Annotated in this window: 54 protein-coding genes, 2 tRNA genes, 2 pseudogenes and 1 riboswitch (2 of these 59 only partly in view); of the genes and pseudogenes, 28 read left to right on the top strand and 30 right to left on the bottom strand. The window is 57.4% G+C overall.

The window, feature by feature from the left end:
• The 5 genes from H9X81_RS03400 to H9X81_RS03380 all read left to right on the top strand — a co-directional run.
• On the top strand, window positions 1-482 hold the 3' end of the coding sequence (locus tag H9X81_RS03400; protein WP_204719823.1) for a hypothetical protein. It extends 748 nt beyond the left edge of the window; the window shows 482 of its 1,230 coding nt (coding positions 749-1,230); its start codon lies off the left edge, out of view; it ends in the stop codon at window positions 480-482.
• A gap of 477 nt (window positions 483-959) precedes the next feature.
• Window positions 960-1,868 carry a hypothetical protein gene (locus H9X81_RS03395; RefSeq protein WP_204719821.1) on the top strand — a complete coding sequence of 303 codons (909 nt, stop codon included), beginning with the start codon at window positions 960-962 and terminating at the stop codon, window positions 1,866-1,868.
• Window positions 1,869-2,058: 190 nt separating this feature from the next.
• Entirely contained in the window at window positions 2,059-2,556 is a 498-nt protein-coding gene (locus tag H9X81_RS03390; protein ID WP_204719819.1) for a hypothetical protein, read from the top strand.
• Window positions 2,556-2,987: a hypothetical protein gene (locus tag H9X81_RS03385; RefSeq protein WP_204719817.1), complete on the top strand. Its 432-nt coding sequence runs from the start codon at window positions 2,556-2,558 to the stop codon at window positions 2,985-2,987. Before H9X81_RS03390 ends, H9X81_RS03385 begins: the two co-directional genes overlap by 1 nt.
• A gap of 20 nt (window positions 2,988-3,007) precedes the next feature.
• Window positions 3,008-4,036 (top strand): hypothetical protein, encoded by a 1,029-nt coding sequence (locus H9X81_RS03380; protein WP_204719815.1) that lies wholly within the window; start codon window positions 3,008-3,010, stop codon window positions 4,034-4,036.
• 77 nt (window positions 4,037-4,113) lie between these two features.
• Here the strand turns inward: H9X81_RS03380 and ppk1 are convergent, their stop codons facing one another.
• The 4 genes and pseudogenes from ppk1 to pyrB form a co-directional block, all read right to left on the bottom strand.
• The gene (gene ppk1, locus H9X81_RS03375; protein ID WP_204719813.1) at window positions 4,114-6,222 is read right to left on the bottom strand and encodes a polyphosphate kinase 1; all 2,109 of its coding nucleotides are present in this window, start codon (window positions 6,220-6,222) and stop codon (window positions 4,114-4,116) included.
• A complete protein-coding gene (locus H9X81_RS03370) occupies window positions 6,192-7,127 on the bottom strand; it encodes a phosphatase (protein ID WP_204719811.1) in 936 nt (311 codons plus the stop codon). Before H9X81_RS03370 ends, ppk1 begins: the two co-directional genes overlap by 31 nt.
• 185 nt (window positions 7,128-7,312) lie before the next feature.
• Window positions 7,313-7,468, bottom strand: a complete 156-nt coding sequence (locus tag H9X81_RS11760; RefSeq protein WP_345941521.1) for a hypothetical protein — start codon at window positions 7,466-7,468, stop codon at window positions 7,313-7,315.
• Between the two features lie 15 nt (window positions 7,469-7,483).
• Window positions 7,484-8,395, bottom strand: a pseudogene (gene pyrB / locus H9X81_RS03365) (aspartate carbamoyltransferase); the annotation flags it as partial.
• Between the two features lie 456 nt (window positions 8,396-8,851).
• Here pyrB and H9X81_RS03360 point away from each other — a divergent pair.
• The 4 genes and pseudogenes from H9X81_RS03360 to sfsA all read left to right on the top strand — a co-directional run.
• Window positions 8,852-9,214, top strand: a pseudogene (locus tag H9X81_RS03360) (hypothetical protein); the annotation flags it as partial.
• Window positions 9,215-9,268: 54 nt separating this feature from the next.
• Window positions 9,269-9,892 carry a hypothetical protein gene (locus tag H9X81_RS03355; protein WP_204719805.1) on the top strand — a complete coding sequence of 208 codons (624 nt, stop codon included), beginning with the start codon at window positions 9,269-9,271 and terminating at the stop codon, window positions 9,890-9,892.
• A 23-nt stretch (window positions 9,893-9,915) separates the two neighbouring features.
• Window positions 9,916-10,359, top strand: a complete 444-nt coding sequence (locus tag H9X81_RS03350) for a cytidine deaminase (RefSeq protein ID WP_204719803.1) — start codon at window positions 9,916-9,918, stop codon at window positions 10,357-10,359.
• Window positions 10,360-10,455: 96 nt separating this feature from the next.
• Entirely contained in the window at window positions 10,456-11,151 is a 696-nt protein-coding gene (gene sfsA / locus H9X81_RS03345) for a DNA/RNA nuclease SfsA (RefSeq protein ID WP_204719801.1), read from the top strand.
• 55 nt (window positions 11,152-11,206) lie between these two features.
• On the opposite strand, the gene H9X81_RS03340 is transcribed toward sfsA, so the two are convergent.
• The 5 genes from H9X81_RS03340 to nadE form a co-directional block, all read right to left on the bottom strand.
• Complete coding sequence (locus H9X81_RS03340) at window positions 11,207-11,725, bottom strand: hypothetical protein (RefSeq protein ID WP_204719799.1); 519 nt, start codon at window positions 11,723-11,725, stop codon at window positions 11,207-11,209.
• A gap of 97 nt (window positions 11,726-11,822) precedes the next feature.
• On the bottom strand, window positions 11,823-12,311 hold the full coding sequence (ybaK, locus tag H9X81_RS03335) for a Cys-tRNA(Pro) deacylase (protein WP_204719796.1): 489 nt from the start codon (window positions 12,309-12,311) through the stop codon (window positions 11,823-11,825).
• A gap of 25 nt (window positions 12,312-12,336) precedes the next feature.
• Window positions 12,337-13,695: a PFL family protein gene (locus H9X81_RS03330; protein WP_191392205.1), complete on the bottom strand. Its 1,359-nt coding sequence runs from the start codon at window positions 13,693-13,695 to the stop codon at window positions 12,337-12,339.
• 18 nt (window positions 13,696-13,713) lie between these two features.
• The gene (locus H9X81_RS03325; protein ID WP_191392206.1) at window positions 13,714-13,986 is read right to left on the bottom strand and encodes an ACT domain-containing protein; all 273 of its coding nucleotides are present in this window, start codon (window positions 13,984-13,986) and stop codon (window positions 13,714-13,716) included.
• A gap of 93 nt (window positions 13,987-14,079) precedes the next feature.
• Window positions 14,080-15,891: an NAD(+) synthase gene (gene nadE / locus H9X81_RS03320; RefSeq protein ID WP_204719794.1), complete on the bottom strand. Its 1,812-nt coding sequence runs from the start codon at window positions 15,889-15,891 to the stop codon at window positions 14,080-14,082.
• Window positions 15,892-16,207: 316 nt separating this feature from the next.
• Between nadE and H9X81_RS03315 the strand changes: the two genes are divergently transcribed.
• Both H9X81_RS03315 and mnmA read left to right on the top strand, forming a co-directional pair.
• Entirely contained in the window at window positions 16,208-17,020 is an 813-nt protein-coding gene (locus H9X81_RS03315) for a histidinol-phosphatase HisJ family protein (protein WP_204719792.1), read from the top strand.
• A gap of 15 nt (window positions 17,021-17,035) precedes the next feature.
• Window positions 17,036-18,109: a tRNA 2-thiouridine(34) synthase MnmA gene (gene mnmA, locus H9X81_RS03310; RefSeq protein ID WP_204719790.1), complete on the top strand. Its 1,074-nt coding sequence runs from the start codon at window positions 17,036-17,038 to the stop codon at window positions 18,107-18,109.
• Between the two features lie 104 nt (window positions 18,110-18,213).
• Here mnmA and H9X81_RS03305 read toward each other — a convergent pair whose 3' ends face one another.
• Both H9X81_RS03305 and H9X81_RS03300 read right to left on the bottom strand, forming a co-directional pair.
• Window positions 18,214-18,678, bottom strand: coding sequence for a COG2426 family protein (locus H9X81_RS03305; protein ID WP_204719788.1), 465 nt, complete (start codon window positions 18,676-18,678; stop codon window positions 18,214-18,216).
• Window positions 18,678-20,108, bottom strand: a complete 1,431-nt coding sequence (locus H9X81_RS03300) for a flippase (protein ID WP_204719786.1) — start codon at window positions 20,106-20,108, stop codon at window positions 18,678-18,680. Before H9X81_RS03300 ends, H9X81_RS03305 begins: the two co-directional genes overlap by 1 nt.
• 194 nt (window positions 20,109-20,302) lie before the next feature.
• Here H9X81_RS03300 and H9X81_RS03295 point away from each other — a divergent pair, with 194 nt between their 5' ends.
• The 6 genes from H9X81_RS03295 to H9X81_RS03275 all read left to right on the top strand — a co-directional run bounded on the left by H9X81_RS03295 (window position 20,303) and on the right by H9X81_RS03275 (window position 25,776).
• Entirely contained in the window at window positions 20,303-20,890 is a 588-nt protein-coding gene (locus tag H9X81_RS03295) for a hypothetical protein (protein WP_204719784.1), read from the top strand.
• 27 nt (window positions 20,891-20,917) lie between these two features.
• A complete protein-coding gene (locus tag H9X81_RS11945; RefSeq protein ID WP_275951249.1) occupies window positions 20,918-21,046 on the top strand; it encodes a hypothetical protein in 129 nt (42 codons plus the stop codon).
• Window positions 21,047-21,185: 139 nt separating this feature from the next.
• Window positions 21,186-21,566 (top strand): Rid family detoxifying hydrolase, encoded by a 381-nt coding sequence (locus H9X81_RS03290; protein ID WP_191392214.1) that lies wholly within the window; start codon window positions 21,186-21,188, stop codon window positions 21,564-21,566.
• 128 nt (window positions 21,567-21,694) lie between these two features.
• Entirely contained in the window at window positions 21,695-22,720 is a 1,026-nt protein-coding gene (gene ltaE, locus H9X81_RS03285; protein WP_204719782.1) for a low-specificity L-threonine aldolase, read from the top strand.
• Window positions 22,721-23,097: 377 nt separating this feature from the next.
• Window positions 23,098-24,174, top strand: a complete 1,077-nt coding sequence (locus H9X81_RS03280) for a hypothetical protein (RefSeq protein ID WP_204719780.1) — start codon at window positions 23,098-23,100, stop codon at window positions 24,172-24,174.
• A gap of 510 nt (window positions 24,175-24,684) precedes the next feature.
• Entirely contained in the window at window positions 24,685-25,776 is a 1,092-nt protein-coding gene (locus tag H9X81_RS03275) for a hypothetical protein (RefSeq protein ID WP_204719778.1), read from the top strand.
• Between the two features lie 43 nt (window positions 25,777-25,819).
• Here H9X81_RS03275 and H9X81_RS03270 read toward each other — a convergent pair whose 3' ends face one another.
• Entirely contained in the window at window positions 25,820-26,335 is a 516-nt protein-coding gene (locus tag H9X81_RS03270; RefSeq protein ID WP_204719776.1) for a hypothetical protein, read from the bottom strand.
• 421 nt (window positions 26,336-26,756) lie between these two features.
• On the opposite strand from H9X81_RS03270, the gene H9X81_RS03265 reads away from it, so the two are divergent.
• Window positions 26,757-27,818, top strand: a complete 1,062-nt coding sequence (locus H9X81_RS03265; RefSeq protein ID WP_204719774.1) for a hypothetical protein — start codon at window positions 26,757-26,759, stop codon at window positions 27,816-27,818.
• Between the two features lie 714 nt (window positions 27,819-28,532).
• Here H9X81_RS03265 and H9X81_RS03260 read toward each other — a convergent pair.
• Window positions 28,533-29,996 (bottom strand): C69 family dipeptidase, encoded by a 1,464-nt coding sequence (locus H9X81_RS03260; protein ID WP_204719772.1) that lies wholly within the window; start codon window positions 29,994-29,996, stop codon window positions 28,533-28,535.
• A gap of 195 nt (window positions 29,997-30,191) precedes the next feature.
• On the opposite strand from H9X81_RS03260, the gene glgB reads away from it, so the two are divergent.
• Window positions 30,192-32,090 (top strand): 1,4-alpha-glucan branching protein GlgB, encoded by a 1,899-nt coding sequence (gene glgB, locus H9X81_RS03255; protein WP_204719770.1) that lies wholly within the window; start codon window positions 30,192-30,194, stop codon window positions 32,088-32,090.
• Window positions 32,091-32,149: 59 nt separating this feature from the next.
• Here glgB and H9X81_RS03250 read toward each other — a convergent pair whose 3' ends face one another.
• On the bottom strand, window positions 32,150-33,442 hold the full coding sequence (locus tag H9X81_RS03250) for a cation:proton antiporter (protein WP_204719768.1): 1,293 nt from the start codon (window positions 33,440-33,442) through the stop codon (window positions 32,150-32,152).
• Window positions 33,443-33,596: 154 nt separating this feature from the next.
• Between H9X81_RS03250 and H9X81_RS03245 the strand changes: the two genes are divergently transcribed.
• On the top strand, window positions 33,597-34,502 hold the full coding sequence (locus H9X81_RS03245) for a LysR family transcriptional regulator (RefSeq protein ID WP_204719766.1): 906 nt from the start codon (window positions 33,597-33,599) through the stop codon (window positions 34,500-34,502).
• A 27-nt stretch (window positions 34,503-34,529) separates the two neighbouring features.
• Window positions 34,530-34,604: riboswitch (Fluoride riboswitch) on the top strand.
• 234 nt (window positions 34,605-34,838) lie between these two features.
• Window positions 34,839-35,864, top strand: coding sequence for a cation:proton antiporter (locus H9X81_RS03240; protein WP_430673027.1), 1,026 nt, complete (start codon window positions 34,839-34,841; stop codon window positions 35,862-35,864).
• A 75-nt stretch (window positions 35,865-35,939) separates the two neighbouring features.
• Here H9X81_RS03240 and H9X81_RS03235 read toward each other — a convergent pair whose 3' ends face one another.
• From H9X81_RS03235 to H9X81_RS03195, 9 genes are all read right to left on the bottom strand, one after another.
• Window positions 35,940-36,455 carry a cysteine hydrolase family protein gene (locus H9X81_RS03235; protein ID WP_204719764.1) on the bottom strand — a complete coding sequence of 172 codons (516 nt, stop codon included), beginning with the start codon at window positions 36,453-36,455 and terminating at the stop codon, window positions 35,940-35,942.
• 35 nt (window positions 36,456-36,490) lie between these two features.
• Window positions 36,491-37,333 carry a peptide chain release factor N(5)-glutamine methyltransferase gene (prmC, locus tag H9X81_RS03230; RefSeq protein ID WP_204719762.1) on the bottom strand — a complete coding sequence of 281 codons (843 nt, stop codon included), beginning with the start codon at window positions 37,331-37,333 and terminating at the stop codon, window positions 36,491-36,493.
• A gap of 1 nt (window position 37,334) precedes the next feature.
• Window positions 37,335-38,204 (bottom strand): DUF1385 domain-containing protein, encoded by an 870-nt coding sequence (locus tag H9X81_RS03225; protein ID WP_204719760.1) that lies wholly within the window; start codon window positions 38,202-38,204, stop codon window positions 37,335-37,337.
• A 119-nt stretch (window positions 38,205-38,323) separates the two neighbouring features.
• Window positions 38,324-39,829 carry a sensor histidine kinase gene (locus tag H9X81_RS03220; protein ID WP_207751017.1) on the bottom strand — a complete coding sequence of 502 codons (1,506 nt, stop codon included), beginning with the start codon at window positions 39,827-39,829 and terminating at the stop codon, window positions 38,324-38,326.
• 45 nt (window positions 39,830-39,874) lie between these two features.
• On the bottom strand, window positions 39,875-40,567 hold the full coding sequence (locus H9X81_RS03215; RefSeq protein ID WP_191392228.1) for a response regulator transcription factor: 693 nt from the start codon (window positions 40,565-40,567) through the stop codon (window positions 39,875-39,877).
• Window positions 40,568-40,645: 78 nt separating this feature from the next.
• On the bottom strand, window positions 40,646-41,980 hold the full coding sequence (locus H9X81_RS03210) for a hypothetical protein (protein WP_204719758.1): 1,335 nt from the start codon (window positions 41,978-41,980) through the stop codon (window positions 40,646-40,648).
• 36 nt (window positions 41,981-42,016) lie between these two features.
• Window positions 42,017-42,529, bottom strand: coding sequence for a nitroreductase family protein (locus H9X81_RS03205; RefSeq protein ID WP_204719756.1), 513 nt, complete (start codon window positions 42,527-42,529; stop codon window positions 42,017-42,019).
• Between the two features lie 229 nt (window positions 42,530-42,758).
• Window positions 42,759-43,742, bottom strand: a complete 984-nt coding sequence (locus tag H9X81_RS03200; RefSeq protein ID WP_191392231.1) for a hypothetical protein — start codon at window positions 43,740-43,742, stop codon at window positions 42,759-42,761.
• Window positions 43,743-43,846: 104 nt separating this feature from the next.
• Window positions 43,847-44,536 carry a helix-turn-helix domain-containing protein gene (locus H9X81_RS03195; RefSeq protein WP_191392232.1) on the bottom strand — a complete coding sequence of 230 codons (690 nt, stop codon included), beginning with the start codon at window positions 44,534-44,536 and terminating at the stop codon, window positions 43,847-43,849.
• Between the two features lie 284 nt (window positions 44,537-44,820).
• Between H9X81_RS03195 and H9X81_RS03190 the strand changes: the two genes are divergently transcribed.
• Entirely contained in the window at window positions 44,821-45,516 is a 696-nt protein-coding gene (locus H9X81_RS03190) for a histidine phosphatase family protein (protein ID WP_191392233.1), read from the top strand.
• Between the two features lie 111 nt (window positions 45,517-45,627).
• A complete protein-coding gene (locus H9X81_RS03185) occupies window positions 45,628-46,491 on the top strand; it encodes a DUF975 family protein (protein WP_204719754.1) in 864 nt (287 codons plus the stop codon).
• 76 nt (window positions 46,492-46,567) lie between these two features.
• Here H9X81_RS03185 and H9X81_RS03180 read toward each other — a convergent pair whose 3' ends face one another.
• A complete protein-coding gene (locus H9X81_RS03180; protein WP_191392235.1) occupies window positions 46,568-47,206 on the bottom strand; it encodes a lactate utilization protein in 639 nt (212 codons plus the stop codon).
• Window positions 47,207-47,340: 134 nt separating this feature from the next.
• Complete coding sequence (locus H9X81_RS03175) at window positions 47,341-48,009, bottom strand: DUF4358 domain-containing protein (RefSeq protein WP_204719752.1); 669 nt, start codon at window positions 48,007-48,009, stop codon at window positions 47,341-47,343.
• Window positions 48,010-48,209: 200 nt separating this feature from the next.
• On the opposite strand from H9X81_RS03175, the gene H9X81_RS03170 reads away from it, so the two are divergent.
• On the top strand, window positions 48,210-49,571 hold the full coding sequence (locus H9X81_RS03170) for a DNA recombination protein RmuC (protein WP_204719750.1): 1,362 nt from the start codon (window positions 48,210-48,212) through the stop codon (window positions 49,569-49,571).
• 66 nt (window positions 49,572-49,637) lie between these two features.
• Here H9X81_RS03170 and H9X81_RS03165 read toward each other — a convergent pair whose 3' ends face one another.
• Window positions 49,638-50,345: a GNAT family N-acetyltransferase gene (locus H9X81_RS03165; RefSeq protein WP_204719748.1), complete on the bottom strand. Its 708-nt coding sequence runs from the start codon at window positions 50,343-50,345 to the stop codon at window positions 49,638-49,640.
• 78 nt (window positions 50,346-50,423) lie between these two features.
• Complete coding sequence (locus H9X81_RS03160; RefSeq protein WP_204719746.1) at window positions 50,424-51,683, bottom strand: competence/damage-inducible protein A; 1,260 nt, start codon at window positions 51,681-51,683, stop codon at window positions 50,424-50,426.
• A gap of 522 nt (window positions 51,684-52,205) precedes the next feature.
• Here H9X81_RS03160 and H9X81_RS03155 point away from each other — a divergent pair.
• The 4 genes from H9X81_RS03155 to H9X81_RS03140 all read left to right on the top strand — a co-directional run bounded on the left by H9X81_RS03155 (window position 52,206) and on the right by H9X81_RS03140 (window position 55,236).
• Complete coding sequence (locus tag H9X81_RS03155) at window positions 52,206-54,305, top strand: hypothetical protein (protein WP_204719744.1); 2,100 nt, start codon at window positions 52,206-52,208, stop codon at window positions 54,303-54,305.
• A 135-nt stretch (window positions 54,306-54,440) separates the two neighbouring features.
• Window positions 54,441-54,527, top strand: a tRNA-Ser gene (locus H9X81_RS03150).
• 46 nt (window positions 54,528-54,573) lie between these two features.
• A tRNA-Ser gene (locus H9X81_RS03145) sits at window positions 54,574-54,664 on the top strand.
• A gap of 284 nt (window positions 54,665-54,948) precedes the next feature.
• Window positions 54,949-55,236, top strand: a complete 288-nt coding sequence (locus H9X81_RS03140) for a DUF6809 family protein (RefSeq protein ID WP_204719742.1) — start codon at window positions 54,949-54,951, stop codon at window positions 55,234-55,236.
• 73 nt (window positions 55,237-55,309) lie between these two features.
• On the opposite strand, the gene H9X81_RS11755 is transcribed toward H9X81_RS03140, so the two are convergent.
• The 3 genes in view from H9X81_RS11755 to H9X81_RS03130 are tightly spaced (each overlapping or abutting the next) and all read right to left on the bottom strand, a layout consistent with a single transcriptional unit that may run on beyond the window.
• Window positions 55,310-55,573, bottom strand: coding sequence for a GNAT family N-acetyltransferase (locus tag H9X81_RS11755; protein WP_243423969.1), 264 nt, complete (start codon window positions 55,571-55,573; stop codon window positions 55,310-55,312).
• Window positions 55,574-55,771 carry a hypothetical protein gene (locus H9X81_RS11750; protein ID WP_243423967.1) on the bottom strand — a complete coding sequence of 66 codons (198 nt, stop codon included), beginning with the start codon at window positions 55,769-55,771 and terminating at the stop codon, window positions 55,574-55,576.
• A protein-coding gene (locus tag H9X81_RS03130; protein WP_243423965.1) for a hemolysin family protein crosses the window boundary here: on the bottom strand, window positions 55,758-56,201 show its 3' end. It continues 888 nt past the right edge of the window; the window shows 444 of its 1,332 coding nt (coding positions 889-1,332); the start codon falls outside the window, past its right edge — the gene reads right to left on this strand; it ends in the stop codon at window positions 55,758-55,760. The genes H9X81_RS11750 and H9X81_RS03130 overlap by 14 nt, the downstream gene beginning before the upstream one ends.

Here is a 56,201-nt window from a genome sequence, read left to right as displayed (position 1 = left end):
TGCCTCTGGTAATGGCAGGCGGCGATGTATCCAAGTCGAACCTTTCCTTCGGCAATACCGCAGAGTATCTGGCAAAGTTCTCCTCTTCCAAGGAGAAGCCCTACAACCTGTCCTACTCCACTGTTACCAACTCGGATGTAGCAGGCGCCAACCCCAATGCGGATCTGGTCTGCATCTCCTTCCCGGGCACCCCGATGTTCGCTGCCAACTCCTATCTGGTCATCAAGGATAAGGATATGAAGTACCTCTATGAGGTGGATGGCGATGAACTGATCGAGCTGAAAACCACTACACAGGATGGCTATCTGGCATACCGGACTGACCGTCTGACCAGCTATATCGCTTCGGACCGCCCGCTGAAGAATGCGGTTTCCTCTTCGGATAAGGAGACCAGCTCTTCTTCGTCCAGCAGCTCCTCCTCGAGCAGCACTACTTCCGGCGGCAGCACATCCAGCAAGCCGAACCCGGATACTGGTCGATAAATTGCGGAGCAATTTATCGACGCAGCGAATTTGGCACTGATGTGCCAAATATCGTGGAATGACGCGAATCAGCCCTGGCTTTGCTGAAGCGGGGCGACGCAGCGAATTTGGCACTGATGTGCCAAATGTCGTGGAATGACGCGAATCAGCCCTGGCTTTGCGGAAGCGGGGCGACACGGCGAATTTGGCATTAACATGGCAAATGTCGCGAAAGTGTCATTGAAAGGCCTTTGCTTTGCCAAGACCTCCGGCATAAGTTCAGAATGATCCAGGCAGGACTTCCTTTTGGAAGTCCTGCTTTTTTATTTTCCCATGGAATGGCGAATTTTTATGGCATGAAAATGATTACAAAATGGTAACAACATTCTATTGAGCCGGCCCGGCTGCTCCGGTATAATGGACTCATCGGGCAGATCGCCCGGAATATGCAAGGAACGCCGGGTCAGCCCGGCAGCAACATAAGGGAGGAAATCGAAGATGAGAGAGAAGAAGATGCTGCGCCGGACTGCTGCCGGTATGATTGCCGCCGTGCTGATGGCTGGCGGGATCAGCACAGTGTATGCCGCAGAGACCCCGGGACTGTCCCTGGGGAACGATGGAGCGGTGGCGGCGGAAATCAGTCTGCTGCAGCCGGACAGCACCTATTACTTCCCGGTGCAGTACACCCGGGAAGATGGCCGTCTGGTGCAGGTGCGTGCTTCAGAAGCAGATGCGCTGGAGCTGGAAGTGCGTTCGGGCGAGGCACTGGACGGGGCGGAGATCCGCACCTGGAACGGACGGTGCTATGTGCGTCTGGAAACCGCCGGGGATATCCGGGACGGCGAACGCTACACCACCGAGCTCACCCTGCGGTATGACCGGGGCGGGGACGAGGAGACACTGGACTTCGCTGTCACAGCGGGTCTGCGTGCGGCGAGCCTTTCGTCGGTACAGGCCGGGGAACCCATTCCGGTCAGAACCTATATGCCCCTTTACACCGTAGCTCAGCAGATGGAACTGGCCCGGCTGAACCTCTGGCGTCCGGTGACCTTTGTGGGAGAGGGCTGGAGCTTTACCGGCACCCTCACTGCCAAGGGGACAGTGGATTTCTCGGTGACCCGGGAGAGCATTCCGGCAGTGGAACGGTACCTGGACGGCGCACCGGCAGCCTATCTGGGCTTCCCGGGCGGCGGCAACTTTGAAAACGGAAAGCTGACCATCGACCTCAGTCAGCTCCGGGAGGAATTTGACGGCACTGTCTATGCTTACCGGTACCTCTATGGGCGGCTCTACCGGATTCCGTCCAGCTATGATGCCGAAGCGAATACCATCACCCTGTCGGTGACCAACCTGGGACGGTATGTCCTCACCGATGAGAAGATCCCCGAAGCCACCATCGTGGACTGATTTTCACTGCAAATAAAAAACACCCCTGTGGGAACCCGGTTCCTTACAGGGGTGTTTTTGCGTGAAGATGATTTATCGCTTTATCACAAAAATAGATTGAAATGTATGCGGGTTTGTCAATAGTTGCCAGTGCCCGGGTGTGTTATAATTAGTATATAGAATTCTTGCGGAAACAGGGAGGAGAAACCAAATGGGAGGAATGGAAGCCTGCATCGATGTCCGGCGGGAAATACGGGTCCTGGCCTGGGTCGCCGGTGCGGGAGTACTGCTGGCAGTGATGTTCCAGTTCTATCCGCATGGCCCGCAGCTGGGGACAGATCTGCTCAGTCTGGGGTATCTGTTCGGGCGCTGGATGTGCGCGGTGGAAGCTGTGGCACTGGTGCGGCAGGTGGGCCACATGGACCGCCTGGCAAAGAAACTGTCCGGCCTGGACGGCTATCTGCTCACCGAGCAGCTCAGGGCTGTGGAACGGGTACGGAGGGACGGCGCCATCTGTCTGCGGGCAGCGGTATTCGGGCTCTATCCACTGGTGTTCCTGGGGATCGAGTTCCTGGCCTTCCACAGCCTGAGATCCCTTGCCGGTTATCTGCTCAGCCTGGGGTTCTATCTCTGCTATGAGGCGGCACAGCTGCGGTTTCGCCGGGAACTCCGAGGACTCATGAACGCTCTGGAAGGAGGCGGATTCTGATGGAACAGCAAATTCGGGAACAGATCGCCCATCTGCAGAGGGAATCCCGCTTCCTGCGGAATCTGGCAGGCGGGATTCTTCTTTACTCGATTGTGACTTCCAGCTTTCTGAAAGTTCAGTTCCTGTCGCCGCTGGGATTCCTCTTCGCCGTTTTCCTCTATCTCAGTGCCCGGGATATTTATAAGGACGCCGATGCCCAGCAGCCGGAAAACTGGAGCAGTCCGGAACAGTTCCTGGAGGTCAGCCGGCAGATCCGGGAGGAAAGCGTCTGGAAGCTCCACACACGACTGATCCTGCTGCTTACCTTTTATGTGATCGATATGATCAGCTACCCCACCGTCGTTCTGGCAGTCAATATGGCAGTGACGCTGGCACTCTGTGCCCTGTATGAGTGGGGACTGCGCCGGTTTGAAAAACGCACCGGCATCTGAAAAAACAAGGAGGGGATTTGATGAGTCAAATGGAACTGCGTTCGGTACCTGCCCTGAAAAAAGAGATCATCCGCCTGGCACTGGCTGCTGCGGTGCAGCTTCTGTTTGCCCTCTGGTTTTATGCCTTCTGCTGCGGCCTGGTGAGCCTGGGGCCGCTGCGTCTCCCCTATGGAGTAAAGGGATATGAATTCGGCGGCATGGTCTGCGTGCTCACCGCCTTTATGCCAGTGCGGACGGTGTGGAACCTCAACGAGGCGGTGGACGAGGCCAAAAAGCACGAGCCCCTGGACTTTGACGCCCTGCTTCCCCGGATGGCGGAGATCTGCCGCAAGGCGCTCCGGGAGCTCTCCAGAGCCCTGGTGTTGATCCCGCTCCTCTTCCTGGTGGAGTGGATGCAGGCCGGCACCCTCAACTCCATTCCCATGGCAGTGGTCTATGCCCTGCTGATCCTGATGGACTTTCTCCTGTTCCGGCGATTCCTTACCCTGCTGCAGACCCCGTTCCGGAATGGGGACAGAGCGGCGGAGGGTACAGCACCAGACGGCAATCCGCTTCTCCGGAGCCGGGAACAGACCGATGATCTCCGCTCCCTCCAGAACGGCGCCCGGAACTTTATGATTCTGGGGGCTGTGGAGGCGGCTGCAGTGGCAGTTCCCTTGCTGCGCGCGGGCTTTGAGTTCAAGATGGTTACGCTGAAGCCCACAATCCTGGCCAATGTCCTGACGCTGCTGCTCTGCTTCCTGCTGGGTGTGAGTATGATCCTGGATGGGTGGAAGATGTTCCGGTGCGCCGGGACCCTGAATGCGGACGATGGGAGAGAGCTGCTCCGGCAGAAGCTGGGAGACCTGGCGGCACTGATGAAGACGGCCCGGGAACAGCTCATGATGACGACGCTCCTCTCCCCGGTGATGCTGCTGGCGGATATGTACAAGAGCGAGTCGGCGGCGGCGCTGCCCTGGTTCGGGCTGGCGGTGGTATACTACCTGCTGTTTGAGCTGCTCTGGCGGCGGTATAAAAAACAGGTGGATCAGGTGATGGCAGAGGTCTGACCGCCTATGGCAAACAAAAAAACGGCATGGATTTCCATGCCGTTTTTTGTTGCGGAGCAATCCGGTTACAGGGCTAATCAGCGGTGGAACAGCTTGCCGAACCGATCCAGGAAGGTCTGTTTCGGCGGTTCGTAGGCCGGGAACTCCGGCAGATGTTCCATGAAATACTCCTGGGAGGAGAGAGGCGGACGGTCCACCTGGGTGGCGTCCACATATTCGCCGCTGGGCAGCAGCCGGCGGGCCTTGACATTATCCGAGAGCAGCACTTCCAGGTAGTGGGAGAGCCACTGCTTGAGATCGGGGTCCTCCACCGGACAGGCGATCTCCACCCGGCGGTTCTGGTTGCGGGTCATGATGTCCGCCGAGGAGATATAGAGCTGCCGGAGTTCGCCATCGCCGAAGCAGTATACCCGGGAGTGTTCCAGGAAGCGTCCTACAATGCTGGTGATGGTGATGTTTTCGGTCTTGCCGGGGATTCCCGGCAGCAGGCAGCAGATGCCCCGGACGATGAGTTCCACCCGGACCCCTGCCTGGGACGCCTGGGCGAGCTTGTCGATGAGTTCCCGCTCGGTGACCGAATTGACCTTGATGATGATATGTCCCTTCTGACCCCGGGCGATTTCCCCGTCGATCATGCGCAGCAGATGGTCCTTCATGGTGAAAGGAGCCACCAGCAGCTTCTGATAACTGCTGTACAGGTCGCCCATGAGCATATTCTGGAAGAAGTTTACAGCGTCTTCGGCAATGACCGGGTCGGCGGTGAGCAGCGCAAAGTCGGTGTAGAGGGCAGCGGTCTTTTCGTTGAAGTTGCCGGTGCCGATCTGGGTGACATAACTCAGCCGTCCGTTCTTTTCCCGGCGGGTGATCAGGCAGATCTTGGAGTGGCATTTGTAGCCCTCGATGCCGTACAGCACCCGGCAGCCGGCTTCCTCCAGTTCCTTGGCCCATTCGATGTTGTTCTCCTCATCGAACCGTGCCCGGAGTTCCACCAGCACAGTGACCGACTTGCCGTTTTCCGCCGCGGTACACAGATGCTTTGCCACAGCGGAGTTGCCTGCCAGCCGGTAGATGGTCATCTGGATGGACAGCACCTGGGGGTCATTGGCAGCTTCCCGGAGCAGGCCCAGGAAGGGCTGCATCGACTGATAGGGATAGAAGAGCAGGGTATCCCGCTGCTGGATCTGGGGCCAGAGGGGATAGTCCTTGGAGAGATAGTCGGGATAGGCCGGGGTATATTCCGCATAGTAGAGGGAGCGGTCGCACTTGTCCAGCTGATAGGCATACTTGAGCACCAGCGGACAGGAACAGGTATAGGTCTGCTGGGAAGTGAGCTTGAGCTTCTGTTCCAGCAGCTTGCGGATCTCAGGGGCATCGCCCTGCATTTCCAGCCGCACCGGAGCCAGACGGCCCCGCTTGCGCAGCGCCTTGACCATGTAGTCCCGGAGATCCTCGCCCTCTTCGTCATAGAGCCCGGCTTCGGCATAGTTGATGTCGGCGTTCCGGGTCACCGAAACAACACACTGCTCGGTGATGTGATAGGCCTTGAAGATCTTCCGCAGCTGGGAGAGGATCACTTCCTCAGTGCGGACATACTGGGCATTCTCCCCGGGCAGCAGGATAATGGGCGGCAGGGATTCAGGTACTTCCACGATGCCCAGCAGGGTGCGGTCCCGTCCCGAGAGCATGGCGGCAGCATAGAGCCCCTTGTTCCGGAGATGGGGGAAGGGGTGGCTGCGGTCGATGATCTGGGGGGAGAGCAGCGGGAAGATCCGGTCCTGGTACCGGTCCTGGATATAGGTGCGGTTCTTGCCCTCCAGTTCCTCGGGCTTCCATTCCCGGACACCCTTGTTCTTCAGCTCGGCAGAGATCTCGGCAAAGGCGGCGTCCCGGTAGCGGATCAGCGGACGCACCGCTTCATAGATGGCTTCCAGCTGCTGCTGGGGGGTCAGACCGCTCTTGCTGTCGGTCTGTTTGGGGAAGGTGAGCTTCAGGTCGGTGAGGCTTCCCACCCGCACCATGAAGAATTCATCCAGGTTGCTTGTGAAGATGGAGAGGAACCGCAGGCGTTCCAGCAGCGGGACATGGGGGTCCATCGCCTCATCCATGACCCGGGCATTGAACTTGAGCCAGCTCAGTTCCCGGTTCTGGGTATAGCTTAAATCCCAGGTTTTATCAGTTTTTGACACAGATATCCCTCCCTGACGCCGTAACGGCTGATGTAGAGCTGTTCCTTGCAGAGCTTATGGGTGACAGTGGTCATGACGATCACGCCGGGCAGAATGGTATGCACCCGGTCGGGACAGTTTTTGAGGATCAGTTTCCGGGCGGTATTCTTCCGGTCCAGCAGCATGGCGGCAGTACGGTCCAGTTCTGCCACAGTGAGCAGACGGTTGCTCTCCGGCTTTTCCAGATACTGATTGGCGATTTTCAGCACAGCCCGGGCAGTGCCGCCGATGCCGCAGATAAAGGGCGAGGGCTTCTTGGGCAGATCAGCCGTGCGCAGCTTCTTGCGCACGGCCGAGGTGAGCTCGTCAATCTCAGGACGGCTGGGCCACAGCTCGGACACATAGCGGTTGTAGAGGTTCAGTGAGCCGATGTCCAGGCTCTGGGCGGATACGATCTTGCCGTTCTCCAGCCGGACGATCTCGGTACTGCCGCCGCCGATGTCAAAGACAGCGCCGCCTGCCAGCGGACAGGTGAGCATGGCGCCGATGCAGCCATAGCGGGCTTCCAGTTCACCCGAGAGCACCTCCACTTCCAGACCGGTATTCTCCCGGATGGCGGCGAGGACTTCCTCGGTATTGCGGATATTGCGCAGGGAAGCGGTGGCAAATACATGCACCGGCACCGGGCCGAACTGAGCCAGCAGCCGCTGGAAGCCCCGGAGCACGGAACAGGCCACCTCAATGCCCTCCCGGGTGAGTGAACCGGAACGGATATAGTTGACCAGGCCGGCCATGCGTTTTTCCGAGAACAGCGCCTGGAAACCGCCCTGTTCCTGTACATCATAGAGTGTCATGCGGATGGTGTTGGAGCCGAGGTCCACCACAGCAAAATTGATCTGCGGTTCGGCAGTTCTGGTAAGTTCCATAGTTTTGTAATCCCTCATTTTCTTTGTTCATTGTATCGGCAGCGGATGTCCGACAGGATATATTTGTGTTAAATATGGGTAAAATGGGAAGATACTGTCAAATCCCGGCGAATGGCGCAGAAAAACGCAAAACTCCGCAGAGGGAGTGCCGCTGCGGAGTTTCCTGCAATCATGGGAAGATGGAATTAGGCATCATGCTCGCAGTAGAAGCACTTGCAATGAGCATGGGTATCATCAGTATAGATAAATCTCTGCTTGAGACCGGTTTCGATGGTGGTAATGCAGGCCGGATTCTTGCAGACCGGAGGCTCGGGAACACAATCAGGTTCCTCGGCACGCACCGGAGCCAGCTGGTTCTTGACACCCAGCAGGGTGAGGATCAGGGCCATACGCACATACATGCCAAACTTTACCTGCTTGAAGTAGCAGGCCCGGGGATCATTGTCCACTTCGGGAGTGATCTCATTGACACGGGGCAGCGGATGCAGCACGATCATATCCGGCTTTGCCAGAGCCATCTTGGCGGGGTCGAGGACATAGACATCCTTCAGGCGCTCATATTCCGCCATATCCAGGAACCGCTCCTGCTGGATGCGGGTCATGTACAGCACATCCAGTTCGCCGATGACCTCCTCCAGGCTGCGTACCTCCCGGTAGTCCTGATGGCTGGGCTCCAGCACTTCGGTGATGATGTGACGGGGGATCTGCAGCTCCTCCGGGGAGATGAAGATGAAGCGCACGCCCTCATACCGGGACAGAGCCTTGGCCAGCGAGTGAACGGTGCGTCCGTACTTGAGGTCGCCGCAGAGACCGATGGTGAAGCCCGAGAGCTTGCCCTTGAGGGAGCGGATGGTCAGCAGGTCGGTGAGGGTCTGGGTGGGGTGCTGATGACCGCCGTCACCGGCATTGATGATCGGAACAGGAGAATACATCGAAGCCACCCGGGGAGCGCCTTCCTTGTTGTGACGCATGGCAATGATGTCGGCATAGCTGCCCACTACCCGGACAGTATCCGCTACGGTTTCGCCCTTGCTCACCGAGGAGCTGGATGCGGAGGAGAAGCCCTCCACCTTGCCGCCCAGACGGAGCATAGCCGCCTCAAAGCTCAGGCGGGTACGGGTGCTGGGCTCATAGAACAGGGTAGCCAGGATCTTGCCGCGGCAGCATTCCGCATAGGCAGCGGGGTCCCGGATGATGTCGTCAGCCAGGTTCAGAACCCGGTCGATCTCAGCTACACTCAGGTCGGTGGAATCAATCAGATGACGCATAGATAAGTTTCTCCCTTCGTTTTACGGTGTTTGCGGCGGGAAAATAAAAATGGCAGACCCAGGTTGTGCACAGGGACTGCCGTTTGACTGCTTGAGCGGCCGATGCTTCCCCGCAAGTGAAGAAACATGGCGTTATTTTCCCTTTTTAGCCTCTCTGTGCTAGATTAAAGGTTGTTTTGATTTGTTTCATTATACTCCCAGTTTCTGCCCCTGTCAATGCCGACAGACCAGTTCCGGGAATTTTGTGGGACTGCATAAATCGACAGCGGAAATTTCATCAGCTGTTGACACTTTATCAGGCGAAAGTTATACTGAAAACAGACAGAATCCGGATACAAGCCCATCGCTGAGCCGGTGGGGAAATGGATAAAGGAGGCAGGATAGTATGATCCGGTGGCTGGAGGAAGAGAGCGGCGAGGGACGGTTTGAGAGCGCCTTTTCCGCAATGATGAGAACGAAGGGGAACTGATCGTCTACGCAGACAGCAGCAATCCCGATTACAGGGAATGTTCCGAGCGGTGTGTGGAGGCGTTCAATGCCCTGTCCGAAGCGGCAGTCCGGGAGATCTGCGGGCAGCTTGCGGCGTGCGTGGAGGAGGGCGGCCTGGACGAGGCTGACGGGCTTTCCGATCCGCGGGATATTCTGCGGTACTGCTGGTTTGCGGCGCTGTATATGGATATGGCAGGAGCAGAGGACGAAGTGGGCTATGTCGTGGAGGGCGAAGGCGACTGGGGCGAGCCGGTGGGCTTTGCTGTGAAGGGCGACCGGGTCACCTATGTGGGCCCCGATTATCTGGAGGCCATGGAGAACCCCTACTGACGCCCCGGACGATAGTGCAGCCCTGTCTTTGATTTCAGGAAAGGAGCGAGTGCGATGAAAATCCGTTCATGGTGCCTGCGCATGGCAGCCATGCTGCTGGCTCTGGGACTGGCTGTGATGCCGGCAGCGGCAGAAACAGTCCTTGTGGACTATCAGGATACCTATGAATACAGCTACACCTGGCGTGTGACAGACGGATGGGCGCCCGGCTGGGCGGATGTGCGCATGGAGGCGGAGGTCCTCTATGACCAGAGCACCGGAGAATGGCATCTGGCCCGTACCGATATACGGGCAGTTCGCGGCTTCTGTACCTCCAGCAAGGCCATCGAGGAGATACCGATGAGCGCCTATCTGATCACAGGCGGAGAGAATCCACGGCTGGAGCTGAAGTGCGATACCGTGCTGGAATATGAATATGGCCCGTTTTCCAGGTATCAGGATCTGAAACAGGAGTATACCTTCCAGCTGGACGAGCCGGGCGATGTGCTGGCTCCAGGGGTACCGGCGGAGGGAAGGATGGATCTCCGCACCTATCTGAGCCTGGCTCTGGGCTTCCTGATGTGGCCTCCGGTGGTTCTGCTTATCGCTTACCTGCTCTGGCGGCGCTTCAAAAAGCGACTGGACGCCATTCAGCCAATGGAAACGCCTGGCTCTGACCGGGAAGTGAAGCAGGAGTAACAGACTGAAAGGAGAAAAGTCCCGTGGACATCTGGGAAACACTCTATGAAAAAGCACGGGGGGAATATCATCCGGAAGATGTTACCCCATTTATCCATGCGCATCATGTGGTGTGCGCTCTGGAAAGCGTGGATGGTCGGATTTATACCGGCTTCTGCATTGAGAGCTGCTGCGGTGTGATGGATCTCTGCGCAGAGCGCACAGCAGCGCTGAATATGTATATGAACAGCGGTCAGACCCAGATCCGGCGGCTGATCGCCTTCCGGGACCGGCCTCCGTTTGGCGAGGAGAGCGGAATGCCCTGCGGGGCCTGCCGAGAATTCCTGATGCAGCTGGACCCCCGGAACCGGGATCTGGAGATCCTGGTGGACTATGAGAGCCGACAGACCGTTACGCTGGGGGAACTGATGCCTGCCTGGTGGGGTGAGCCCCGGTACAGGGCATCTGCCGAGCCGTCAGCCGAATGAACCCATCGCCCTTCGTTGATATGCGGAGGGCGGTTTTTGTTGCCGTCCGGGGAAAACTGTGGTATGGTAAGGGGAAGAAAGCAGGTGACTGACCCTATGCAGTATGAATCCATCTTCCCCGCCCGGTTCCTCGCCCGGCCCAACCGTTTCACCGCCCTCTGCCGCTTGGAGGACGGCGCCGACATCGTCTGCCATGTGCGCAACACCGGACGCTGTGCCGAGCTGTTCCGTCCCGGCTGCCGGGTATGGGTGCAGCACAATCCTTCTTCCACCCGTAAGACCGCCTGGACCCTCATCACTGTGGACAAGGACGGGGTGCTGGTGAATGTGGATTCGCTGGCGCCCAACAAGCTCTTTGCCGAGGCGGTGACAAAGGGAATTCTGGTGCCGGCCTCCCTGAGCCGGGTGGAACAGATGCGCCCCGAAGTGAAGCTGGGCTCCTCCCGGCTGGACTGGCAGCTCACCGGGCCGGAGGGGCGGCTCTGGTGTGAGGTCAAGGGCGTAACGCTGGAACAGGACGGCACTGCCCTCTTTCCCGATGCGCCCACCCTCCGGGGGCTGGGCCATGTGGAGACCCTCCGGCGGCTGAGATCTGAGGGGGATTTTGCCATGGCGGCTTTCCTGGTGCAGATGGAGGGCATCCGCCGGTTCCGGCCCAATACCGCGGCCCAGCCGGACTTTGCCCGGGCACTCCGGGAGGCCCGGGAAGCCGGGGTGGAGATTGTCTGCTGCGGCTGCCGGGTCACTCCCGATTCGGTGGAGCCGGCCTATCTCATACCGGTGGAGCTCTGAAAAACAAAAAAGACCGTGCGCTTTCCGACAGAACGGGAAACGCACGGTCTTTTTATCATTCCGGACAGGAGCACACGGTGCGGCGCAGGTACCAGGCGGCAAAGAAGTCCAGCACAAAGCAGCACAGGCACAGGGTACAGCACAGGGCCCCGAAGAGGGAGATCCTGCCCCGGCTCCAAAGCAGGCGGACAGCACTGACGGCATACCAGGAGGAGGTGAGCAAAAGCAGGTAGTCACAGAACGCCATGAGCATCACCAGCAGCGGAGATACGATGGTGAAAATCGGGACTACCATCACCAGGATCAGCACACCACCCAGCAGGAAGATCCCCAGATAGAAGGGGATATGCGCCAGCTTGACCCACAGGGCTGTTTTTGTCAGGGCAGCGGTATCCCCGGCTCGGCGGAGCTGTCCTGCCCGGCAGAAACTGCACAGATAGACCGGCACAGTGAGCAGGGTATAGAGGGTCAGAAACCGGGAAAAGGCATCGGCATCCGGCAGGGAAAGGCTGATGAGAATGAGATAGGGCCATACCGCCAGGATGATGGGCTGATACTGCCAGAAACGGCGCATGGGGAAAGCCTCCTTTCAAAGGGTGGATCATACCGCGGCAAAAACAGCCCGGCAGAGGCTGTGACCTCCGGCGGGCTGTTTGGAAATCAGGGGTAAATCACCCGGCTGTGATGGCAGCAGTCCTGGCGCCGATGAAATCGATGAGCGCCTTGGGGTCCATCTCGATCTGCATGCCGATTTTACCGGCACTGAATACGATGGTATCCAGGGGAAGGCAGCTCTCGTCCAGCACGGTGACAAACTGCTTTTTCATGCCGATGGGGGAGCAGCCGCCCCGGATATAGCCGGTGAGCTTGTTGATGTCCGCCACATGGATCATCTCCACCGACTTTTCCCCGACACTGCGGGCAGCCGCTTTGAGATCCAGTTCGGCTGCCACCGGAATCACAAATACATAGTGTTCCCGGCTGTGTCCCACTGTCACCAGGGTCTTGTAGACCTTTTCCACCGGCAGACCGGTCTTCTGGGCGACAGTCACGCCGTCCACAGCAGTGCCGTCATTTTCATAGGTATGGACCGTGTAGGTCAGTTTTGCCTTGTCCAGCGCACGGATGGCGTTGGTCTTTTCCAGTTTTTCCTTTGCCATGAGTCAGGCTTCCTTTTTTAATGAGTTAGTTCTTGAGGCTCTGGAGCGGAGCGGGAATGTGTCCGCCCCGGTTGATGAATACCTCCGGCGAATTGCGGTTGACCTTGATAACCGGGCCATATCCCAGCAGACCGCCGAAGGTGAGGGTCTCGCCTTCCTTGCGGCCCACAGCCGGGATCACACGCACAGCGGTGGTCTTGGAGTTGACCATGCCGATGGCAGCTTCGTCGGCGATGATGCCCGAGATGATTGCCGGGGTGGTATCGCCGGGAATGATGATCATATCCAGCCCCACCGAGCAGACCGCGGTCATGGCCTCGAGCTTTTCAATGGAGAGGGCGCCGGTGGTGACAGCGTCGATCATGCCGGCATCCTCCGATACCGGGATAAAGGCGCCGGACAGGCCGCCGACCCGGCTGGACGCCATGACGCCGCCCTTCTTGACTGCGTCATTGAGCATGGCAAGGGTGGCAGTGGTGCCATGGGCGCCGCACTGTTCCAGACCCATCTCCTCGAGGATATGGGCCACCGAGTCGCCCACCGCCGGGGTGGGAGCCAGGGACAGATCCACAATGCCGAAGGGCACGCCCAGACGGCGGCTGGCTTCGGTGCCCACCAGCTGACCCATACGGGTGATCTTGAAGGCGGTCTTCTTGATGATGTCGGCAATCTCGTCAATGGGCAGGGTCTTGTCCACCTTGGCAAGGGCGGCACGCACAACACCGGGGCCGGATACACCCACATGGATGACACAGTCGGGTTCACCCACGCCGTGGAAGGCGCCAGCCATGAAGGGGTTGTCCTCCGGAGCGTTGCAGAACACCACCAGCTTGGCACAGCCGATGCACTCCTTGTAGGCAGTGAGCTCGGCGGTCTCCTTGACAATCTCACCCATGAGCTTGATGGCATCCAGGTTGAGGCCGGCCTTGGTGGAGCCGATGTTCACTGACGAGCAGACATTTTCGGTTTCATCCATGGCACGGGGAATGGAGCGGATCAGTTCCAGGTCACCGGCGGAGAACCCCTTGTGCACCAGGGCAGAATAGCCGCCGATGAAGTTGACGCCAACGGTATCCGCTGCCCGCTGGAGGGCCTTGGCATACTTGACCGGATCGCCGCCGCTGGCAGCCACCAGCATGGCGATGGGAGTTACCGAAATGCGCTTGTTGATGATGGGAATGCCATAGGTGCGTTCGATGTCCTCACCGGTTTTCACCAGGTCCTTTGCCAGACGGGTGATCTTGTTGTAGACCTTTTCACAGGAGCGGTCGATGTCGCTGTCAGCGCAGTCCAGCAGCGAAATACCCATGGTGATGGTACGCACATCCAGACAGTCCTCATCGATCATCTTGATCGTTTCCAGAATATCGTTTACATTCAGCATGGTAATAAGTCCTCCCGGTCAGATGCGGTGCATCGAATTGAAAATATCCTCGTGCATGACATGAACAACCAGACCCACATCCTTGGTCAGGGCATTCAGACGGTCGGACAGTTCAGGCAGCGGACAGCTCAGCTTGGAAACATCCACCAGCATAACCATGGCGAAGATGTCGTCCTCAAAGACAGACTGGGTCACATCCAGGATATTGGCATTGGTGGCAGCGCATTCTGTGGCAACAGTGGCGACAATGCCCACCATGTCCTTGCCTACAACGGTAATTACAGCACGCATAAATAAAGGTCCTCCTTGAAAAGCGGTGAGATGTGTGGCGAATATAGAAGATATTGTACCATTCTGCAGGAACGCGGTCAAGAACTTTCAAATTCAGTTTTCCAGTTCCCGGAGGAGTGTCCTTGCGCTCATATCAGACGGCACTGAAAAGTCCATGGAAGAAAGACCGAAGTCGGTGATTGCCGCCGCTTCCGGAGCGACCGAACGCTTGAACTGTCCGCCCACGAAACGGCGCAGGAAGGTGGCAAGCCAGGTGCGGAGCTGTTCTTCGGTATAGCGGTCATCAAAGGCATTCTCCGCATAGAAGAGCAGCTTTTTGGGCGAGAATCCATATTTTACAAAGTAGTAGAGATAGAAGTCATGCACCTCATAATCCCCGAGGATCTCCTCGGTTTTCTGGGTGATGGAACCGCTTTCATCCGGCGGCAGCAGCTCAGGACTGATGGGGGTGTCCAGAATATCCCGGAGAATGGCAGCGAGTTCCGCATCGGTGCTCTCCTCTGCCAGCATGGCAACAATCCGGCGAATGGCGGTCTTGGGCACTGTGACATTGACATTGTATCCCGCCAGGGCATCGCCGCCGAAGGTGCACCAGCCCAGTGCCTCCTCGGTGAGGTCGCCGGTGCCCACTACAATGCCGCCGATCTGGTTGCCAAGATCCAGCAGGATCTGGGTGCGTTCCCGGGCCTGGGCATTCTCATAGGTGACATCGTGCCGGTCCAGTGGATGGCCGATGTCCGCCAGGTGCTGCCCCACCGCCGGGACAATGGAAATATCCATGGTGGACATACCCAGCTTCCGGGGCAGATCCAGGGCGTTCTGATGGGTGCGGTCACTGGTGCCGAACCCGGGCATGGTCACCGCGAGGATATGATCCGGGGAGAGGCGCATGAGCTGGGCCGCCCGATGGCAGACCAGCAGGGCCAGGGTGGAATCCAGGCCGCCCGAGATGCCCACCACAGCCCGGTCGATGCCGGTATTGGAAAGGCGGGCTGCCAGCGAATGGCTCTGGAGTTCGAACCACTCCCGGAGGGTGCGGCGTTCGGCTTCCGGTTCCATGGGCAGGTAGGGGGTAGAGGAGAAGCTGCGCAGGGCATAGTCGTGGGGCACGGCCGGGAAGCGGTACGCTGCCGGAGCCGGAGCGGCGGGCAGGGTATCCCGGGAGCGGCGGACAATGTCCAGATCGATGTCGTAGCAGAGGGAGGCGGACTGACCGAACTCCGCCTGGACGCTTACGGTTTCACCGGCTTCGGCGATGACCGCAAAGCCCCGGTAGCAGACCGGATGGGAGCTGTCCGACCCGGCGCCGCAGCAGAGGACAGCGGCACAGCCCAGTTCCCGGCTCAGGACGCTGAGGGCCTGTTCTGCCCGGTCGGCGCTGCCCACTCTGGCAGGCTCATAGCAGGGCAGCAGCAGACAGTCGCAGTCCCCGGCAAGGGAGCCGTACTGAAGCGCCTTGCCGGCATCACAGCCGGGGAGCACCCGCAGCCGGGCGCCGCCTGCCTCAAAGACTGCCGAGGCGGGCAGGAAGCCCTCGGGGAGCGGCCCTTCGGGGACGGAGGGCGGCAGTACAAAGCCCAGCAGTTCGCCCTGCCGGAGGGCAGCCATGGCGGAAACGGTCACACCGTGGAGCGAAACCGGCAGTCCCACAAAGAGGAGCGAGGGCAGTTCCCGGAGATCCTCTGCCAGACGGGAGAGCTCCTGACGGCAGAGACCCAGCATGAACCCCTGCCGGCGCAGCGACTGGGCGGAGGGGGGCAGCAGAATATCCGAGGGCAGCAGGATCACATCCGGGGAGTGGGCGCCTGCCTTTTTGATCTCCTCGGTGAGATATTTCCGGCAGCCCGCAGGACTTCCCGGGTCCACCCGTCCGGTGACGGCGGCAATTCGAATCAGGTTCAGCATAATGATCGCTCCTTTCTCAAAGCGGGAGGGTTAAATTCTGTCTTTTATCTTACCACAAATCAGTTTTGCCGGAAATGGATACATCGTAAATTTTGGGCACGGAACAAAAACTTTTTCCGGCAGTTTTCCCATGCAAAAAGGCAGGGAACAATCTCTCTGCCCAATTTTATGCCTCAGAGAATATTCGTCCGTTTGGTCCCCGGCACAACCCAGATCATGGAAGAGAAAAGCCACTTTTCACGCCACTGGTTCTATGGTAGAATAAGAGCATGAAACGGCGCAGTCAATGCGTCTGTAAGGAGTTGAATCATTCGCTATGTATATCAATCTGTTTGACAGCCATGTTCATTCGGACAATTCCCCTGAGGGCCGGGATCTGGTGACCGCTCTCTGCTCTGCGGCGGTGGACAAGGGGATCTCGGGCATCTGCATCACCGATGCCTGCGATATGGAGGAGTTTGAGGAGCAGAAATACGGCAAGCGTCTGATGTATTCCTGCTTTGCTGCCCATAAGGCACAGGATATTTTCTCCCAGCAGCTCATTGTCACCAACGGCGTGGAGATGTGCCAGCCCCTGGCTGACCCCGACCGGGCGGTACAGGTGATCGGTGAGAACCGGTTTGACTTTGTGCTGGGCTCCCTGCACAAGACCCGGAAATACGGCGATATGATGATGCTCAACTATGCCCATCCGGCGCTGGATCTGCAGGATGTGTTCCGCTCCTATTATGAGGAGCTGCTGGAAGTGGTGCAGTGGGGTCATTTCGACAGCCTGGCCCATCTGGGCTATCCGCTGCGGTATCTGAAGCCCTATAACCGCACGGTGGATCTGGCACAGATCGACGATGTATTTGCCGAGATCATGAAGAGCCTGGTGGCTCAGGGCAAGGCGCTGGAACTCAATACCGGCGGCCTGCGCATGGAGATCGAAGCCTTTACCCCGTCCAACAAGTACCTGCAGATGTACAAGGATTACGGCGGTGAGATGATCACCATCGGTTCGGATGCCGAGTGCTGCAACGACATCGGCTGCGACATCCAGGCCGGCCTGGAACTGCTCAAGAGCGTCGGCTTCAAATACTTTACTGTTTACAAGAACCGTCAGCCGGTTATGCTGCGGCTGCTCTGATCTGGGAGGACCCCAATGAGTGATACAAAAAAGAAGATCCTGGTGGGCATGAGCGGCGGTGTGGACAGTTCCGCGGCGGCGCTGATCCTCCGGGACCAGGGCCATGAGGTAGCGGGACTCACCTTTGAGCTGTGGGACAGCGAGGACGGCACCTGCGGCACCCAGAACGATGTCCGGGACGCCGCCGAAGTCTGCCGGGTGCTGGGGATTCCCCACTTTGTGGTGGATTTCCGCAAGGAGTTCCGCCAGCAGGTAATGGAGCGCTTTGTGCAGGATTACCGTCATGGACTCACCCCCAATCCCTGCGTGGACTGCAACCGCACCATCAAGTTTGCCGCCTTTGCCGATAAGGCGAAGAAACTGGGCTATGACTATATTGCCACCGGTCACTATGGACGGGTGGACTATGACCCGGCAGACGGGCGCTGGCATCTGACCATGGGGGACGATGACAGCAAGGACCAGAGCTATGTGCTGTGGTCGCTGACCCAGGAGCAGCTTTCCCGGATGGTGCTGCCCCTCTATCCCTACCGCAAGGAGCAGATCCGGGAGATGGCACGGCAGGCCGGGCTTCCGGTCTTTGCCAAAAAGGACAGCCAGGATATCTGCTTTATTCCCGATGGGGATTTTGCCTCTTTCCTCTGCCGCTATACCGGTGAGGAGCCGCCCAAGGGTAGTTTCATCGACCGGGATGGCAAGGTGCTGGGCACCCATGAGGGGATCTGGCGGTACACCATCGGACAGCGCCGGGGATTGGGCATCGGCTTCGGACAGCGGATGTTCGTCTGCGGCATCGACCCGGAGCAGAACACAGTCACCCTCACTTCCGGCGAGGGACTGTTCCGCAGCACCCTCACCGCCGGGGAAGTGAACCTCATCGAGGTGGAAGCCCTCACCGGACCGGTACGGGTCACAGCCAAGATCCGCTATGCGGCAAAGCCGGCAGAAGCCCTGCTCACCCCTCTGGCAGACGGACGGGTGCAGGTGGTGTTTGATGAGCCCCAGCGGGCCATCACCCCGGGACAGTCGGTGGTGTTCTACCAGGGACGCCGGGTATTCGGCGGCGGCAAGATTGAACGCCCCCTGTAAAACAAAAAATCAGCGTCCCCTGACCGGCAGCAGCACGGTGCGGGGGACGCTTTTTGTTTGGGGCAGAAAAAATCCACCCCGCCGGACGGAGTGGAGAAAGGCATTCAGGCGAACAGGGACAGGAATCCGAATACGCCGCTGGAGGCCAGCCACATGATGATGCCGCTGGTGACTACGCCCAGGGAGATGGCACAGAAGGCCGGACGGAGCTTCATCTGCAGCAGGGTGGCGATGAGGCAGCCGGTCCAGGCACCAGTGCCGGGCAGGGGGATCGCCACAAAGATATAGAGGCCCAGCAGTTCATAGCTGCCCAGCTTGCCGATCTTGCGGTTGCCGATGTCGATGATCTTCTGGAAGAAGTGTCCCACCTTGGGCCAGGTAGCGCACCAGAACAGCACCCGCCGGGCAAAGACCACCAGAATGGGCACCGGCAGGATATTACCGATGACCGAGATCAGGTAGGTCTGCCACATGGGGATTCCCCAGGCCATTCCCAGCGGGATAGCGCCCCGGAGCTCGATGACGGGCACCATCGAAAGAAAGAATAGAAAGAGTTTTTTTGTCAGCATTAAATGCCAGCCCTCCTTTTCAGGATAAATGCCCGGTAGAACCGGTCTGCCACAAACAGGATTCCCCGCAGGTTCACCAGGAGCATGGCAAGGAGTGTCAGCGACTCCCAAAGATACAGATATTTGTCATTCTGCATGAGCAGCCAGGACTGAAGCCCCAGAAGCAGCGAATTGAGCAGCAGTTTTTTCAGATCCAGGTCGATGCGGAACAGCCGCCGGGTATCGATGGCCCGGATAATGAAGATGAATATATAGCTGATGGCAGTGGCGCCCGCGGCGCCGTTGAGCCCGTAGACCGGGATCAGGTAGTAGTTGAGGATTACATTGAGAAGCGCCCCCAGGAAAATGGTCACCATAGCCATGATATTCTTCTTGCTCGCCATATAGAAGGAGGCAAAGTAGGAGGAGAAGCAGCTGAACACCACTGAAACCACCAGCAGAGGCGTATACTGCCAGGCTTCGAAGAAGGCATCGGACACCAGCAGGTGCATCAGCGGCTTGATGAGCAGCAGAATGCCGCCCGCCGCCAGAAAGACAATGGTCTGGTAGCTTTTGAAGATGTTGGAGTAGAACTGTTCCCGGTCATCGCTCTCCCGCTCGCCGATGGCAGAGAGCTGCCAGGCCTGGGTGAAGATCGCTGAGATCACCGAGATGATGGTGGGCAGTTTGTAGGCCACCGAATAGATGCCGTTCTGGGCCTCACCCATATAATAGGTGACGAAGAACCGGTCGGATACATTGGTGATGCTCCACATGATGGTAGCGGGGATCAGGGGCAGGGAGTAGATGATCATCTCCCGGACCGTTTCCCGGCGGATGCCCTTCCACCAGCGCATATAGCGGTAGAGCCGGGCGGCGATCCACAGAAAGACCATGGATACCACATTGGAGAGGACAACCGAGAGGATATATCCGTACATACCCCATTTCATTACCACCAGGAACAGAACATTGAAGAACACAGTGGAGAGGGTATTGAGGATACCATTGAAGGCAAAGAGCCGCACCAGACCCATGGCCCGGACAAACTGGGCCGATACGCCCTGCAAAGCCGCAGCCAGCACATAGATGTAGATCAGGGCGGTGTAGTCGGAGATCATGTCGATCTTTTTCATCACCGGCCAGAAGATCAGGAAGATGCCGAAGCCCGCCAGCGATACCCAGATGCCGGTGGAAAAGACGTCCCGGCGCTTGTAGGCGTGATCCATGCCGAAGCGGATCACACCGTCATTGATGGAGACGATCACCAGCGGCAGCAGCATATTGGATACATTCACGACCACATCCATGGCGCCGTATTCCGCTGTGGTGAGCACCGAGGTATAAAGAGGCATCAAAAGAAATACCAGCAGCTTTGAACCGAAGGTACCCAGGGCAAAGATGATGGTATTGGAGATCAGGGTGGTATATTTATTTCTGGCGTCGGACATGAGCCTCCGTCCCCCTGTCAGCCGAAAAAGTTCTCTAAGAATACTATAATACCATTTTTACCGGAAGTTATCAACAAAGCGTAAATTATGCACGAATTGGCAAATTGACTTTCGGTTCAGCACGGGATAAAATGGAATTGTAAAAGTTTTCTGTATTAAACAGCTGAAGTGAGGCCGTAAAGGAGGTCCTTGTGATGAAACTGCGTTCGCTGTGGGCAGCCCTGCTGGCAGCTGCCCTGTTCCTGACCGGATGTACGCCGTCCGGTTCCCCGTCTGAACCGGAGACCAGCGGCTATGATCTGACCGGGCTCACCAATGAATATCTGGCGCCCATTGCCATCTCCGGCATCGGGGCAGTGAACTGGGAAGACCCTTCCGAACTCAGCCCGGATCAGCTGCTCAGCTATTATGTAGTCTGGGCCATGCCGGTGGAGCGCAATCTTGAGGAGCCCGAAAAAGTTCCCGCCGAGGAGCTGGAACAGAAGCTCCAGGAACGGTTCGATGTATCAGCAGAGCTGCTGCGCCAGTCCGAATATTATGACCCGGAGACCGGCCTGTATACCCCGGGATATGTGGGGAGTTCCGCCCGGTATGAGGTGACCGGAGCCCGGGAAGAAGATGGCTGTCTGCTGCTCGACTATGAATATTACAGCCCGGCGGATGACAAGACGGTGATCCGCCAGGGAACACTGACCCTGGAGAAGTATGGCGATGGATACCGGTATCTGTCCTGTGTGACCGAACCGGTGCCGTCAGAACCCCAGTCCCGGACCGGTGACTGATGTTAATGCCAAGAGGAGGAAAATTCTATGCCAAGAGCTCTGATTCTGCTGCCATTGATGCTCGTGATCCAGGGGGCGATCCTTTACCTGCTGCTGCGGCTGGTGTGGAGGCTCTTCCGCCGGTGGGACCGTCAGGACAGGGAAGACCGTTTCTGATCCGCACCGGGAAGCGGTCCCCATACAGGGACTGGAATTTTATTTGACTTTTAGTGCCGTCCGTTATACAATAATCTTGTAGTGATCGGACAAGTTCTGTCCGGCTGCGAAACTTTTTTAAGAAAAGGAATGATTTAGAATGAAGAAGCAGGTTTCTACTCCGAACGCTCCCGCAGCAATCGGCCCGTACTCTCAGGCTATTAAGGCTGGCAACACCATTTATGTATCCGGCCAGCTCCCCATCGACCCCAAGACCGGTGCTTTCCCCGGCAATGACATCGCTTCTCAGACCAAGCAGTCTCTGGAGAACATCAAGGCTATTCTGGAGTCCGAGGGCTACACCATGGCTGATATCGTAAAGACCACCTGCCTGCTGGACAGCATCGCTGACTTCGGCGCTATGAACGAAGTATATGCTACCTTCTTCGCTGACGCTGCTCCCGCAAGAGCTGCTTTCGAAGTTGGCAAGCTGCCCAAGGATGCTCTGATCGAGATCGAGGCTGTTGCTTACAAGGACTAACCTTGTGCCGTTTCTGATATTCTGACGATAGAATAACCGGATCGACCGCAAACGGGCGGCGGGCTTTTGCCCGTCGCCTGTTTTTATATCCGGCTGTATAAATAATATCAAAGGAGAGTGTTTTTCCAATGCGTTATATTGATATCCGCAGTGATACGGTCACTCAGCCCACACAGAAGATGCGGGATGCCATGTATACTGCTGTGGTCGGCGACGATGTAAACCGTGATGACCCCACTATGCTGGAACTGGAAGAACTGGCTGCCAAGCTGGTCGGTAAGGAAGCTGCCATGTTTGTACCGTCGGGCACCATGGGCAATCAGGTTTCCATCATGACCCATACCCGCCGGGGTGATGAGGTCATCTGCGGCGAACTGAGCCATATCGTGATCCATGAAGTGGGTGCGCCGGCTGTGCTGTCCGGTGTGATGGTGCGTACCATCAAGACTGCCGATTATCTCCGTCCGGAACAGCTCCTGCCTGCGATCCGTCCCGATGATATCCACATGCCCCATACCGGTCTGGTGGAGATGGAAAACCCCACTGCAATGGGTCGGGTTGTTCCGCTGGATATGATGCGTCAGAATTATGAGCTGGCTCATCAGTATGGTCTGCCGGTGCATCTGGATGGCGCACGGCTCTTCAATGCCGCCACTGCCCTGGGCTGTGATGTTAAGGAGATCACCCAGTACTGCGACAGTGTGATGTTCTGCCTGTCCAAGGGTCTGTGCGCGCCGGTGGGTTCCATTGTAGCGGGCAGCAAGGAGTTCATCGACCGTGCCCGTAAGAACCGCAAGATGCTCGGCGGTGGTCTGCGGCAGGCTGGTTTCCTGGCTGCTGCCGGTATTGTGGCACTCACCGAGATGACCGGTCGTCTGCAGGAGGACCATGACAACGCCCGGTATATGGCAGAAGAGCTTGCCAAGATCCCGGGAATCCATGTGGATCTCTCCACTGTGGAGATCAGCATGGTATTCTTCACTGTGGATAAGGACGCTGACTGGATCGCCGCTCTGCCCGCCCGGATGCTGGAAAAGGGCATCAAGGCATCGGGCATTGAGGACGGACAGTTCCGCTTTGTCACCAACCATGATGTGACCCGGGAAGATGTGGATCATGTGATTGCCTGCATGAAGGAATTCATGGCTCTGTAACCGGATCAACCGATATTTTTATAAAAACTCCCCTGCCGGGACACTCAGGCAGGGGAGTTTTTTCATGCGGAGGGCGCCGGATAGGGTACGGGGGAATGGTAACAAAAGATTGTAACGAATTTGCAATAAAATAGGATACCCCTACCGGGAACAGGCAAAAATCAGACGGAAAATTAGCAAAAACGACTAAAATAGATAGAGATACGGGGTATATTTTATTATCAAATTTTAGTAAATTACAAAATTGTAACAAAATAAAGACAAAAACCGTTGACAAGTGGGCCCTGGCAGGCTATAATGAAAACCAGAGATCGGGAAGGTCAACTGGAGAGGGCCGACCCGGCTCGTATACAAACAATTTTAGGAGGAAATGCAAAATGAAGAAGACACTTGCTCTTGTTCTGGCTGCTCTGATGACAGCTGGCATGACAACCGTTGCTTTCGCTGATGCTACCAACGATAACAGCCTGGAAGTTACTCTGGTTGATGTTACCGACGGCAACTATCTGTACGTTGACGCTAACGACGATGGTCGTTTTGGTAGCGCTGATGATAAGTTCACCACCAACAATGGTACTGAGCATCTGAGCGGTGCTATCGCTATTGCCAAGCCCACCGCTGACAAAGTTCCCACTAGCGTTGATCTGTCTGTTGTAAAGGGTGGCAAGAAGGTTGCTATCCCGCTGCTGGATGAGCACGGAAACAAGATTACCGAGAAGGATGATGTTCGCCGCACTAAGGTTAAGGCCGAGTGGAAGGTTGGCGATCTGGAAGAGAAGCCTGAGATCGAGTTCGTTAAGATCGGCGATGAGTATGTTTACGCTGTAACCTTCACTCTGCCCGAGGCTGCTGAGACCAAGACTACTGATCTGGCTGGTTCCATCTCTGTATATGAGAGCAGCTCTCAGCTGAAGGATGACTACAATGATAAGGAACTGGTTACCCTGAACTTTGGTTCTGAGTATGGCTACAAGGTTGAGGAATTCGACAAGGTTACTGACTGGAACAAGGTTGAGGTTGTAGACTTCGATGGTATCGAAGATGTTGAGACCATGTCCTTTGGCGATGACTTCGAGTTCGAAGTTGATCTGGCTGGTCAGGGCAAGCTGAACCTGAAGTGGAACAGCGACTTCAACAAGGAATTCGCTGCTATGTATGATTATGCTAACATCGACTTCATCAACTTTGTTAAGGAGCCTTCCTTCAACAAGAACGGTGTTGCTTACATCTACGCTGACGAGGATGCTTATATCTACGAAGTAACTGCTGACGGCGCTAAGGAAATTTCTGGCCTGAAGTGGGACGAGGACTACGAGGCCTGGACCTTCAAGACCAGAACTCTGAAGAGCTACGCTATCTCTGATGTAGAGCTGACCGAGAAGACCGTTACTGAGGACGATTCTTCCAGCACCACTGAGGACGGCGGCAAGAAGAACCCCGACACTGGTAGATAAATCCTGACGGATTTATCCACGCGGGTTCAAGGTTTGACTTTCTGTCTGACCAAGTTACTGTGAGCGGAAGCTCATTTAATAAAGGCGAAGCTGTTTCTCCGGACAGCTTCGCCTTTTTATTTTGCGCCGGTCTGCTTTGCCAGAGCCGGCGTTTTTTCTTTTCCGTTAAATGGAACTGCATGAAACAAATGGAATTGAATTATATATGGTTCTGCGATGTCGATCGCTGTTACTATTTTGTAATTTATGAAGAAATTTCGTGGAGCTTTAAGGCTCAATTAAATTACAATTTGCCTTAACTGAACCTTAAATTACAGATAGTTTACTAAATTCTACCTTAAATGCCCCACAACTAATGGAAAACAGGGAAATTTATGTGCGATAAATGTTAACAAATTACGAAATGATTACAAATAAACAACAATTACCATTGCGTTTTTGGATTGTTTCGTGTATTATTTGGAGCGTAGGGAATCACCTATGAACTAATTTGAAGGAGGCAACTCAACTATGAAGAAGATCTTTGCAACCACCCTGGCTGCCGTTATGACAGTCAGCCTGACATCGGTAGCTTTTGCTGCTACTGAAGAAAAGGGCTTTGTCCTGGGCTATAAGGAAGGCACTACTCCTGGTACTGGTACCACCGTTTATGCCGATCAGGATGATGACGGCAACTACGATGAAACCACTCTGGAAGCCCTGGGCACCCTGGAGGCTGGCACTAAGATCTATGTTCCCATTCTGCTGTGGAATGATGACGATACCAGCGGTACTCCCGGTACCGTTGAAAGCGGTGAGCTGGTTCAGCCCACAAGCGATGACATCAAGGGCTACAAGGTCTATGCAGACTGGAAGGTCGGCGATGTAGATGATGACCCGGAGATCAAGTATGTGAAGTTCCAGAAGGAAGGCGGCACCTATGGCTACGGCTATGCTGCAGTAGTTTACATTCCTGAGACCACTTCTGCCAAGGACTTTGACCTGGCTGGTACTCTGGCTATTGCCAAGACCAGCTCCAAGGCCGATGATGCTATCGATCAGAACAAGTTCGACTTTGACATCACCTACGCTTCCAGCGCTAAGATCTATGAGGACTTCGATGGCACTGAGACTCTGGAGGACGGCGGCGGCATCGTAGAGTTTGCTGACGACTGCGGTGAGATCGACATCGAGTTCGGCGAGGAGGCACTGTTCACAGTCAATGCCAACGGTCAGGGCGACCTGAACCTGAAGTATGACACCGATTACAACAGCGACTTTGCCGCAATGTATGACTACGCCAACATCGACTTCCTGAACTTCCCTGGTGAGCCTTCCTTCAACCGCAACGGTACACTGTACATCTATGCGGATGAGGACACCTACCTGTACGAAGTAACTGCTGACGGCGCCAAGGAGCTGGATGCAGTTTGGGACGAGGACTACGAGGCCTGGAAGCTGACCACCCGTACCCTGACCAGCTATGCTGTATCGGATGTAGAGCTGGATGTCAAGACCTCCACCGACGAGGATACTGACACCGATGAGGATACCAGCACCGATACCGGTTCTGATTCCAGCACCGATACCAGCGAGAAGCCGAACCCCGATACTGGTCGGTAAATCGCAGACGATTTACCGACGCGGCGAATTTGAAGCTGACGCTTCAAATGTCGTGGCAAGGTAAATCAGAGATAACTTGGCAGCACAGCGGGTTTTGCTTCGCAAAACATCGTGGCGACTCCTGACACAGCGAATTTGAAGCTGAGGCTTCAAATGTCGTGGCAAGGTAAATCAGAGATAACTTGGCAGCACAGCCGCGCAGGAGTCCGATCCTTCTGAAGCGGCTGCGGCTGCGGGAAAGCGGCACAGTGGATTCTGAAGAAGTGCACAGAACACCGCTGACGCCGCCATGGGAAAGACGGATATGATGAATCCGACCGGTCCAGAGGTTTGATTGCTGCTGCCGGGTGGCAGTGATCCAGCTTTCCCGTAAGATCCAGCCCAGACCGACAGTGTCGGAGATGGGCAGATCAACCCGGATAGAAAACCGATTGCAGTCAAGGTTTTCCCCCTCACTGGCGGCACTCCAACCGCCGGCTCGCATCGTCGAAACAGAGTGAGCATCTCTTCTTACAAACAGATTTGTTTTTCTTCCATCCAAGCAAAAAGGCAGGGCCATTACGGGCTCTGCCTTTTTCTATGGGTGGAATTCTGGTTTTGGATGGATCGCCGGACAGTTCCTGGCAGTCCCAAGAACTTTCTGGAAGCAATTTCTAAGAAAATACAAAATTATGTATTTTATACCAATTTTGGATACTGTAACTATTTTGTCATATTTCCCAAATTCACCCAAGTGGAACATTTGTACAAATCGATGTATTTGTTTGATTTTAAGTTCAAAATGGCCCAGAATTCACATAAATCTGTTATATTTGTAACGATCTATTCACTGATATGGAATTTTTTGTGCGACAAATGTTAATAAATTACGAAAGAATTACAAACAAGCAACAATTACCATTGCCTTTTTCGACAGCTTCCTGTATGATTTGGGGCGTAGGGAGAACAAACCTATGAAACACTCAAAGGAGGCAAAAAACATGAACAAGATTTTTGCAACTGTACTGGCAGCTGTTATGACTGTCAGCCTGACATCGGTGGCTTTCGCCGATACCACCAAGGATATGGGCTTTGTCCTGGGTTACAAGACTGACGCAACAGGTAATGGAGCAACTGTTTACGCAGATCAGGACGATGACGGCAAGTATGATGACGATACTCTGGCTGGTCTGAAGAACCTGGAAGCTGGTTCCAAGATCTACATTCCGATCCTGAAGTGGGACGACAAGAACTCCAACTCCACTGTTGAGAGCGGGGAGCTGACTCAGCCCACCAGCAGCGACATCAAGGGCTACAAGGCCTATGCCAACTGGAAGGTCGGCAGCCTGGATGAAAACCCTGAGATCAAGTATGTAAAGTTCAAGGGCGTTGACGGCAATTACGGCTATGGTTACGCTGTGGTTGTAACCCTGCCCGAGACCGAGTCTTCCAAGGTATTCGACCTGGCTGGTACTCTGAGCGTTGCCAAGACCAGCTCCAAGGCCAATGATGCCATCAAGCAGAACAAGTTCGCGTTCGACACCAGCTATGCTTCCACCACCACCATGCTGGACAAGTATGACGGCGGTGATCTGGGCAAGGGCGGCGCCATTGTAAAGTTTGCTGAGGACTGCGGCGAGATCGACATCGAGTTCGGCGAAGAGGCACTGTTCACTGTCAATGCAAGCGGCCAGGGCAAGCTGAACCTGAAGTACAACACTGACTTCAACGCTGAGTTTGCTGCTATGTACAAGGATGCCAACATTGACTTCCTGAACTTCACTGGTGAGCCTTCCTTCAACCGCAACGGTACTCTGTACATCTACGCCAAGGAGGACAGCTACCTGTACGAGGTAACTGCTGACGGCGCTAAGGAACTGGATGCCAAGTGGGACGAGGACTACGAGGCTTGGAAGCTGACCACCCGTACCCTGACCAGCTATGCTGTATCCGACACCAAGCTGGACACCAAGACCACCACTGAGGACAAGGAAGAGGGCAGCTCTTCCACCGGTTCCAGCAGCACCGACAGCGGCAAGGAGAACCCCGACACCGGTCGGTAAGTCTTTGACTTACCGACACAGCGAATTTGGCTTTGCCAAATATCGCCTTTGGGTTCAAGGTCTGAGCTGACGCTTCAGATGTCGTGGCAAGGCAAAACAGAGAGAACCTGGCGGCGAGTTTTGTTTCGCGCGATGTTGTGGTGTAAAAGATGGCCTCTGGTCCCGGCGGGCTTCACACAGATGTGATCCACCGCCCCGGGACTGAGCCTGGAACTGTGTTCCGAACATCGCCGGGCCATCTCAGGTTCCCGGTTTCCCTTGAAGGGTTGGAACGGTGTTCCGATCCTCGCCGGGATTGTCAAAAAAACCTTCGGGTTCCGGCTGTGGGGCGGACAGTGCCCGCTCCCGCAGGACTGACAGATGGGCTGTGTCCATCTGCCAAAGCCGGGAAACCAGCCTTTCTTTCCGGTGGAAAACCGGAGGCGGTCGCGCCGCAAACAGCGCAGGAATCCCGATTTCGGGCAGCAGGGGGTTCCGGTGATTCTCTCCCAATCTCTGCCCGAATGGGGATTTCCCGCCCCAAGGGGAATCCTGGCGGCTGTTCTGCCGCAGGCTCACACCGTCGACACAGGTGAGCATATCTTCTTATAAACAGTTTTGTTTTCTTCCATCCAAGCAAAAAGGCAGGGCCATTACGGGCTCTGCCTTTTTTACAGCATAAAAAAGAACCCCTGTCCCAGGGGACAGAGGTCCTTTGAGTCAACGGATTCAGAATCAGAGCTTGCTTCTCCAGAAGTCCATGTTGGCGGCATTCTTCATGTCTACCAGCTCCAGAGCGGTCTGCTCTGCCCACTCCCAGGCCTTCTGTGCCTGAGCAGCGGTGTAGTCGGTGAGCAGCTGACGGGCATACTCCGGAGAGGTCTCAGCCAGCTTGCGGTAAGCCTCGTCGATCAGCGGCTTGGCAGCAGTCATGGCAGCTTCCATCTTCTCGATGTCGCCATGAACCTTCTCCTCGCAGAACTGATAGTCGAACTCCATGATGTTCTCCAGCATGTGGAAGGCCCAGTAAGCCCGGCTGCTGTCATAGCGGAACTCGGCGGGGTCAACGGCAAAGTGAGAAGCCAGTGCGGTCTTGGCGCCGAAGTTCTCATAGCCCTTGGGCAGCTTGGTGATGCCTACATACCAGGGCAGATAGGGAGCGATGCAGGGACGCGGGAAAGCACGCCATACGCAGGTCAGCTCAGGAATATCGGCAAAGTCGATCACCATGCTCTCCACAGTGGTATCACGGCAGATGCCATAGCGGTGGGGGCTCATCTTGGGATCGGTCTTGAGGTCCTCCTCATGACCATCGTAGTGGGAGCGCAGGATCTTCTTGAGGTCCTCCACGCCATACTTGCGGGGTGCCTTGATGGAGAAGGTGCGGTGCGGAACCGGTTCTGTGCCGGTGATCTGGCGCCAGGCCAGGTCGGAACGCCACATATTGGAGGGGATTACAGCATTGCCTTCCTGATAGGTCAGGGCAAAGTCGAAGTCGGAGTAATCGCCTTCCTTGGCGGGCTTGTACCAGCCGTTTTCCAGAGCGTCGGACAGCAGGGTCTTGGAGAAGTAGAAATTCTTGTGCTCGGTATCGTTGAAGTCCACATTCCGGATGGTCAGCCAGTTGGGGATATACTGGATTTCATCATCACCCACACGCTGTGCCACAAAGTTGTGACCGATTACAACCTGGAAAATCCAGCCCTCGTCCTTATCGCAGATGGCATAGGAACGGGTGGAGTAGTAGCCGTACTTTTCCACCAGGGCAGCGGCGATCTCCACGCCTTCCCGGGCGGAGTGGGCACGCTCAGCGATCAGACGGCGCAGGGCATAACCCATACCGCCGGTAACACCCTCGGGGTGCTTGGAATCCACACAGCCGTTGGAAACCACCGATACGCCGTATTCATTGATAAAGGCATCGGCAAAGGCCTCACCATTCAGGCTGCGGAACTCGGACCAGTAATAAGCGCAGGTTTCAGGAACCTGGTCGATAACGGCGGTGCCGTCTGCAAAGCGGACTGTTTCACCCTCAGCATGCTGCATGCGGGGTACCAGATGGGACTGTACCATACAGCCGGGGTCGTCCTCATTGTGGCCTACCAGCACCCGACCGGTTGTGGTAGCGTTCTTGCCCACAATGATGGTGCTGCAGTCCGTACGGGGATATTTTTCTGTATCTGCCATGAAACGGATCATGTTCAGAACTCCTTTCTGCTCGATGAATAGTCATTATTATTACTATACCATTTTTGTGCAGTCAAATCAACGCATTTCGGTAAAAACCACGAAGAACTGCCGCAATATCCCGGTCAAAATTCCCGGAGGAAACGCTCTCCATATTGAAAAACAGCCAAAATACTGATAATATTATAGGTACAAGGGGGGATCTGTATGGCAAGAATCTCAAAACAGGACGCAGCCTTTCTGGAGCGGTTCCACAATGGAACAGAGCCCAGAGCCCATACCTATTTCGGTGCGCATCTGACCCGCAAACGCACCGGAGAAGAAGGGGTTACCTTCCGGGTCTGGGCACCCAATGCCACTGGCGTATCGGTGGTCGGGGACTTCAATGGCTGGGACCCCAAGGCTGCCCGGATGCGCCGGGTGGACGATCAGGGTGTCTGGGAGTGCTTTATTTCCGGTCTGCCGGCAGGCACGGCCTATAAATATTGTATGATCGCTGCCAATGGGAACACATTGCTCAAGATGGACCCCTATGGAGTGCGTACCACACCGCAGCCCCAGAATGATTCGATGGTGGCTGGGGCGGACTGCTATGCCTGGGGTGATGACAGCTGGATGACCGAGCGGAAGAGCTTTGGTCACGGGCGGCCCATCAATATCTATCAGGTGCATGCGGGGTCCTGGCGCCGCCATGAGGACGGACGGCTCTGCACCTATGCGGAACTGGCTGATACCCTGCCGGATTATGTCCATGAAATGGGCTACAACTATCTGGAACTGACCCCGCTGATGGAATACAGCTTTGACGGGGCCTGGGGTTACCGCACCACCAATTATTTCTCGCCCACCTTCCGGTACGGCGATCCTGACGGACTCCGGAAGCTGGTGGACCGGTGCCATCAGCTGGGCATCGGCGTGCTCATGGACTGGAATATTGCCCACTTCCCCAAGGACAGCTATGGCCTGATCGATCTGGACGGCGGCAGCTGTTATGAATACAGCGACCCCATGAAGCGGGAGCACAGCCAGTGGGATACCCGTGTCTTTGACTACGGACGGCAGGAGGTACGGGAGTTCCTGATCTCCAATGCCCTCTACTGGCTGGAGGAGTACCACATGGACGGCCTGCGGCTCAACAATGTCTCCTCGATGCTCTATCTGGACTATGGCAAGGAGTCCTGGGAATGGACCCCCAATATCCAGGGCGGACGGGAGAACCTCGAAGCCATTGACTTCCTCAAGCGTCTCAATGAAACAGTCCAGGCGGAGGTGCCGGGCGCGCTGATGATCGGCGAGGAGTTTTCCGGCTTTGAGAACATGACCCTGCCGGTGCTGCATGGCGGTCTGGGCTTTACCCATATGTGGAATGTGCGCTGGACCGAGGCGATGATGAACTACTTCTCGCTGGCGCCGGAATACCGTGCCTACAATCTGGACCGTCTGGTGTTCAGTGCCACCACTGCCTTTGAGGAGGACTATATCCTGCCCCTCTCCTATAAGGAGTTTGTCTACGGCAAGCGCAGCCTGCTGGAGAAGTTCCCCGGCCTGGAGGCCGAGAAGATGGCGGGTGTCCGCAGTTTCTTCGGCTTTATGATGGCCTTCCCGGGCAAGAAGATGAGCTTCATGGGCAGCGAGTTCGGTCAGGTGGGCCAGTGGGATTACCACAGCCAGCTGGAATGGGATCTGCTCGAGAATGAGGGGCACCGTCAGATGCAGACCTGCATCCGGGAGCTCAATCATATCTATGCCAGGAACTGTCCCCTCTGGCAGGACGAGTCCAACAAGGGCAGCTTTTACTGGATCGACCCGGGCCGTACCGACCCGGATGTAGTGGCCTTCTCCCGGATCGATGAGGAAGGGGACGAGCTGCTGGTGGTGTGCAACTTCTCGGATACCGCCTGCGATTACAAGCTGGGCCTGCCCGAGGAAAAGACCTACACTGTGATCTTTGACTCCAACCTGACCCGGTACGGCGGCACCCAGACCGAGGAGAACCGGCGGATTCTGCCGGTGCCCCGGGAGTATGGCAGCTTTGACCAGTATGCCGAACTGGAACTGGCTCCGTACAGTGTGCTGTACCTGCGGTACGATGTCCAGCCCGACTGATAGAACCATAAAAAGCCCTCTGCCGGCTGGCAGGGGGCTTTTCTGCGTCCTGGGGAAGGTTATGAGTTGGGCGCCAGTTCCGGTACGGCGGCGGTGCGGTGTTCCGGCTTGGGCGCCGGGGTATAGGAGTGGGAGAGATAGAGCGCCAGCTTGGCACACCCCGGCCCGATGAGCTCATAGAACACACTGGACGCCATGATGATGGTGTAGAGGTCGCTGCCGATGCCGCCTCCCAGGGTGCGGGCGCAGAGGGCAGCCAGTCCGATGGACACACCGGCCTGGGGGATCAGCGCCAGCCCCAGACAGCGGCAGACCGGCTGAGAGAGCCCGGCCGTGCGGCAGCCCAGCCAGGCTCCGGCATACTTCCCGATGATGCGGGCAAAGAAGTAGAGAATACCGATGGTGAGCAGTGACCCGGAGCCGTCCGGGCTGGCGGAGAAGAGGGCGCCGAGGTCAAAGCAGAGCCCCGACCGCACGAAGAAGAGCAGCAGAATGGGCGGAGAGAAGCTCGCCAGCTGGGCAAAGAGCAGGTCGTCGCCGGTGAGGTTGATATACACCATGCCCATGGACATGCACCCCAGCAGCGGGGAAACTTCCAGCATATCGCAGAGCCCGCAGAAGGCAAAGAGAACGCCCAGAGCCAGGATCAGACGGTTGTCAGTGGTGCGGGTGGCGGGGAGCAGCCATTTGAGCAGCAGTCCGCATACGCCGCCCAGTATCAGCATGCCCAGAGTGGTGCCGATGGGCACCAGCAGGTCGCCCACCGGGTCCGAGGAGCGCCCGGTGAGGCTGTGCAGGGCAAAGGCAATGGCAGCGCTGTACGCCAGCAGGCTCACCACATCGTCCAGAGCCACCACCTGCAGCAGGGTGTCCACCAGTTCCCCCTGAGCACCGGTCTGACGGATGGTCATCATGGTGGAGGCCGGGGCGGTGGCGCTGGCGAGGGCAGCCAGCACCACGCAGAATGGCAGGCTCAGCCCCAGCAGGAACCGGGTGACCCCGAATACCACCAGCGAAGCGGCACAGGCTTCGGCGATGGTGACCCAGACCACCTTCCAGCCGTTTTTGCGCAGGGTTTCGAGCTTGAAGAACTCCCCGGCGCTGAAGGCGATGAAGCAGAGAGCCAGGTCCGCCAGGAAGTCGGTCTTTTCGATCATGGGCTGGGGGATCAGGTTCAGGCAGCAGGGCCCGATGAGAATGCCGGCGGTGAGGTAGGCAGTGACGCTGGGCAGACGCAGCCGTTTGGTGATGCGGGTCATGCCGAAGGCGCAGAAGAACATGATGGCAAGGGGTATGATAATCAGGGCGGCGGGCGAGAGGTCCGCCAGTCTGAGATACAGGGAATCGAGCATGGGAAACTTCCTCCTTCTGAAAAAAGATGGGATGCTTTTGCAGAGCCGGATTGGAAAAACATCTGCTTTATGATATACTGGGACTTGGATAAAAGCAAATTATAGTTTTATTGGATATGATAAAAATAATTTATGATAAAGGAGGGACAGTTCCATGCTTGATCCCAAGCTGGATACGCTGCTGCTGGTGGCGGAGAAGAGGAATTTCACCCGGGCAGCTCAGGCGCTCTCGCTGACCCAGCCGGCGGTGAGCCATCACATCAGCCAGCTGGAACAGGAGCTGGGGGTGCGGCTGTTTGTGCGGGGAAACGGCGATCTGATGCTGACTCCCGAGGGGGAGACCGTGCTGCGGTATGTGCGCCGGATGAAGGCGCTGGAGAAGAAGATGGCGGAGGAACTGCAGGAGGCGGGACGGCGGCTGACCCGGCTGCGCATCGGCATCACCCACACGGCGGAGAGCAGCATTGTGGCAGAGGTACTGGCCCGTTACACCAATGAAAACCCCGGTATCTCCATAACGATTGTTACGGACAACATAAATAATCTTTATGATATGCTGGAAAACTTCGAGCTGGATCTGGCGGTGGTGGAGGGTCGTTCCACCCGTCCGGAGCTGAGTGCCCTGATGCTGGACACCGATTATCTGGTGTGCGTGCTGGCAAATACCCATCCGCTCTCCCACAGTTCCATGATCACCCTGGACGAGATCCGGCAGGAAAAACTGATCCTGCGCCTGCCCAATTCCGAGACCCGGGTGCGGTTCGAATCGGCGCTGGCTGCCATCGGGGAGTCCATTGCCGACTTCCAGGTGATCCTGGAGGTGGACAATGTGGCGACCATCAAGGATCTGATCCGCAAGAACCTGGGCATCTCCATCCTGGCCCGGAGCGCCTGTATGGACGAACTGCGCAAGGGCAAGCTCACGGCCCTGCCCATCGAGAATCTGAGCATGACCCGGGAGACCAACCTGGTCTATCACCGGGATTTTGCCCACAAGGAGACGCTTCAGGATATTCTGGCGCTGTACAAAAAACAGCTGCGGGAATATGGCCGGGCTTGACAGAGCCGGGAGGGTCTGGTATAGTAGTACGGTATCGGGAATGAAGTTCTCCCGCGGGAAACCGGAACCGCCGTATGACTGGCTGATGACTTCTGTGATTCGTAAGGTCGCAGGAGGCATCAGCCTTTTTTGCGTCCAAAACCCCTGAAGGAGGAAATTTGTTATGCTCACTTCCCTTGCGCTGATTTTCCTGGCGGGACTCGCCATGGCAACCCTGTGCAGCCTGCTGCGCCTGCCACGGATCATCGGCATGCTCTTCACCGGAATCCTGCTCGGCCCCTATGTCCTGGAGCTGCTGGACCCGTCATCCTCGCCATCAGCGCCGACCTGCGGCAGATGGCACTCATCATCATTCTCATCAAGGCGGGGCTTTCGCTGGATCTCGGCGACCTGCGCCGGGTGGGACGCCCGGCGGTGCTCATGTCCTTCCTGCCCGCCAGCTTTGAGATCCTGGCCTATATCCTGTTTGCTCCCATGCTGCTGGGCATCACCCGGCTGGAAGCCGCCGTCATGGGCGCCGTGCTGGGGGCTGTGTCCCCGGCAGTGGTGGTGCCCCGGATGGTCCGCCTGATGGAGGAGGGACGGGGTACCCGGGAAGGCGTTCCCCAGCTCATTCTCGCCGGAGCCTCCTGCGATGATGTCTTTGTCATCGTCCTCTTTTCCGCCTTTACCGGCATGGCCCAGGGCGGTAGTGTCAATCTGGCGGAGTTCGTGGGCATTCCGGTATCCATCTGTACCGGAATCCTGCTGGGTCTGGCTGTGGGCTGGCTTCTCTGCCGGTTCTTCGACCTGGCCTGGAACCGGGGACTGCCGGTGCGGGGCAGCATGAAGGTGCTGATCGTGCTGGGCATCTCCTTCCTGCTGGTGGCTGCCGAGGGCTGGCTGGAGGGGATTCTGCCCCTGTCCGGTCTGCTGGCGGTGATGGCAATGGCCTGCGCCCTGCGGTTGTGGGGCGTGTCCAGCGTCACCGACCGGCTCTCGGAGAAATTCGGCAAGCTGTGGATCGCTGCCGAAGTGCTGCTCTTCGTGCTGGTGGGCGCGGCAGTGGATATCCGCTACACCCTCCAGGCCGGAGCCGCCGCCGTGGTGATGATCCTGCTGGCCCTCTGTGTCCGGGCGGTGGGCGTTCTGCTGGCTCTGGCCGGCACCCGTCTGGACTGGAAGGAGCGGCTCTTCTGCGTCATTGCCTATCTGCCCAAGGCCACGGTACAGGCCGCCATCGGTTCGGTGCCGCTGGCAATGGGTCTGCCCTGCGGAGCTCTGGTGCTCTCGGTGGCAGTGCTGGCGATTCTCATCACAGCGCCGCTGGGAGCCATCGGCATCGACAGTACCTGCCGCCGTCTGCTGCGTCCCGCAGACTGATCTCCCCATTTTCCCCCAATAAAAAACCGGAGCTCTCCGCACAGGAAAGCTCCGGTTTTTGGTTTATATAAGGGGTTACAGGATCTCCACCTGCAGCGCCTTCATGGCATTGAGGGCGTTTTCATGGGCTTCGGGGGTCACACCGGCACAGCAGCTGGCCCGGACTGTCATGGGCACTTCCGGGCAGTAGGCCTTGAGCAGCGCCACATTGGCAAGCACACAGATGTCGGTGCAGAGGCCGATGACCTCGATGGCATCGGGATTGAGCGAGCGGACATACTCAGCCAGCTCCAGGCTGCCGAAGCTGCCCTTTTCAAAGATGGAGCTGCCCACCGAGAGATCCTGGAGCTCTGCCGGGAACTGCCAGCCGTCGCTGCCCCGCAGGCAGTGCATTACCGGGAGGTTTCTGCCCTCCTGGGTCTTGAGGTAGTCGATGCTGTGGGTATCCTTGGTGAAGATCACCTGCCAGCGGTCACCCATGGCCTCGACAATGCGCTCCTTGACAGCCGGGACAATGGCCTGAGCTTCCGCTGTGCCCAGCGAGCCATCGATAAAGTCCTTCTGCATATCCACAACGATAAGAAGATTCATAGGGATTCCTCCTGTTTTATAAAATTGCCAAAGTTTCAGAGCGGGCGGCGTCCGCCGGCACACCGGGGAACACCTGCCAGATCGGTCTGACAGAACACCTCCGCAAACCCCCGCTGACGCAGCAGTTCCGGGACGCTTTCGCCCTGGTCATAGCCGATCTCGAAGATGAGCCAGCCGCCGGGGCGGAGATGATCATAGCAGCTCCGGGTGAGCTGCCGGTAGAACCGCAGTCCGTCCTCGCCGCCGTAGAGCGCCAGTTCCGGTTCGTGCCGTACCTGGGGAGAGAGGGTCTGCATATCCGCCCCGGTGATATAGGGCGGGTTGGATACAATGAGGTCGCAGACACCGTCGGGCAGGCGGGTGAGCACATCGGTCTGCACCGCCTCCACCTGACCGGGGGCCAGGGCGGCGATGTTCCGGCGCAGGTAGGAAAGCGCCTCATCCGAGAACTCTGCCGCCAGGATACGGGCATCGGGGCGGCAGCTGGCAAGGGCCAGGGCAATGGCGCCGCTGCCGCTGCACAGATCCCAGATCACCGGGCCAGAGGAGGGGGTGAGCCGTTCCAGACAGGCATCCACCACCGTTTCGGTGTCCGCCCGGGGGATCAGCACACCGGGCCCCACTGCCAGGGTCAGGCCGTAGAACTCCCATTCCCCCAGCAGGTACTGGAGGGGTTCGCCGCCCCGGAGCCGGGCCAGGGCGTCCTCTGATCGGGACTGCCAGTCCTCGGGGCAGGGGTCGGCGGCATGGGCAATGAGCCAGGCCTGTTCCTGCCCCGAAAGCCACCGCAGCAGCTGGGCAGCGTCAAAACGGGGGCTTTCCGCCCCCAGTTCTGTGAGTTTCTGTTCCAGACTGCGCTGGAACGCATGGATCGTCATCTCAGTTCCCCCACTGGTCGCTGCCGTCACTGGGGATACAGGGCAGCATCGAGGCAATGGCTACTTCGATGTGTTCGGTATCCGGTTCGGCAGTGGTGAGCCGCTGCAGCCACAGGCCGGGAGCGGAGATCAGCCGGGTAAGGGGATTGGAATAGCGTCCGGCATAGCGGATGATCTCAAAGGAGATGCCCACTGTCACCGGCAGCAGGACGAGCTTGAGCAGCACCCGGATCACCAGGCTGTTCCAGGTGACAAAGGAGAACACCAGCACCGACACCACCAGGACGATCAGCAGGAAGCTGGTGCCGCACCGGGGGTGGAACCGGGTGTACTTCTTCACATTTTCGGGGGTGAGCTCCTCGCCGGCCTCATAGCAGGCGATGGTCTTGTGTTCGGCGCCATGGTACTGGAACATCCGGTGCATATCCTTGCTGCGGCTGACCACGGCAAGATAGAGCACAAAGAGGGTGATCTTCAGTACGCCCTCCAGAATGGTGCGGGACCAGTCGGGAATGAGATCTCCCAGCAGTCCCACCAGGAAGGCGGGCAGCACCATGAAGAGCAGCACGGCAGCCACCACGCCGATGAGCATGGCAAGGTAGGTGAGGGCATCCGATGCCTTTTTGCCGAATTTGTCGATGAGTTTCTTTTCAAAGGCGGAGGGTTCCTCCTCATAGCCGGCGAGGTCTGCCGAACGCATCAGGCAGCGATAGCCTACCCGCAGCGATTCCACAAAGCTCACACAGCCCCGGACAATGGGAACCGAATGATACCACTTCTTGCCGCCGGAGAAGGTCTCCCAGGTCTCGGTGGTGATGGATTTGTCGGGACGGCGCACTGCCATGGCGGACTGGTGCGGTCCCCGCATCATAATGCCTTCGATGAGTGCCTGACCGCCGATGGAAGTCTGTTTGCAGGCGCAGGCGTTCTGATTCTTTTCTATTTGGGATTCCTCCTTTATGGGCCAAAACCCCCGGTGCTTTCCGGGGGTCAGTTGTCCTCGATGTCGCTGAGATCCAGCTTGTTCAGGTGTACGGCTGCGTCGCTGGGCGGAGCAGCCTTTTCGGCAGTGGCTTCGGCAATCTGGGTGGAGTCGTCGCCCCGCTCCATAATGGGCAGGGTGATGGTGACAGTGGTGCCTTCGCCCTCCACCGAGCTCACATCCAGCCGTCCGCCGTGCATCTGGATGATCTCATCCGCCACAGCCAGGCCAATGCCCGAACCACGCCGGGTGAGATTGGCCTTGTAGAATTTGGTCTTGATCTTGGGAAGGTCGGCAGCGCTGATGCCGCAGCCGGTGTCCTCCACCTCGATGATGATATTGTTTCCCTCTACCCGGGCCGATACCGTGGTGGTGTCGCCGGGATCGGAGTATTTGAGGGCGTTGTCAATGACATTGATGAACACCTGGCGCAGCTTGCCCCGGTCACCGAATACCGGCACAAACAGGTCGGGCTCGTCATAGATGAGGAGCATTCCCTCCCGCTTGGCACGCTCGGTATACATGATGACTGCTTCGCTGAGTTCCGCCAGCACATCCATCTTGCTCTTGACCAGCTTCATGCGTCCGGACTGCATCCGGGAGAAGTCCAGCAGCTCCTCCACCATGTCCGAGAGGCGTTCGGTCTCCCGCATGATGACCCCCATGCCGGTTTCCAGGGTGGCATGGTCGATATTCTCGTCCATGAGCATGGTTTCGCCCCAGCCTCGGATGGCGGTGAGGGGGGTGCGCAGTTCATGGGATACCGAGGAGATGAAGTCGTTCTTGAGCTTTTCCGAGTTGGCAAGTTCCTCCGCCATGTAGTTGATCACATCGCTGAGCTCGCCGATTTCATCGTCATTTTTCTTTTCCAGCCGGGCCTTGAAGTCGCCCTGGGCGATGCGCCGGGCGGTTTCAGCGATCTCACTCACCGGATTGACGATGGAGTTGATGAAATAGGAGCTGGAGAAGATAACAAACAGAATGATTGCCAGACACACCGAACCGATGATGGCGGTGAGCAGCAGAATCTGATTGTCCACCTGTTCCAGCGAGACCACATACCGGGTGGCAGCCAGATTTTCACTGGCAGAACCGGCAGCCACCGAAACAGCCATGATATTTTCCCCGCCGATGCGGCCCTGATAGACATCAATGCCGTCCGGAGAGGACATGGCGCCTTCAAAATCGGGCATGGGCAGATCCTCTTCGGGCAGGAAACCGGAGGAGGTCATCATCACCTTGCCGCTGCTGTCAATGGCCATGAGTTCCATGGTCTCCCGGTACTCGAAGGTTTCCACAATGTTCTGCAGTTCCTGGGAGAAGTTCACCGAACTGTCCTGGGCATAGGTCTGCAGCAGGGTGGAGATCACCGAGGAGCGGGAGATGATGATCTGCTGGACGCTGCTGTAATAGAAGCTGCGTACGCCAAAGGAAAAGGCGATCATGACGCCGAGCAGGATCACAAAGATGACGCCGAGGCCGTTGACCAGCCAGCGCCGGGTGATTTTTTTCATGGCCACAGCCGGAAGGCCTCCTTTCGGGTCAGAATGGGAACAGGGTTACGGGTTCCACTTGTAGCCGTAACCCCAGACAGTGGTGAGGTAGCGGGGTTCACTGGGCTCGTCCTCGATCTTCATGCGAAGCCGCCGGATATTCACATCCACGATCTTCACATCGCCCATGTAGTTTTCTCCCCAGATATTGGAGAGGATCTCGCTGCGTTCCAGGGCCTTGTTGGGGTTCTGCATGAAGAACTCCATGATCTGGAATTCCACCTGGGTCAGGTCGATGAGGTTGCCGCTCTTGGTGAGGGTACGGCTGGAGAGATTGAGGATAAACGGGCCGGAATGGATTTCATCGGCAGTCTTGCCGCCGCCGGACAGGGATACCCGGCGATAGATGGCATCCACCCGGGCCAGCAGTTCGGACGGGGAGAAGGGCTTGGTGATATAGTCGTCAGCGCCGAGCATCAGGCCCTGGACCTTGTCCATCTCCTGGCTCTTGGCGGAGAGCATGATAATGCCGATGCTGCTGCTCTGTTCCCGGATGCGGCGGCACACTTCAAAGCCGTCGATGCCCGGGAGCATGATGTCCAGGATGGCGATGTCAAAGTCGCCGCCTGCCTGGGCAAAGGCTTCGAGTGCTGCTTCGCCGCTGGCGACATCCACTACATCATAGCCCACCCGCTTGAGGTTGAGCACCACAAAGGCACGGATATTGTCTTCGTCCTCCATAACAAGGATCTTACGCATGAGGAAAATACCTCCTTTATATACAGATTGATTGAAAGTAATCCGCTCCGGACGGTACCGGCACGGGAGTTTGCGGGATCAGCTGAGCAGGAACCGGGAGCGTACCTCCGATTCGGTGATGCTCAGTTCATGGTCGGTGGTGGGGATACTGGCTGTGTATTCAAAGATCCCCTTGGTTGCCAGCGTGAAGTAGACATCGGTGCTGAACTTATCCTGGTAGTCCTGATGGGAGCTGACCTTGATGGTGAGCAGCACTGTTCCTGAGGGATTGAGGTCGCCGTTGTAGACCACAAACTGCCACTCGTTGGTCTCGGTGACCCGGCGTACCGTCACATTGTCCACCCAGCTGTCCGGCATGAGGAAGATATAGCCCATCTCCCGGTTGGATACCACCGAATAGGCGGGCAGCAGTTCTCCGTCATGGAGGTTCTGGTAGTCAATGCGGTAGATATTCTCGTCCTCATCGCTGGAGGAATACCCCGGCATCAGGGTGGAAATGGGAATATCAATGATGCCGTCGCCGTTGTAGTCCTGGCAGGTGAGCTCTGCCGGGCGGACCGTCTGGTCATAGAGGCTGTCCGCTGCCTCCTCCTCTTCGTCATCGCCGGTTTCAGCCGCTGTGACAACCTCCATATTGAAGCCGTCCAGCACCACAATGTCGGTGGCGGCGGAGGAAGAACTGATGAGCTCGTCCACATAGATGGCGGTGTCGCCGTCCAGGGTCTTGCCCAGGGTCAGGCCGGTGAAGTCAATGGCACGGCTGCTGAGAATGGTCTCGTCCCGGGCAATGACCCGGCTGCCCGCCCGCCGGACAATCTGAATGGACGGGTCACGGCTGCTGGCCCAGCCAAGCAGCACCATTTCACTGTAACCGTCCTCGTTGATGTCCATGAAGTAGAGCCGGTCGCCGGCGCCGCTGAACAGATTGGACAGCGTCCCCTTTTCATAGGAGTAGATCTCGATGTCCAGTTCGGTGCGGCCCCGGTCCTTCCAGCTGATGATGAGGTCATTGCGGTCCAGGGTGGAGATGGTCGCCAGATCCACCGTGTAGATGTCATCACCGGCGCCAGCCATGTCATAGACCGATTCCCATTCGCCCTGGTCGTTCTGATCCAGGATATTCATGCGGATGGTGTCGGTACCGGTGAGCTGGTAGAATACCACCGCCTCATTGGAGGACTCATCGTCCAGGTTGCACAGAATGTAGGCGGAGCGGTTCTCGCCGGAGATGGGATATTTCAGGGTGAAGTCATCGGTGCCCAGTCCCCGTTCCAGCGCCTCTGCCAGGGTAGCCTGGTCAGGGCTGAGCTTGGGAGGCTCGAGCAGGTCTTCGGTATTGGCAGGGACCATACTGCAGGAGGAGAGCAGCCCGGTGAGCAGGCAGACCCCCAGCAAGGCCAGGACAGGTTTCATCGGGACAGTTCCCTCCTTTCCGGTTGCGCCGGGAAATTACCAGCGGTTCTCGTGAATCTTATCGGGCTCTACCCGGTCGAGGGTTTCCTTTTCCTCGGCGGGCATGCCCAGAACGATGAGTGAATAGGCCTTGATGTGCTCCGGCAGGCCGAGCAGTTCCCCGAAGGGCTGCTGACGCTCGGTATGATCCACACCGCACCATACGGCGCCGACACCCAGGCTGTGGGCAGCCAGCAGGATATTCTGGGTGGCAGCGGCACAGTCGTCCATGTAGAACGGCCCGGATACCGACTCATCCCCGCAGACGATAATGGCCCAGTCCGCCTGGGGCAGCATCTTGGCATAGGGGTGCAGGTCGGAGAGCTTCTGCATGAGCTCCCGGTCGGTGATGGATACGAAGTGGAACGGACGGCGGTTCATGGCGCTGGGCGCATAGAAACCGGCTTCCAGGATGGCACGGCGGACCGGTTCCGCGATGGGCTCACCGGTGTATTTGCGAATGCTGCGGCGGGATCGGATCGCGTCGAGCACAGGATTGTTTTCCAGCATAAAGCGCACCTCTTTCTTATGGTATTCCCGATGAAGGCCCCGGAGGGGGTGCCCGCAGTCAGGAGTCAAAAATCTGCTATATAGCGAAAAAACTACTATATAGATTATATCAAACCGGGCGGCTGTGTCAATGAAAAACGGCTGTCTGGAAAAGGACGGCAGAGGAGAAAAAATGGTGGAAATCCCAGTAAAAAAGCCGTCCGGACCAGCCGGACGGCAGATGAAAAAGCTAAGCCATGAGATTGGACATATACCGGAAGCTGCCGTCCTCCTGGGGACGCACCGACAGCACCCGGCTGCTGTCCGGCAGGGGTTCGCCGGTACAGGGATCGTACAGGCAGTAGCTGATGCGCAGCAGTTCCTCCTGCTCATGGGCGGACAGGACCCGGACCCGGGGAAGTTCCGCTTCATAGTCCCGCTCAAAGGTGTAGTGCATGCAGTCACTGGCATAGTCGAAGTCGTAGACGGTGTAGACCACCGCCCGGCGGTCGATGCCGTCAAAGTAGCGGGAGAGTGTCTCCACCAGGTAGTTCACCGGAATCCAGCCGTCGGGATAGGTCTCCCGGAAGGAGATCCCGTCCACGGCCCAGGCAATATCCTCTGCCAGCATGAGCAGGTCGCCGGCTTCCTCCGGGCTGCTCCAGGTCTTTTCCCCGATGGCAGTGGCGGCAATGGGTTTCAGATAGGTATCATAGAGCTGGCGCAGCTCGGCGATGTTCCCGTAGAGCTCGGCGTCATTCACCGCCCGGAAGCCAAAGTCCTCGCCGCTGCCGGTCTGGGCGGTGAAGAACCCATAGCGGGTGAGCTGGGGCTCGGTGAGGGTATCGGTCTGTTCCGGTTCGGCGGAGGTGATCCAGTCCTGTGTTTCACTTCGGGAGAGGGTGATCTCCTCGCCGGTGTTTTTGCAGAGAATCCGGGTGCAGGCGGCGGTATCGCCCGAGCCGCTGAACTGGTACATCTCCACCGTGCCGCCCTTCTTGGCAAGGGAGGCAGTGGCTTCCTCTGCCATGGCCTTGGTGGTGATGGGCTCCTCCTCATAGCTGATCAGGCTGCCCGAATGGACCGCCTGCTGCCAGAGTTCACTCTGGGTGAGTTCTTCCGGCACCGGGGCAGCCAGCAGGGAGCTGTCCAGCAGTTCGCTGCCGGATTGGAAGCTGCAGGACGCCAGGAACAGACAGGCAGCAGCTGCCAGGGAAAGCAGACATCGTTTCATGGAATACCTCCGTAGATTCAGGAAAAAACGGCTGGCACCGGGGAGTTCCCGGCATCAGCCGCGGCATGGATAAAACTTATGCCTCCCGCATCGGGGAGAGCCGGTCACCGGTCGCCGGGAACGCTTCCGGTCACAGCGGATTCGGCATTTTTCACCAGGCTGAGCAGCGAGGTGGCAAAGAGCGGATAGAGTTCACTCATCCGCTGGGTGGTGAGGGGTTCGGCGCCCTGATCCAGGTCTCCGCTCTCCACCAGGGCGGCAATATCCGCCTCCCGCAGCTGCATCACAGCATCGGCATAGCGGTCGGAGAGCACCCGGGGCAGCGAGAAGAGATTCTGCTGGTTCTTGGGATTGGCGGAATAGACCAGCCGGAACATCCGGTAGACCGACAGCATCAGGAATTCACTGACGGCAGTGATGAGCCGGCGGTTTCCGGTGCGGGCCATCTGGTCAAAGAGGATATTCAGCGAATTGGCAATGAGCTTCTTATTGAGGACCGGCAGGATACCGGCACTGCCCATGACATTTTCCTTACCGCCCATATCGGGTTCGGGGATCTCGTCCACCGAGAGGGTGGTGCCGTCCCGGTCAGCCGAGCGTCCCAGCAGGTAATCACAGGATACGCCATAGAAATCGGCGCATTTTACCAGGAAGCCCAGGCCGCATTCCCGGATGCCGTTTTCATAATGGGAGAGCAGCGCCTGGGAGATCCCCAGTTCAGCCGCAGCCTGTTTCTGGCTGATATTTTTTTCTTTGCGCAGCAGGGTGATCACACGGGAAAACTCGGATTTCACGGCGCAGCCTCCTCCAGTGGTTGATTAAAAATCCGGCTATTCCCCAAAACAGCCGGCTTGTAATAAGAATTATAAGCGAATTAAAACTGTTTGTAAAGTGGATTTCCCCGAATTGTTCAAGAATTTGTCGAGGAAAGTTCAGGAATCCCTTACAAAACCGTTGATAATTCCGGAAAATCCCATGTTATACTGGTTGAAGATTGATTCACAGACGGATTTCGATTATACTTATGGTATATCTTCCGGCTGTCCGGCCGGACGCGTACAAAGGAGAATGAATCGATATGATCACCTATAAACTGCATCTGATCCGTCATGGACAGACCGAAGGCAATCAGAAGGGCCTGTTTGTGGGCCGGACCGATATGCCGGTCTCGGAAGAGGGATTTGATGAGCTGTCCCGGCTGCGGGATACCTATGAATATCCCCGGGTAGGAGCGGTTTACACCTCACCGCTGCGCCGCTGCATCCAGACAGCGGAGTTCCTCTATCCGAACAATATGCTCACGGTGGTGGACGACCTGCAGGAGATGGACTTCGGCGAATTTGAAGGCAAGTCGGTGGCGGAACTGGAGGACAATGAGGACTTCGGACGCTGGCTGGCGGATTCCGCCCACAATGCGCCTCCCGGAGGAGAAACCGGCCTGCAGATGGCAGAACGCCTGATGAAGGCACTCAGTGAGATCTTTGCCCATATGATGCAGAACCGCATCACCAGTGCGGCAGTGGTCACCCATGGCGGTGTGATCATGACCCTGCTCACTGCCTTCGGCTATCCCAAGCGGGAGCTGGGCAGCTGGAGTGTGGAAAACGGCAAGGGCTATACCATTCTGATGTCGCCGCAGATGTGGATGCGGGACAACAGCTTCGAGATCTATGATACTGTGCCGTCCATGCTGGAAGAAGGGGACAACCGTTGGGATACCCGCAGCTGGGCCATGGATCTGGAGGATCTGGAAGACCTGGAGGACGAGGAATAAAATTCCCCCGCCGCAGGGGAAAAGACGCATAAACTGCGGGTTCTGCTGCCCATACTTTCCAGAGAAACACAAAAGGGGCAGCAGTATGACTGGCAAAGGAGATTTCTGTGTATGAACTATCTGAATGAGATGATCCGGCGCAACACCCGGGATATGCTCCGGCGCAACTGGGGCAAGGCAGTGGCGCTCACGGTGACCGTGATGGCAGTGCTGCTGCTGGGGTCCATGCTGGAGAGCGCCATCGGCGGGCTCACCGGGACCTATGGACTGGGAACGCTGCTCACCATCTACCGCAGCAGTCTTTCCGCCCTGACCCCGGCCCGTCTGGCAGCGTCCACTGCCCTGACCCTCAGTGTGGGGCTGGTGGAACTGCTGCTGCTCTGTCCGCTGCTGCTGGGCATCTCGGAATGGCTCACCGGCCTGAGCTACGGCATCTGCGAAAACGATATGGGTTCGGTGTTCCGCCATTACCGCAGCCCCCGCCGGTTCTTCCGGGCAGTGTGGCTCTATCTGAATATCGCGGTGCGCAGCTGGCTCTATACCACCCTGCTGCTCCTGCCCGGCAGCCTGATGATCGGCGCCAGTGAGCTGTTTACCCGGGGAAACCCCAGCTCCCTGGACCGGATCATGGCAGTCATGGGCATGGCAATGGGCGTCTGCCTGCTGATCCTCGGCGGCATCACCGCCTGGATCTTCACCCGGCGGTACGCTCTGGCGCCCTATCTGGTGATCCGTCAGGACAGCCTCACCGCACGGCAGGCCATCCGGGAGTCCATCCAGGCCACCCGCGGCTTCAAGACCAGCTATGCCTGGTTCCAGTTCAGCTTCATTGGCTGGTGGCTCTTCTCGCTGTTCATGCTGCCGCTGTTCTACACCATTCCCTATGTGTGGGGCGGCAATGCACTCTATGCCCGCACCCTGCTGGAAGCCCGGCGGGTGATCCCCCGTCCCGGCGAAGCAGCCCAGCCCGCCTGATTTTTCCCGATATGCAGAACACCCCCGACCACTCGTTCCGAACGGGCAGCCGGGGGTGTTTTTTATCTGCCGGGAATCAGAGCCCCAGTTCCTCACCGATGAGAAAGACATGGATGCGTCCGGCAGGACGGCAGGCCCGGGTGAGCAGGATCTGGTTGCAGATGCAGTCCGGGCTCAGGCAGTTGTGGCAGAGGCCGTCCGCGGCACAGGGGGTCTTTCCGCCGAACCGCAGGGCATTGGCCGGGGCGGCAGTGTTCCGGGCACGGCTCACCGCTGTTTCGGTGGTGGGCTGGATCTTGCCGGCACTGCACAGCACCAGCACCTGCTTCGGCCCGAAACAGAGCGCCGCCAGACGGTTGCCGGTGCCGTCGATGTTCACCAGCACTCCTTCCGCCGAGATGGCATTGGCACTCATCAGATACCAGTCGGAGAGCAGTCCCTGCCGGTGCAGTTCTGCCCGCTCCTCCGGGGTCTTTGCCAGATCCCGGTCGATCACCTTCCAGTTCCCGGCGTGGACCGCCTCGGTGAGCCCCATATCCCGGATGGTGGCAGAGCCGCCCCAGGCCACCGTGCAGCCCTCGGGCAGCAGCCGCAGCGCCGCGGCCTTTGCCTCCTCGGCGGTGGCAAACCACTCGGCCTCAAAGCCCCGGCGGCGCAGCTGGGTGATGGTCGCCCGGGCCAGCTGTTCATAATGTTTCTGCATCAGTTCCTGCATAACAGGGTCGCTCCTTTCAGTCCTTTTTCTCTATTGTAGCATGGGCTGTCCCGGCTGCAAAGCGTTTTCTCCATAAAACAGAAAAAAGCAGTACAGCCGGACGGCCATACTGCTTTCCATAAGGGAGGGATTTTTTACTTGGCGTTCAGGGTATCGCTGATGGACTGGTAGATGGCGTCGGAATTTTCACCCATCACCATAACCACATAGCCATTGATGGTCTCGCACTTGGCGTTCTTGGCAATGGCATACTGATCCTGGAGGTAGGTTTCAAAGCTCTTCTGCTGCAGTTCTACAAAGTTCTGGCAGGCAGAGAGAACGGTCTCCTCCTTGCCCTCAGCCGGCTTGATGAGAGCCATGCCGTAGGCACGCACATTGATCAGCGAAATGGACAGGGCACCGGCTTCAATATCTTCAGCGGAAAGGCCCAGGGTCTCAAAGATCATCTGGGAGGAACGGGCAGTGCCTTCAGCCTGCTGGAAGGCTGCGATCTCCTCAGCGGTGAAGCCCTTCTCAGTGAGAGTGGCGTCGATGTCCTCATAGGGCAGAGCATTGTACTCCTCCATGAAGGTGTTGGCCTCGTCCTCGCTCATGCCCTTGTTGGCGGTGAGCCAGTCGATGGCGGCATTCAGCGAATCGGTGGTGATGACCTCCGCCATACCGTCGGAATTCTCCGAAATAGCCGAGGACAGGATCTGGGACAGCTCTTCAGTGGTATACTCCTTGGTCTCCGGAGCGTTGGAGCAGGCTGCCAGCGAAAGGGTCAGTACGGCTGCCAGAGCAGCGGAAAGCAGTTTTTTCATGAGAATGAACTCCTTGTTTTTTGATAAATTTGGTTTGTGTACCCAGCCGGCAGACATTTACTGACCGGCCGCATTACAATAGTGTACCCGATGGGCAAAATTATTGCAAGGGCAGGACAGAGTTTTTTGACCGGGCTGGGCGGCGGGGATAAAATATGCTACAATGAGAACAGATTTTTTGAAGAAGGGGTGGAAAGGAGATGGAATATCTTCTCTATCTGCTCACCGGGCTGACAGCGGTGCTGCTGGTGCTGGTGATTCTTTTGCTGGTGCGGCAGAACCGGACCGTCCGGGACCAGGAGGCGGAATTTGACCGCCTGGCTGAGGAACTGCGCCGCCAGCAGACGGTGAGCGCCGGGGAACTGAGCCGGCTCAAGATGGAACTGGATGACTCAGTGGGCCGCAGCACCGAACGGATGGCCAAGGTGCTCACCGACAACCAGCGGCTGATGCAGGAAGTGACAGCGGAACAGCTCAGCCGTCTGGACCGGCGGTTTGCGAGCTTTGCCATGGAGAACGAACAGAAGCTGGAGCAGGTGCGCCAGACCACCGAACAGCGGCTTCTGGCCATGCAGCGGCAGAACGCCGAAAAGCTGGACGAGATGCGGGGCGTAGTGGACGAAAAGCTGCAGCGCACCCTGGAGGAGCGCATGACCCAGTCCTTCCGGCTGGTGAATGAGCGGCTGGAGCAGGTTTATAAAGGCCTGGGCGAGATGCAGACCCTGGCAGCCGGTGTAGGCGACCTCAAGAAGGTGCTCTCCAATGTCAAGACCCGGGGCATTCTCGGGGAGATCCAGCTGGGCTCCATTCTGCGGGAGATCCTGGCCCCGGAACAGTATGATGAGAATGTCGCCACCCGTCCGGGCAGCCGGGAGCGGGTGGAATTCGCGGTGAAGCTGCCCAACCTGGATGGAAGTTTTACCTATCTGCCCATCGACGCCAAGTTCCATGGCGACGCCTACGCCCAGCTCCGGGACGCCTATGAGAGCGGGGACGCCGCGGCAGTGGATGCGGCAGCGGCAGTGCTCACCGCCCGGGTGCGGCAGTCCGCCAAGGATATCCATGACAAGTACATCGACCCGCCGCACACCACCGAATTCGGTATCCTGTTCGTGCCCTTCGAGGGACTCTATGCCGAGCTGGTGAACCGGGGCATGGTGGAGGTGCTCCAGCGGGACTATATGATCAACATCGCTGGCCCCAGCACCATGGCGGCATTGCTCAACAGCCTGCAGATGGGCTTCCGCAGTGTGGCAATCCAGCGCCGGAGCAGCGAGGTCTGGGAGGTGCTGCGGGCAGTGCGCACCGAGTTCGAGAGCTTCGAGAAGGTGCTCACCCTCACTCAGAACCGGCTGGATCAGGCTTCCCGGGAGCTGGACAAGCTGGTGGGCGTGCGCACCCGGCAGATCCGCCGGCGGCTCAAGGACGTGGAGACCCTGGACAGCTCCACCGCCCGGGAGATCCTGGAACTGGACGAGCCGGAGGAATACACCGCCCTGCCGGAGCCGGAAGAGCCCGACCGGGCAGCAGACCCGGACACCCCTGTCCCGGACGGGGAATGACCCCAGACAGAACAGAAAAACCGGCGCTTCCATGCAGGGGCGCCGGTTCTTTTTTATGATGGACAGTCAGCGCCGGGCCAGCCAGAAGCAGGACTGTTCTGCCTGGGTCATACCCAGCTTGCGCTGCAGGGAGAGGGATTTCTCGTTGTCGGTGGAGATCTGTGCAAAGGGGATCTTGCCCTGGTTGAAGTGCCGGTCGATCATGAAGCTCTCCAGATCATAGGCATAGCCGTGCCGGCGGAATTCCGGCAGTACTTCCAGAATGCCGATGCTGCCCTCGGGGTGTTCCCCGATGAAGCCCACCAGTTTGTCCCCGAGGAAGCCGCCGAACAGGTGTCCCCGGCGGATATGGGCGATCACCTGCTCCTCATTGAGGTGCTCATAGTGATCGGCAATCACGCCAGCCAGCTCCTCCGACGGGGTGCGGATCTCCAGACGGCCCGCAGGTTCCGGCGGACGGTTCTCCAGATAGGCCACATGATAGTATTCAAAATCCAGCCGGAGTCCCAGCAGTTCCTCCGCCTTGCGGCAGAGGTCGGCCCGGGTGACGCTCAGCTCCCGGACATCGTCCCGTTCCAGGAGCAGGTTCAGCAGAGCCTCTCCGGGGGCATAGTCCCGGGCATAGAGCATATAGACGCCGGAGTTTTTCTCCCGGAGCAGGACAGCCCCCCGCTCTGCCGAGAGAATCTCCGCATTGCCCCGGCGGACTGCCTCGCTCATGGCAATATTGAGCATCCTTTCTTCATTGAGATATTTGAGTGCTTGGGTATGCATGACAAAACTTCCCTTCCTGACGCTGACAGGCCGGCTGCTGCACCGGCAGAGATCAATGGTTCAAAAAATGCGTATGGGTTACTGTTTCTTTCCCAGCCTGCGGGCGGCAAGGAGCAGCTGGAACTGGGCTTCCAGAGCGGACCGGGTCCGGTTCGACTCCCGGACACTGCTGCCCTGGGAGCGGTAGTGCCGGGTGAGGGTGTATTCCCCGTCGGGGGTAGAGACGCCGAAGCAGACGGTGCCCACCGGCTTTTCCGGAGTGCCGCCGCCCGGTCCGGCAATACCGGTGACCGATACGGCAAGGTCAGCTCTCATGAGTTTCCGGACACCCCGTGCCATTTCAGCGGCACAGGCTTCGGATACAGCGCCGTGCTCCCGGAGGGTCTCCTCCGAAACGCCCAGCAGACCGGCCTTGACGGCGTTGGCATAGCTGCACACACCGCCGTCAAACACCTCCGATGCCCCGGCAACCGAGGTGATGGCAGCGGTGACCATACCGCCGGTACAGCTTTCCGCGGCGGTGGCATGGAGCCCGTTTTCCCGCAGGGTGCGCACCAGCACTTCCGAAAGGCTCTCGCCGTTCAGACTGTATGCGTGGTCGCCGAATTCGGCGGCAATCTCCCGGGCAGGGGCTTCGGTGAGGGCATAGGCTGCCTCTTCGGTATCGGCCCAGGCACGCAGACGGATCTCCACCTCGCCATCCTTGACATAGGGGGCGATGACAGGGTTCCGGGAGGCGGTCATGCGGTCATGCAGACGGCTCTCGGCTGCCGCTTCGGGGATACCGAAGATGCGTACCGACCGGGTCACCCGCTTCTGACCGGTGCGCTCACGCAGCCGGGGCAGTACCGATTCCCGGAAGATGGGCAGACATTCCCGGGGCGGGCCGGGGAGCTGTACCAGGATCTTGCCGTTCTTCTCCAGCCAGATGCCCGGTGCGGTGCCGTTGAGGTTCACCAGGGCTTCGCCGCCCTCGGGGATCATGGCCTGCCGCCAGTTGTTGTCGGTGAGTTCCCGGCCTGTGGCAGTGAAATACTCCCGGATGCGCCGCTCTGTTTCCGGGTCCCGGACCAGCGGGACTCCCATCTGCTCTGCCGCGGATTCCCGGGTGATGTCGTCATAGGTGGGACCCAGGCCGCCGATGGTCAGGATCACATCGCTGCGGTCAAAGGCCTCTGCCAGCGTCTGGCGGATCTCAGCGGGATTGTCGCTGGTCACAATCTGCCGGCGCACCCGCACACCGGCATCTTCCAGCCCGGCTGCGATTTCCCGGGCATTGGTATTCACAATATCACCGGTGAGCACCTCATCGCCCACCGCTATAATCTCACAGTTCAAATTCATTCCCTCCTGTCGGGACGCCGGAAAAAACCATCCGTCTGTTCCGGTATCGTTCTGCTGAATATCAGTATATACGCATCTGTCGGATTTTTCAATTTTTTATGGGGATAAATACAAGAAAACCCATGCATAAACTGGGAAATGTGGTATAATAGCCGTAAGACGGCTATTATACCACTTCTATAGCTGGATGATTATACCATTTGCCGTATAAAACCGTGGAATAGCCTGACTGCAGCGGACTGCTTTTGCAGTTCCGGAGGGGACGCTCCTGCGTTCCCGGAGCCTCTGGACCAGACTGCCGGATGCGGCCTGGGAAAGGGGGCATTCTGTCTTTCCCGGCCCGGTGAACGGGCATGGGGGAGCTTAACCCAGCCGGACAGCGGGACAATCCCTGTCTGACCCGGGCTGGATCAGAGAACTGTTTTCTCCGGCAAGTGGGAGTTTTTTAGAACGGATAAACCAAAGGAACGGTTGACGCACATGTCCATGGAACTGAAGAACAGAATCAAATTGGGAATGGGTCTGCTGCTTGTGATTGCGGTGGGCCTTGCGGTCTATTTCGGCTTTTTTGCCGCCAAGGCTCCGGCAGAGATTCCGGATCTGGCAGAACACACCGGCACTGTGACGGTCACCCATGGCAATGCCCTGCTGGATGCCCGGATGGGCGAGGCGGATTCTGCCAAGCTGATCGAACTGCTGGCCCATGCCCGGTTCTCCCCCAATGAGGAGGCCCAGATCCAGGATTACAGCGGCGGCATCCGCATTCTGTTTGCGGACGGCGGGGAGATCACCCTGCTCCGGGGCGAGGAAAAGGTCTTTGCCCGGGCGGTGAATGCCGCAGGGGAGACCGGCTATTACACCGTCAGCACCGATGTATATGAACAGGTGCGGCTGCATATCTACACTGTGTTCCCTGACGGTGTGACCTTTGAGGAACTCCAGCCCTGGTGGGACGAATATTTCTATATTGTCAGCCTGACCCTGATGGATTCCGATTTCAACTCGGCCCAGGAGATCCCGCCGGAATCGGTGGCGAAGTATACCCTGTACCAGATGATCGCGGACGGTTCCGCTGAAGGCTATCTGATTACCGGGCAGAAGGGAAGCTGGTATCAGATCCCCTATTCGGAATTCCTGGGACGGGCGCAGTATTACTTTGCGGACGGCGCCAATGTTTCGCTCAAGGAGACCCGGTACTACCGGGAAGAGGATAAGTCCATGCTGTTTTCCACAGCACAGCTCCCGGAGCTGACCGGTGAGCGGCCTGCCTTTGATGATCCGGCGGAGAATGGCGGATACTGTCTGGTATCGGTGCACCGGGACCTCATGGGCGTGCTCACTGCCGAGGTCTATGACTATAACGAAGTCGGCTTTACCGAGGGCGGCGTCCACACCCGTACCCATTACTTTACCATGGTCTGCGGCTCAGACGGACGCTACCGGTTTGTGAGCAAACGCAGCCAGATCATCGACCCGGCCCAGGTGTCGGTGGAGGGCTACTTCCTGAGCATCGGACAGATCGGTGAGATCACTCCGGAGATCGAAGCGGAATTTGCCCTGACCCAGGCGGGAATCCTGGATGGGAATATCCTCCTCTATCATATCCAGCACACCGCATCGGGGTATCAGATGTACCTGTATGGGGTCAATCCCCGGACCGGCGGTGTGATCCGTTCGGCTGAGATTCCGGAACAGCCGGAATCCTCCGCACTGCTCCGGGCAGAGGTCACAGCGGATGGCACGGGCGTCCTGGTCTTTGCTGAGGACCGGGTGATCCTGCTGGACAGCCGGCTCAGCCAGGTGGAGGAACTGGTGCTTCCCGAGGAGGCCCAGGGCCTGGAATATGACTGCTCCGATGATGGGGAACAGCTCTGCTATGTGGACGACACCGGACTGTGGCTGCTCCGGGCTGAGGATACAGAGCCCATTCTGCTGGCAGCGCATCCCACCCAGCCGGAGGGCGAGCCGGAGATCCGTCTGGCACGTCCGCGGTTTATCCAGCAGGGCAGCTCGATCCTGACAGCGGAAGTCCAGGACGGCAGCACCCTGTACTATACCCGGTATGATCTGGATGAGCTGGAAGAAAAGCTGGAGGAGCAGGAAGCCGACCGCAGGAAGAACCAGAAGAAGGACGATGAGGACGAAGAGGTTCTCACCGGTCTGCTGGAAGGCCGGCGGGTATCCATCTATCCCGGGACAGTGATCACCGAGGTCAGCACCGATGACTATCTGGTAGTGCTGTATCCCAACCGGGACACCGAAGAACTCACCGGGTATATTGCCGGTACAGTGCATTACTTTGAAAGTGATGCCACCTTCTCCTTTATCCTGCCGGATAACGCAGAGGCCGGCCCCCGGCTGATCCTCAATGACCGGGTCTACTACTTTGAGCAGGTCTCCCAGCCCGGAGAGGAGAATGTGGTCTTTGAGCTGAAGGTGCTGGAACTGGGCAGTGCCATGAACCGGATCTCCACCGGGCTGAAGGTGAGCAATGCCGAACCCCGAATCCTGGGCGCTGACGCCGAGGGACGGGTGCTGTTCAGCTTTGTATCGCCGTCGGGTTCGGGTATGGGAATTACCGATCCGGTCCGCCAGAAGGGAACCGAATCCAACTGACCCCCTGTAATATGGAATTTGAGTCGGACAGATGCCGCTGGAAGGTGTCTGTCCGATTTGTATTTTCAAAAGATAAAATTTCTCCTTGACTAATGGGAAAGGATATGGTAGAATAGCTTACAGTTCAACCGATATGGAGAGATGTCCGAGCGGTTTAAGGAGCCGGTCTTGAAAACCGGTGACTCGAAAGAGCCGTGGGTTCGAATCCCACTCTCTCCGCCAACATCGTTCCGAACAAGTTCATAATTTTATTGGTTAACTTCACTATGGAGATGTACTCAAGTTGGTGAAGAGGCGCCCCTGCTAAGGGCGTAGGTCGGGAAACTGGCGCGAGGGTTCGAGTCCCTCCATCTCCGCCAAATAAAAGAGCACCCAAAGGGTTAAGCCCCATAGGTACACAATGTGGACCTATGGGGCTTAACGCCGTGTATGGGGAAAATTAGGGCTTGTGGAGCACCACAGGCTCTAATTTCTTATTTAACAGGACAACTACCGGCTCTCGCAAGGTGGTAAGTTTTCTGCCCTCGGACTGCGGTGTATGGTCTGCAAAAATTGATTATAACGCATTTGCTGGAGAAAAATATTTCGGTGGCTTTTCAAACTGACCTGTGGTATGTTGTCTTGCTGCAAGGAGGTAGAGTATATGAACAACGCCCTGAAAAAATTCTACTACAGATTTTACACGCCACTGCCTATGGCAGAGTCTGAGCAGAAAATTGAAACTTGCCACCAACAACTCATTGAGAGATTGGAAAAGCCAGAGAGAAAACTGGTGTTGCGGATCATGGACGCACAGAACCTAATCACAGAGGAACGATCTATGGACAGTTTCCTTTGCGGATTCCAATTAGCATGGGAATTGGCATACGAGTTGAATCACTTTGAAACAGACAGGCATCCCTTTCCGGAAGAAGCGGAGAGGGATGCCTGATTCTTATGGGAATAGAAGCGTAGTATCGTGCTTTACTCGAAACATACTGCTTATATTGGATACAACTACTTTCTCAGAGGGCATTTCGATATATCATGATTTCTTCCCCTTTGGTATCCAGTTCGCCTGTAAATGCAAATCCAAAGGAGCGATATAAAGCGATTGCCGGATGGTTTTGTGCGTACACGCTGAGATAAATATTTGCATTGGGATAGTGGGAACAGATCTCCTGTAGGATCAGCTGGACCGCAGGCTTTGCATAGCCTTTACCTTGATGCTGCTTGTCAATCAGCAGGCGGTCGAACCAAAGTCTTGTATACGCCGGCTCCTGAATCATTCAGTACATGGTAAAACCCATTATGCTATCTTTGTCATAGATGCACATGGGATGCCACGCCGCCAGCTGATCCGCCTCTTTCATATATTCCGCAACACTTTCGATAAACCCGGTCTGGTATGGGAATACTTCCGGTGCCTCTGCAGCTCTGTGATTTTTATAGGTGACAGGTTTTAAAGACAGGTTACTCATGCTCATCTCTATGTTCCGGCTTTTCTGTGTTCTGCGGCTCTGCCAGGCAAACCAACGCAGTTACCACTTGATGATTTCGGATCTCGGTGATCCGGATCACCAGGCCAGCAGTCTCCACCTCGATGGTGGCTCCATCCTCCGGAATGGTGGCCATGGCCCCGAAGATCAGTCCGTTAAAGGTATCGAAGTCCTCGCAGGGCAGCGTGACACCAAGTGTTTGGGCAACCTCCTCCAGGGGCGCCTCTCCACGGATCTTCCAGGTGCCGGAGTCCACAGCCTCGATCAGGGGGAAATCGCTTCGGCATACATCCTCCTCACCCAGATCTCCCACCAACTGCTCCACAAGATCATTGATGGTGACGATACCCGTCATGCCGCCATATTCGTCCAGCACCACCGCTAAGGGATGACAACTGCCCTTCATGTTGCGAAACAG

Origin of the sequence: Hydrogenoanaerobacterium saccharovorans (assembly GCF_016901815.1) — a bacterium.
GTDB lineage: Bacteria > Bacillota > Clostridia > Oscillospirales > Ruminococcaceae > Avimicrobium > Avimicrobium caecorum.
Note: the sequence above shows the minus strand (reverse complement) of the source record. Positions and strands in the feature narration are given on the sequence as shown.

What these genes read in the sequence shown, in the direction of transcription:
- H9X81_RS03330 (WP_191392205.1), bottom strand. Translation starts at nt 13,695, where the DNA reads ATGCTGAATGTAAACGATATTCTGGAAACGATCAAGATGATCGATGAG.
- H9X81_RS03280 (WP_204719780.1), top strand. Translation starts at nt 23,098, where the DNA reads ATGAAGAAGACACTTGCTCTTGTTCTGGCTGCTCTGATGACAGCTGGC.
- ybaK (WP_204719796.1), bottom strand. Translation starts at nt 12,311, where the DNA reads ATGGCAAAGGAAAAACTGGAAAAGACCAACGCCATCCGTGCGCTGGAC.
- H9X81_RS03325 (WP_191392206.1), bottom strand. Translation starts at nt 13,986, where the DNA reads ATGCGTGCTGTAATTACCGTTGTAGGCAAGGACATGGTGGGCATTGTC.
- H9X81_RS11945 (WP_275951249.1), top strand. Translation starts at nt 20,918, where the DNA reads ATGCCAAGAGCTCTGATTCTGCTGCCATTGATGCTCGTGATCCAGGGG.
- nadE (WP_204719794.1), bottom strand. Translation starts at nt 15,891, where the DNA reads ATGCTGAACCTGATTCGAATTGCCGCCGTCACCGGACGGGTGGACCCG.
- mnmA (WP_204719790.1), top strand. Translation starts at nt 17,036, where the DNA reads ATGAGTGATACAAAAAAGAAGATCCTGGTGGGCATGAGCGGCGGTGTG.
- H9X81_RS03295 (WP_204719784.1), top strand. Translation starts at nt 20,303, where the DNA reads ATGAAACTGCGTTCGCTGTGGGCAGCCCTGCTGGCAGCTGCCCTGTTC.
- H9X81_RS03300 (WP_204719786.1), bottom strand. Translation starts at nt 20,108, where the DNA reads ATGTCCGACGCCAGAAATAAATATACCACCCTGATCTCCAATACCATC.
- H9X81_RS03215 (WP_191392228.1), bottom strand. Translation starts at nt 40,567, where the DNA reads ATGCGTAAGATCCTTGTTATGGAGGACGAAGACAATATCCGTGCCTTT.
- H9X81_RS03260 (WP_204719772.1), bottom strand. Translation starts at nt 29,996, where the DNA reads ATGATCCGTTTCATGGCAGATACAGAAAAATATCCCCGTACGGACTGC.
- H9X81_RS03305 (WP_204719788.1), bottom strand. Translation starts at nt 18,678, where the DNA reads ATGCTGACAAAAAAACTCTTTCTATTCTTTCTTTCGATGGTGCCCGTC.
- H9X81_RS03140 (WP_204719742.1), top strand. Translation starts at nt 54,949, where the DNA reads ATGAACAACGCCCTGAAAAAATTCTACTACAGATTTTACACGCCACTG.
- H9X81_RS03240 (WP_430673027.1), top strand. Translation starts at nt 34,839, where the DNA reads ATGGCACTCATCATCATTCTCATCAAGGCGGGGCTTTCGCTGGATCTC.
- H9X81_RS03245 (WP_204719766.1), top strand. Translation starts at nt 33,597, where the DNA reads ATGCTTGATCCCAAGCTGGATACGCTGCTGCTGGTGGCGGAGAAGAGG.
- H9X81_RS03220 (WP_207751017.1), bottom strand. Translation starts at nt 39,829, where the DNA reads ATGAAAAAAATCACCCGGCGCTGGCTGGTCAACGGCCTCGGCGTCATC.
- H9X81_RS03340 (WP_204719799.1), bottom strand. Translation starts at nt 11,725, where the DNA reads ATGCGCCGTTTCTGGCAGTATCAGCCCATCATCCTGGCGGTATGGCCC.
- H9X81_RS03180 (WP_191392235.1), bottom strand. Translation starts at nt 47,206, where the DNA reads ATGCAGGAACTGATGCAGAAACATTATGAACAGCTGGCCCGGGCGACC.
- H9X81_RS11750 (WP_243423967.1), bottom strand. Translation starts at nt 55,771, where the DNA reads ATGAGCATGAGTAACCTGTCTTTAAAACCTGTCACCTATAAAAATCAC.
- prmC (WP_204719762.1), bottom strand. Translation starts at nt 37,333, where the DNA reads ATGACGATCCATGCGTTCCAGCGCAGTCTGGAACAGAAACTCACAGAA.
- H9X81_RS03190 (WP_191392233.1), top strand. Translation starts at nt 44,821, where the DNA reads ATGATCACCTATAAACTGCATCTGATCCGTCATGGACAGACCGAAGGC.
- H9X81_RS03200 (WP_191392231.1), bottom strand. Translation starts at nt 43,742, where the DNA reads ATGAAACGATGTCTGCTTTCCCTGGCAGCTGCTGCCTGTCTGTTCCTG.
- H9X81_RS03270 (WP_204719776.1), bottom strand. Translation starts at nt 26,335, where the DNA reads ATGGCCCTGCCTTTTTGCTTGGATGGAAGAAAAACAAATCTGTTTGTA.
- H9X81_RS03275 (WP_204719778.1), top strand. Translation starts at nt 24,685, where the DNA reads ATGAAGAAGATCTTTGCAACCACCCTGGCTGCCGTTATGACAGTCAGC.
- H9X81_RS03235 (WP_204719764.1), bottom strand. Translation starts at nt 36,455, where the DNA reads ATGAATCTTCTTATCGTTGTGGATATGCAGAAGGACTTTATCGATGGC.
- sfsA (WP_204719801.1), top strand. Translation starts at nt 10,456, where the DNA reads ATGCAGTATGAATCCATCTTCCCCGCCCGGTTCCTCGCCCGGCCCAAC.
- H9X81_RS03210 (WP_204719758.1), bottom strand. Translation starts at nt 41,980, where the DNA reads ATGAAACCTGTCCTGGCCTTGCTGGGGGTCTGCCTGCTCACCGGGCTG.
- H9X81_RS03370 (WP_204719811.1), bottom strand. Translation starts at nt 7,127, where the DNA reads ATGGAACTTACCAGAACTGCCGAACCGCAGATCAATTTTGCTGTGGTG.
- H9X81_RS03265 (WP_204719774.1), top strand. Translation starts at nt 26,757, where the DNA reads ATGAACAAGATTTTTGCAACTGTACTGGCAGCTGTTATGACTGTCAGC.
- H9X81_RS03175 (WP_204719752.1), bottom strand. Translation starts at nt 48,009, where the DNA reads ATGAAAAAACTGCTTTCCGCTGCTCTGGCAGCCGTACTGACCCTTTCG.
- H9X81_RS03315 (WP_204719792.1), top strand. Translation starts at nt 16,208, where the DNA reads ATGTATATCAATCTGTTTGACAGCCATGTTCATTCGGACAATTCCCCT.
- H9X81_RS03165 (WP_204719748.1), bottom strand. Translation starts at nt 50,345, where the DNA reads ATGCATACCCAAGCACTCAAATATCTCAATGAAGAAAGGATGCTCAAT.
- H9X81_RS03290 (WP_191392214.1), top strand. Translation starts at nt 21,186, where the DNA reads ATGAAGAAGCAGGTTTCTACTCCGAACGCTCCCGCAGCAATCGGCCCG.
- H9X81_RS03155 (WP_204719744.1), top strand. Translation starts at nt 52,206, where the DNA reads ATGGGTCTGCTGCTTGTGATTGCGGTGGGCCTTGCGGTCTATTTCGGC.
- H9X81_RS03380 (WP_204719815.1), top strand. Translation starts at nt 3,008, where the DNA reads ATGAGTCAAATGGAACTGCGTTCGGTACCTGCCCTGAAAAAAGAGATC.
- H9X81_RS03250 (WP_204719768.1), bottom strand. Translation starts at nt 33,442, where the DNA reads ATGCTCGATTCCCTGTATCTCAGACTGGCGGACCTCTCGCCCGCCGCC.
- H9X81_RS03225 (WP_204719760.1), bottom strand. Translation starts at nt 38,204, where the DNA reads ATGATGCGGGGACCGCACCAGTCCGCCATGGCAGTGCGCCGTCCCGAC.
- H9X81_RS03395 (WP_204719821.1), top strand. Translation starts at nt 960, where the DNA reads ATGAGAGAGAAGAAGATGCTGCGCCGGACTGCTGCCGGTATGATTGCC.
- H9X81_RS03170 (WP_204719750.1), top strand. Translation starts at nt 48,210, where the DNA reads ATGGAATATCTTCTCTATCTGCTCACCGGGCTGACAGCGGTGCTGCTG.
- H9X81_RS03205 (WP_204719756.1), bottom strand. Translation starts at nt 42,529, where the DNA reads ATGCTGGAAAACAATCCTGTGCTCGACGCGATCCGATCCCGCCGCAGC.
- H9X81_RS03385 (WP_204719817.1), top strand. Translation starts at nt 2,556, where the DNA reads ATGGAACAGCAAATTCGGGAACAGATCGCCCATCTGCAGAGGGAATCC.
- H9X81_RS03390 (WP_204719819.1), top strand. Translation starts at nt 2,059, where the DNA reads ATGGGAGGAATGGAAGCCTGCATCGATGTCCGGCGGGAAATACGGGTC.
- H9X81_RS03355 (WP_204719805.1), top strand. Translation starts at nt 9,269, where the DNA reads ATGAAAATCCGTTCATGGTGCCTGCGCATGGCAGCCATGCTGCTGGCT.
- H9X81_RS03185 (WP_204719754.1), top strand. Translation starts at nt 45,628, where the DNA reads ATGAACTATCTGAATGAGATGATCCGGCGCAACACCCGGGATATGCTC.
- ltaE (WP_204719782.1), top strand. Translation starts at nt 21,695, where the DNA reads ATGCGTTATATTGATATCCGCAGTGATACGGTCACTCAGCCCACACAG.
- H9X81_RS11755 (WP_243423969.1), bottom strand. Translation starts at nt 55,573, where the DNA reads ATGATTCAGGAGCCGGCGTATACAAGACTTTGGTTCGACCGCCTGCTG.
- glgB (WP_204719770.1), top strand. Translation starts at nt 30,192, where the DNA reads ATGGCAAGAATCTCAAAACAGGACGCAGCCTTTCTGGAGCGGTTCCAC.